Source organism: Planctomycetota bacterium (assembly GCA_035384565.1).
GTDB lineage: Bacteria > Planctomycetota > PUPC01 > DSUN01 > DSUN01 > DAOOIT01.
Genome location: DAOOIT010000043.1, coordinates 1 through 55,640 on the forward strand (window position 1 = coordinate 1; position 55,640 = coordinate 55,640).

The following is a 55,640-nucleotide window of genomic DNA, read 5'->3' on the forward strand; positions in this document are numbered from 1 at the left end:
CCTACGCTCTGCGTGGGGACGCGCCTCTTGGCCGCTCCGCGGCCTCTTCGTCTTCGCGGAGGAATTGACGCGGGAGTCACGAACCTCCCGCGGGTTCCAAACCCGCTGGAGGTTGGGGTTGCGGCAGGTTGGGGTTGGACGCGGGAGCGTCCGGATCATCGCCCCCACGCGGAGCGTAGGGGCGAGAAAGAGAAGATGACGGAGCGCAGAGGCGAGAAGGAGAAGGTGACGGAGCGTAAGGCAGAGAAAGGTGAAGAAGTAAGCCCCCCAGCGCCCACCCTTCCTGTTACCCTCCCGAAGGGATTGGAACCTTCAGGAGGGATGGCCGCTGGAATCGCACCAGAGGGGACAGTTTTCGGAAGCCGCGCGCAAGTCATCTGCGTTCAGCGACTTCAGACATCGCAACTGCCTCAACCCCGAGGAGCCAGACTTGACGCCTTCCCCCTCGGCAGACGGGCCTGCGCCTTACGCCTGGACACGAGGGACGTAGTTGGGGTTGGGCTCGGGAATGCGGGCGCCGACGGTGGGCAACCACTCCTGGAGGCGAGCCGTCAGCTCGCGCGCCAGCTCGGGCTCCTCGCCGGCCAGGTCGCGCTCCTCACTGACATCGTCGCAGAGGTTGTATAGCTCGACGTGGCGATCTTCGAAGAACTCGATGAGCTTCCAATCGCCCGCGCGGACGGAGCACCCGGGCGCGCCGCCCTGGTTGCTGTAGTGGGGGTAATGCCAGAAGATGGCCTGGCGGTCGAGGCGCGTTTCGCCGCGCAGGAGCGGCAGGAGGCTCACGCCGTCGCAGTGCTGCTCGGGGAGCGGCGGCAGGCCGGCGGCTTCGAGAAAGGTCGGATAGAAGTCGGTGCTCGTGACCGGCACGCGGCACAGGGTGTCGGGCGGCGTGACGCCCGGCCAGCGGATGAAGAGGGGCTCGCGGGTGCCGCCCTCGTACATCCAGCCCTTGCCCTCCGCGAGCGGGGCGTTGCAGGTCGGGCTGCCCTCGGCGGTGGCGAGGCCGCCGTTGTCGCTGGTGAAGACGACGATCGTGTTCTCGGCCAGCCCCTCGTCGTCCAGGGCGTCGAGCAGCCGCCCGATGTTCTCGTCCATGCTCTGGATCATGGCGGCGTAGCCGGGGTCGCTGTGGAAGAGGCGGCGGGTGATCCGCTGGTCGCGCTTGTGGTCGCAGGGGAAGTGCTCACCGAGGGCGAAGGGGTCGCGGCGGTCGAGGCCGAGCGAGGCCGCCTTGGCCTTGTACTTTTCGACGTAGGCGGGTTTGCCCTGGATGGGGACGTGGACGAGGTAGTACCAGAGGTTGAGGAAAAAGGGCCGGCCGTCATTGTGGCGGATGAGGCGGATGGCCTCGTCGGTGAGGCGGTCGGGCAGGTACTCGCCCTGCGGGCCGTCGGGCAGCATGGGGTTGCTGTAGGGCGCGAAATAGCTGCGGGGCATGCCGGCGTCCCAGCCGCCGATGTTGACGTCGAAGCCGTGGTGGTGGGGCCAGTAGGGCTCGTGGCCGAGGTGCCACTTGCCCACGTGCCAGGTCTGGTAGCCGCCCTCGCGGAGCGCGCGGGCGAGGGTCTTCTCCTCGCGGGGCAGGTAGTGCAGATAGGGCGTCGAGAGCAGCCGCCCCGTGGCGGCGCCGGCGATGAAGTTGGTGATCTGCACCCGCGCCGGATACTTGCCGGTCATCACACTGGCGCGGGTGGGCGAGCAGACGGGGCACGAGGCGTAGGCGTCGGTGAACCGCACGCCCTGTTGCGCCAGGCGGTCGAGGCGGGGCGTCTCGTAGAAGGGGCTGCCCATGCAGCCCAGGTCGGTCCAGCCCAGGTCGTCCATCAGGATGAACACGATATTCGGCTGGGGCATGGCAGCTCGGCCTCCTCGGTTCGGGCGTGGAGCATCCCCTCCCCGCTCAGGTCGTGAGCCCCATGAGCTTGCGGATGTAGTCGGCGTTGCGCTTGCAGTCGGCCACGGCGTCCTTGGATGGGCAGGCGGTCTCGAGCACGATCCAGCCCCGGAACTCGATGGCCTTGAGGGCTTCGGCCACGGGCTCCATCTTCACTCTGCCTTCGCCCAGGTAGCTGCCGCCGTCCTTGAAGTGGATGCAGGGGCAGAGGCGGCCCTTGAGCGCGCGGATTTCGGCGGGCACGTCGTAGCCGTGGCCCGTCGAGTTGCCGATGTCGTAGTACACGCTCACGCCGTCGGTCCCGATGGCATCGAGGATCTCGAGGTTCTGCTTGGCGGAGCAGGTGTTTTCGAGGCCGAGGCTCACGCCGGCCGCTTTGGCCTTCGGCGCGATCTCTTTCAGGCGGGCGACCAGAGCGTCCACGCGTTCTTTGATGAGGCCCTTGCCGTTGCGCAGGCTGGACTCCCCGCCGAAGAAGGGCACGAGGATGCCCACGGCGCCCAGGTCCTTGGCGGCCTCGATGCACTGCTCGAGCCAGGCCGGGCCGCGCGGGTCGGTGGCCACGGGATTGCCGTTCAACAGGTCCATCGAGAGCGACGACACGGCGACGCCTGTGGCCTTCATCTGCTCCTTGATCTTCGCGCGGCGGGCGGGGTCGGCGATCTCCAGCGTGTCCTTCGGGCCGCCCACGCCGACTTCCACGCCTTCGAGACCCGCCTTCTTGGCCCCGTCGAGGTTGCCGCCGAAGTGGCGCGCGGCGATGCGAATCCTGGGCGCGGATGCCTCGGCAGCCAGCAACTGGGGCGCCAGCGCCGCCCCGGCCAGCCCCGCCGCACTCCCCGACAGGAATACCCTTCGCGTCAGACTCATCCTGTGCTCTCCTATGATGATTCGGCGGTCCGGTTCGCAACGCCGGCCAGGATAGCGCGCAGCCAGCCCCCGAGCAAGTGCCCCCACGGGCGGCGCGTCAGAAACCTCTCATCACCCCGGCGCGTCTGCCGTAGATCAGCTTCCCGGGGAAATCCCAGAGGAGCGCCTTGGTCACATAAAAGGGGCCGCCCACGGCGTACTGCATAGCCACCCCCGTGTAGATGGCGGGCGCCTGAACCACGTCCACACTGAACTGGCTCGCCTCGCCCTGTGCCACCTGGTCCACGAGCAGCAGCGGCAGGCCGACGAGCAGCCCTGGAGCCAGGCCGGCGAGCATTCCCCCGTAGAAGCCCACCTGAGCGGGCACGCTGACAAACGCCGACGGGTCGTCGGCCAGCGGGGTCGGGATGTTGTAGGGGTGCGTCCGCGAGCGCGTCGTGTGCCAGCCCTGCGCGTTTGCCCCGGTCGCCATCGCCCCAGCCAGCAGCAGGAGCGCCATCGGCCATCGCATGCTCACTCTCCTTCCGCCCTGATTATACCGCGCGGCTTCGGCAATGCAATGCGAGGAGGCGCCCCCGGGTGCGGACCGAAATCGTAGGTCGTTTCTGTTACGGGCGTCCCCCGAACAGGGGAGGGCCCGATGCAGACGTAGCCGCGAGCGTCCCGCTTGCGGCCCTCTTGATCCGTTCGACAAGCGAGACGCTTGTCGCTACGAGAATCCGCAACAGGAACTGCCTACGGAAATGGCCCACACCCGGCGCCCCCTACTGGTAGATGAGCCAGGCGGTGGCAGCGCAGGGCTTGCTGGCGGTGAAGCGCACCCAGTGGGCGCTGTAGCCGTCGGGGAACTCGTGCTTGATCCTCTGCCCGCTCGGCACGGTGATGGCGGCGTAAGGCACGAACTCGCCACTGGTTAGGAAGTCTACCTCGACGGTGAAGGTCACGGCCTCCCCGGCGTCGTGGGCGAGTTCGAGGGTCTTCTTGTCGAAGCCGGTCATAAGATAGGGGTCGGACGGCTCGCCGCGGTTGACAGGCGTCTTGAGCCACGGGCCGCCTTGGCCTTGGGGCTTGCCGAGCTGCCACAGGTCGTCCACGGCGCCGAACCACAGGCCGGGGCCGTCGGGCGCGCGGAAGAGGTGGCCATCGGGCTGAGCGGCGGCGAGGGTGCCCGACAAGACGAGCAGCCCACGCCAGGTGCAGTAGTCATAAATCCTCTTGCCGTGGGCGCATACGGGGCGAATGCCGGCGAAGCTCTCGCGCGGGACCTCGTAGAAGTGCCCCCCGACATTGAGGAGGTAGCGCTCGGTGATGACCTCGCGCAGGGTGCGGCAGCCCTCGGTGGCGTCGGCGGCGGGGTCGAGCTTGGGCAGGCGGAAGGTCTTGCCGCGGACCTTGGCGATGACCGAGGCGGCGTCGGAGCCGAAGGCGTAGACGCCGTAGGTCCTCTCGGCGAGCCCCCTCTTGGGGGTCGCACCGGCGAGCAGGGCCTTGGCCTTACTGCCCAAGTCGTCATCGGGGCTGGGCTTGCGAAGCTTGATGGCAACGTCCTGGCCGACCTCGTAGAGGGCCCCATCGCCTGTGAGGAACCACAGCCGGTCGTTGGCCGGGAGGAGCACGCCGTCGGCGACAGCCCTCTTGTCGTCGAGGGCAGGAAACGCCTGGAAGACCCTGGCGGCTTCGGGCGTGCGGGCGACGCCGCTGGTGGAGTAATGGAAGTAGGCCGTGGCCTTGCACTCGCGGCTGGCGGTGAGGCGGAGCCACACGGCGGCGAGGTCGGGCGGGAAGATATGGCTCGCGTAGCCGCGGGCAGGGACGGTGAGGGCGTGGAGCTTAGTCCAGTTGCCATCACCCTTTACGTCGGCCTCGACAGTGAACTCGACGGGCGCAGCGGCATCGTGGGAGAGGTGAAGGACGCGCTTCTCGAAGCCGTCGCAGAGGTAGGGGACGGAGGGCTCGCCCGCCTTGACGGCGTCGGCGACCCACGGGCCGCCCCAACCTGCGGGCCGGCCCCACTTGGCCAGGTCAGCGACGGTGCCGAGCCACAGATTCGACTGCGGCTGGCCGCCCAGGGGATTGCCCATGACCGACGTGTCGTCGGAGGCGATGACGAGACGGCCATTCCAGTGGCAGAAGTCGGGCACCATCCGCAGATGCGTGGCGAGGGGGCGGAAGCCGGCCGTCTTCCCCGGGCGGAAGTCGGGCGGGAACTGGTAGAACATCGAGGGGAAGTCGAGGAGGAAGCGCCCCTCCCCCACCTCGCGGATGCGCGGCCATTCGGTGAACCAGCCGTGGTCGGGCACGTGAGTGTAAGTGCTTTGTGGGTAACGATATGTGTGCCAGGTACCCTTGTCGAGCACCTTGAGGATCAGCGAGCGGGCGTCCCACCCGATGGCCCAGAGGGGGACGTCGGGGCTGCGGTCGTCGGGCGCGCCCAGGATGCCTCCGGGGCCGGTGACTTCGGTGAACTTGTCGTGCTGGACGAGCGTCCACCGGTCCGCCTTGCCGTCCCACTCGGCGAGCGCTCCGCCCTTGCCGTTGTTCGTAATCACCACGCGCCCCTGGCCCGTGTAGCCGCCCTTGCCGTGGGTGCCCGTGACCCCCAGCTTCTGCACCACGCCGAGCTTCCTGCTCTCGAGCGTGTGGACGTCCAGTTCGAAGAACGAGCCTTCCATGTCGAACACGTAGACCTTGTTCTTCGGGTCGGTGAGGTGGCGTGCGACGGCGGTCACGCGGGCCTTGATGTCGTAGGGCCGCACCTTGCCGCCGGCGTCAATCGTGTAGGAGCCGATGATGAGTTGGTTGGACTCGCGGTGGACAAGCCGCCCCGCATGCGTGCCGCCGTTGCTCTCGGGGCGCTGGACGAGCTCGAGGTCGGGCGTGACCTGGTAGAGCTTGCCATCGCCGTAATGAGCGGGGTACGTGATGAACCACAGCGACCCGGCCCACGGCACGACCGCCCCAATGCCGCACTCGCTCTTCGCCTGCGACAGCGCGGCCAGGCTCGGGTACACGCCACTGATGCAAAGCGGCTCCTTCGGCACCTCAGCGCCTCCTCGCACACGGGCACTCAACACCAGGGGAAGAACCCACACGAACCGCCGCAACGCGCGCCACATGGACCAGTGCTCCTCACGGAAGTCGGGCCCTGTCTGGGATCGGGCTGCAACAGCATAGCAGGCGCCCTGCGGTCTGCCAAGCCCGACTTCACCCTCCGGGTGCGCCCCGGAACAGTAGGTGGCCCTGCTCCTGGGCGGCGGATTCCATGTGGCACAGCCGTCCTCGGCTGTGCTTGTGGGCGGGACGTCCCCGTCCCGCGGTTCGCGGCGTGGGGACACGCCGCCCACAATGTCCCCCACAGATGGGGGCGCAGGTGCCGCACGGTCGCCTATTTTGCCGGTTCGCACCCCCACCCCCCTCGAGCCCCGCTACTCCTTCACCTGGAAGACCGAGACGTCGTCGAGCGTCCCGGCCAGAATGTCCAGTTCGGTGCCCTTGTCGGCCCGCCAGAACAACGGCGCGCCGCAATCCTTGCAGAAGGACCACACGCCGTTGCAGTCGCACTTCGCCTTCGAGGCCGCGCGGAACGACGCCGGCGCGCCGGCCGTGATCGCGAAGCCGCTGCGGGGGACGGTGACGTAGGGGGCATTGAGCGCGCCCGTGGCCCGCTGGCAGCCGCGGCAGTCGCAATAGCTGCACCTGACTACCGGGCCTTCAACCCTGAACCTGACCTGCCCACAGTGGCACTGGCCGGTGAGCGGCTTGGCCGGGTCGGGCGTGGCGGCGGCTCCCTTCGCGACGACAGCGGCGGCGGTGACGCTCACCGACGGGACTCGCCGCTTCGACGCGGACGGCGTCCCCCCGCCGCCTGGCCCCAGGCGGTGCAGAGAGGAGTGGTCTGGGACCATCATGAAGAGGCACATCCACACGAATGCCACCAGGGCAGCACCGCCCAGTGGCCACACGACCCAGCGGAAGCGTACGTCCATGGCTCATCCCTCCTGCTCAGTCGAGGCGATGCTGTGCAGCCACCATCTCACCTTCCGGTCGCGGCCAGATCGAGCCTGGCGCTCGAAATACAGCTTCATCTCGACGCCGGCGGCGGTGCGCACGCGGTACCAGTGCTTCCGCACGTACTGCTCGTCGCTGCCGGACGTGCATGGGCCTGTCTGACGCCATTGTTCGAGGACTTCGGCGATCGTGTGCTCCTCGCCCCGCCAGCGGAAGCGCATCGGCAGGCCCGGTTCGCCCGTCGCCATGCGGCGGGTGTCCACGGACTCGATGACCGGCTCGATGGATTCGCCGATGAAGTGCCTGATCACCTCTATCCTCTACCGTCCCTCCAGGACCGAGGTAGTCCTCTCGCACCCAGCCCACACGCGGGACGCGTGTGGCTACGGCGGGACGCACGGGCATCGCCCTGGCGTCTGGCCCGAGGAGGAGCGGGAAAGCGTGCCCAGGCCCACAAGCGCGAAGGGCCGGCTGGGCGCATCGCCGAAGGTGATGTAGTGAGCCGCCTTGGCCAGGCGTCTTGAGGGAGGCCCGATATCGTCGAGCGACTCCAGGCGGCCCTCGCGTCGCGCGGCGAGCAGGCGGTCCACTGCCACCGGCCCTAGGCCCGGCACCCGCAGCAACTCGTGCCGCTCGGCGCGATTGACGTCCACGGGGAACCGCTCGGGGTGGAGGCGCGCCCAGGTCTCCTTCGGGTCGGCGTCGAGTGCCAGGCGGCCGGCGGGGTCGAGGGGAATCTCCTCGGCCTCGAACCCGTACTTGCGCAGCAGCCAGTCGGCCTGGTAGAGGCGGTGCTCGCGGGTGAGCGGCGCGTCGGGCGAGGGCTGGGGCGCGCGCTCGCCGGGCAGGCTGGGGTCGCCCAGGCCGCGCTGGTAGGCGCTGAAGTACACGCGGGCCACGCCCCAGCGGCGATAGAGGGCGCCCATGGCCTTCACGATGTCGGCGTCGGACTCGTCGGCCGCGCCGACGATGAACTGCGTGCTCTGGCGCACGCGGGCGAAGGGTGCGCCGCGCGCGGTGAGCGCGCTGATGCGCTTGAGCGGGCGCACGATGTCGCGGAAGTAGTCCTTCGTGCGCGACAGACGGGCGAAGGCGGCGGCCGTGGGGACCTCGACGTTGAGGGAGACGCAATTGGCGAGCGAGAGCGCCTCTTCGATGGCGGCGTCGGAGGCGCCGGGCAGGATCTTCAAGTGCAGGTAGCCGTGGTAGTCGTAGCGGCGGCGCAGAATACGGGCGACGGCGGCCATGCGCTCCATCGTGTGGTCGGCGCCGCGCACCACGCCCGAGCTGAGGAAGAGGCCGTGAACGCTCCCGCGGCGAACGAAGTCCATGTAGGCCGCCGCCACCTCCTCGGGCGTGAGGGTGGTGCGGGGGGTGTCGCGGTCGGAGCGGAAGGGGCAGTAGCGGCAGTCGTTCACGCAGGCGTTCGAGAGGAGCGTCTTGAGCATCACACAGGTGCCGCCGCGCGGCAGCGAGGCGGGATAGACCTACACGCCGCCCGGGCCGCGGCGGCGATGGTCGTCGTTGTCGCGGGTGCCGCAGGCGCACGACAGGTCGAACCGCGAGGCGTCGGCAAGGGTCTGGAGCTTTTCGTGCGCGTCCATCGAACAGAACCTCAGTGTCGTGGACAGGATAGAGTCAGGATACTGCCCCCGGGCCAGAGGGTCAAGGGCAATCCGCGGCAATTCGGGTTTGGAAAGACGGCGGTTTTCTGTACACTAGCGGGACGCTGTGTCGCCCCCCAACGGCAAAGGAGTCGTGATGCGAAGAGCAACCGTCGTCGCCTGCCTCGCCCTCGCCCTCTCGCTCGCCCGGGCCGAGAACTGGCCGCAGTGGCGCGGGCCGTTCTTCAACGGCTCGACGACCGAGACCAATCTGCCCGCCAAGTTCAGCGACACCGAGAACGTGCTCTGGGCCACCCCCCTGCCCGGCGCCAGCGGCTCGACGCCCATCGTGTGGGGCGACCGCATCTTCGTGAGCACAGTGGACGCCTCGACGAACGACCTGCTGGCGATGTGCCTCGACGCGAGGGATGGCAAGGTGCTTTGGTCGCACAAGACGGGCAAGGACCGCCAGTTCGCCCGCAACAACATGGCCTCGGCCTCGCCCGTCACCGATGGCAAGACGGCCTGGTTCTTCTACGGCACGGCCAACCTGTTCGCCTTCGACTTCGAGGGCAAGCTGCTGTGGCACCGCGACCTGGAGAAGGACCACGGCTTCAACGCCCTGATGTTCGGCTACAGCTCGAGCCCGCTGCTCTACAAGGGCAAGCTCTACATCGTGGCGATCCGCAGCCAGCGGCCCAACGCCTATGGCCCGCCCCACACGCCCACCGAGGGGCCCACCCCGTCGTATCTGCTGGCCATTGACCCCGCCACGGGCAAGGACCTGTGGCGCCAGGATCGCCCGACCGATGCCGTGGGCGAGGCCCAGGAGGCCTACAGCACGGCCATCCCGTGCGAGCTGGGCGGGCGCTCGTCCGTCCTGGTCTATGGGGCCGACTACCTGACGGCCCACGACCCCGAGACCGGCAAGGAGCTGTGGCGCTGGGGCGGCTACAACCCTAAGAAGATCAACCACTGGCGCATCGTGCCATCGGCCGTGGTGGGCGATGAGCTGATCTACGTGGTCGGCCCGAAGTACTCCACCCTCTTCGCCCTCAAGCCGGGCGGCAGCGGCCTCGTGGGCGACGACCACGTGGCCTGGACCTTCGAGAGGCGCATCCCCGACGCCAGCACGCCCCTCTACTACAAGGGCCAACTCTATCTCCTCGACGACGATCGCCGCGTGCTCACCTGCGTGGACCCCAAGACAGGCAAGGCGAAGTGGCAAGGCGATATTCCGGGGCGCACGGTCATCCGCGCCTCGATCACGGGAGCAGACGATAAGTTATACATTATCAATGAGTTACGCGAGGCCACCGTGCTCGCCGCGGGCGACGAGTTCAAGATCCTGCACGAGGTGAAGATGGGCGCCACGGGCCGCGGCTTCACGCGCTCGACCATCGTCGCCGCCAACGGCCGCCTCTACATTCGCGCCGCCGAGACCCTCTACTGCATCGCAGCCGCGAAATAAGCGGCACGACGGATTCACTACGCAAGAAAAGCGCGTCGGGTATTGACAGCCTCCGGACACCAGGGTATATTCCATATATCACGCCGTGATGCAGCGCGGTGTGGTGTCTGATGCCCTCCGCCGCCTGAGAATCCGGGCGCATCTCCGCCTCGTCCACCCCTGTGCCGTGCGCCCTGTACCGTCAAGGAGCATGGTCTATGCCTCTGACCCGACGCGATTTCGTGAAGGCATCCTCGGCCGTCGCCGCCGCACTTGGCTTCGGGGTGCTCCGCTCCCGCGACGCCTCGGCTGTTCCAGGAGGCCAATCGGTCGTGTGGCTCCAGGCGCAGGCCTGCACTGGCTGCTCGGTGTCGCTGCTCAACAGTGTGAGCCTGATGACCGTGGACGACCTCCTTCTACGCACGCTCGACGTGAAGTACCACCCCAACCTCATGGCGGCCGCGGGCGCGAAGGCCATCACCGCCGCCAACGACGCGCGGAGCAAGGGGGGATACGTGCTCGTGGTCGAGGGCGCCATCCCCACCACAGCCGGCGGCATCTGCTGCACGCTGTGGCCGGGCATGACCGCCGTGAAGGGCGTGCAACAGTTCGCCGCGAACGCCGCCCTCGTCATCGCCGTGGGCACGTGCGCCTCGTTCGGCGGAGTCTCAGCGGGCAAGCCTAACCCCACCAAGGCCGTCTCGGTCGCCCGCGTGCTCAAGAAGATGCCCGTGATCAACATCCCCGGCTGCCCCGCCCACCCCGACTGGGTGGTGGGCACCATCGCCCACGTGCTCAAGTACAGGGCGGTTCCGCCGCTGGATGCCCTGAATCGCCCCACCGAATTCTACGGCAGGAGGATGCACGACCTGTGCCCGCACCTTGCGGCGTTCAACAGGGACTTCCAGCGCCGTCTGGGCCATGCGGGCAGCAAGAGCTGCTTTTCCTGCCACAGTGTGCGCGATGGCGAGGTCAAGGGGCCCGACCGCCTGAGCGACGGCGGCTGCCTCTATGCCTTCGGCTGCAAGGGCCTCACCACCTCGTGCGACTGCCCCAACCGCCAGTGGAACGCGGGCGCGGCCGGCTCCACCGGCGTGAACTGGTGCGTCGGCGCCCACGCCCCCTGCATCGGCTGCACCGAGCCGGGATTCCCCGATCGCATGTCCCCCTTCTACACCCCCTCCGGCCCCGGCGTGGACGACGATGACGACGACGGCCACGACCGCGACGATGATTGACGGCGGACGGCCTACAAGGAGCCCCCAATGCGCAGAACGATCAACGTCGGCCCCGTGACCCGCGTGGAAGGCCACCTCGACATCGAGGTGACGGTGGACACCGTGAACGGCCAGGACCGCGTGGTGGACGCGAAGAGCTCGGGCACCATGCTGCGCGCCTTCGAGCTGATCCTCCTGGGCCGCGACCCCTTCGATGCGCCCCACTACACCCAGCGCATCTGCGGCGTGTGCCCCATCTCGCACTCCATGGCCTCGGTGCTCAGCCTCGAGGCCATCTTCGGCGTCGCGCCCACCGACAACGGCCGCATCCTCCGCAACCTTGTGCTCGGCGCCAACTTCCTCCAGTCACACATCCTGCACTTCTACCACCTGGCCGCGCTCGACTACATTGACACCGCCGGCCTGATCGATATGGCCCCCTGGATGCCGCGCTACGCGAGCCGCGACCTGCTCAGGGGCGCCGACGCCGCGCGCCTGGTGGGCCACTACGTGGATGCACTGGCCATGCGCCGCAAGGCCCACACGATGGGAGCCATCTTCGGCGGCAAGCTGCCCATCGCCGTCACCTTCCTCCCCGGCGGCTCCTCCGAGACCGTCACCGTCCAGAAGATCGCCGACTTCCGCAAGCTGCTCGACGATCTCCGCGCCTTCATCCAGGACGTGTATCTGCCCGACCTGCTCCTCGTAGCCACGCGCTTCCCCGAGTACGCCGGCATCGGCCGCGGCTGCGGCAACCTGGTCGCCTACGGCGTCTTCGACCTCGACGCCGCCGGCGCCAGCAAGCTCCTCCCCCGCGGCACCCTCACCGACGGCAGGCTCGGCCCCCTCGACCCCGCCAGCGTCGCCGAATACGTCCGCTTCGCCTGGTACGACAACAAGACCACGGGCGCGAACCCGGCCGCCGGCGTCACCAGGCCCACCGCCAAGGGCAAGGAAGCCTACTCCTGGGTCAAAGCCCCGCGCTACGCGAAGAAGGTCCACGAGGTCGGGCCGCTGGCGCGCATGTGGATGAGCGGCGACTACCGCAACGGCATCTCGGTGCTCGACCGCCTGGCCGCCCGCGCCTACGAGGCCGAGAAGGTGGCCATCGCCATGAACGGCTGGCTCAACGAGCTCGTGCCCGGCGGCCCCACCCAGGCCCCTACCAGCGCCGTGCGCAACGGCGCCGGCATCGGCCTCACCGAGGCCCCGCGCGGCGCACTCGGGCACTGGACCCGCGTGACCAGTGGCAAGCTCAGCCACTACCAGATCATCACGCCTACGGCCTGGAACGCCTCGCCCCGCGACGACGGCGGCCAGCTCGGCGCCATCGAGCAAGCCCTTATCAACACCCCTGTGGCCGATACCACCGAGCCGCTTGAGGTCCTCCGCGTCGTGCACTCGTTCGACCCGTGCCTATCGTGCGCCGTGCACATGGCGCGGCCCGGCAAGCCATTGCACACCATCGTCCTGAGCGCCTGACGGCTGCGTGGGGGATGCTTGCGGACGGGAGGCGACGGGTTCAGGCCTGGGCAGCCTGCGCGCCGGCGAGCCAGCCGGCCATGGCGGGACACGTCTCGCACACGGCGACCTCCTTCTCCCAGCGGCCGCCCTTGCGCTCCGGGCAGCGCTGGCCGTGGAGCAGCCAGCACAGGTCGCCCGCGCCCAGTTGATGCACAGGGCAGGCGTCGCGCGTCTCGGGCTGGCAGGCGGTCACTTCCCAGCACGGGGCCGGAGCGCCCAGCGTCTGGCGCCGCTGGAGGTAGCACAGGAGCGCGGCCGCCTTCTGCACGTGCACCGGCACCCGCCGCCAACCCTGCTCGTAGCTCTGAACCGCGCGCGTCGAGACGCCGAGCAACTCGGCGAGCCCGCTCTGGCTCACCCCCAGTTGCTCGCGGACCGCGCGCAGCAGCCGAAATCGCGACATCTCCCACCCTCCTGGTCGTTTCACCCCGACATCGGCCCCGCCCGTCACCAGGCATTATACTCATTCGCGGCCCTGTGTCCAAGCCTCTCCCTGATTCGCCGGACCGTCGTCGCGTCGGGCTCGAAGGGCAGCGGAGGCGGCGTGGGGATGGCGAGTTGCTGGTTCTCGGCGAACGGGGTGTCAGCGAGCTTAAGGTTGTAGGCCAGCGCCGCAAGCGTGGCCAGGTTCACCACGTCGAGCGCGTTGTAGGCGAGCAGCGTCTCCAGCGCGCGCTCGTTCCCGTTGTTCTGGTAGTCCCACCAGAGGAGCACGGCGAAGAAGCCGTCCACATCGGCCAGGCCGCCGCGGTCGAGGCCGAGTTGGCGCTCGCAGCCCTTGAGGCCGCCGCGATAGCCGAGGCTGGCGAGCGGGTAGCGCAAGTCAAGGTGCGCCTGGCGCATCGGCAGGCCGAAGTAGTGGCGGATGAACGGCAGGTCAAAGCACTTGCCGTTGTAGGTCACGAGCAGGCGGTAGGCGCCAATCTCGTCGCGGAAATCGAACAGGTTGTCGCCCTGCACGTAGTGGCGCAGGCGCTGGCCGTCGTAGAGGCAGATGGTCGTGATGTAGTCGTCGGGGCCGCCCATCCCGGTCGTCTCGATGTCGAGGTAGGCGACCGAATCGCGGAACTCGGCGAACAGCCGCCACTGCTGGTCGGCGGGCAGCCGCGCGGCGAACCACGCCGCCTCACGACCCGCCAGCCGAGTGAGCGACTCCTCGGCCCCACGGCGCACCGGCTCGGCCTTGTGGGGCGGCAGGGGCAGCTCTCCCCTTGCCGCCTGCCACGACCCCACGCCCGAGCGCCACAGGTGCCGCTCCGTCCGCGGCCCGATCCCGCGAATGTGGCAGAAGGTGTTCTGAAGCATCGGCGACCACCTCGTGAGCGGCCCGCACTTCCATCTCCCCGCCTTGCTTCAATCTACAATCTACATCTCCGGAGGCCCCGCCGCAAGCCTCTCATGCCGCCGCCGACGGCCGCCCGGTGCCCGTTGCTCCCGAAGCGGCGGCGCGCTACAATTCCGTCCCGCCTCGGGGGGATATGCGATGGCGGCGAAGGAGACTGGAGTATGCCCCGCTGCTGCGTGACGGGAACCGTGCTGGCTGCGTGGGGGATCGCGATGGCCGCTACTGCTCAAGACTACGTGACGTGCACGAGCTTCGCCCAAGTCATGGCCGCGGAGACCCAGGTCAACGTGACCCGAATCTCGGACCCCGAAGGCCAGTACACCGGGTTCTTCTTCTACCAGTGCCTCCAGTTCGACCCCACCGACCGGTATGTGTTGGGCATGAGGGTCTATATCCAGAACCGGGAGGTCCGGCCAACCGACCGCGCCGACATCGGCCTGATCGATCTCCAGGACGGCTGCAAGTGGACGAAGATCGGCGAGACCACGGCCTGGAACTGGCAGCAGGGCGCCCGAGCGCAGTGGCGGCCCGCCTCCAACGAGGTCGTGTGGAACGACCGCGCCGACGACAAGTCGCACTACGTCTGCCGCGTCTACGACTACAAGACCGGCGCCCGCCGTGTCCTGCCCCGGCCCATCTACGCCCTGTCGCCCGACGGCACGACTGCCCTCACCCACGACTTCGAGCGCATGAAGCACGGCGGCACGGACTATGTGGGCATCGCCGACAAGTACGCCGCCCAGTTCGCCCCTGCCGGGACCGGCATCTGGAAGATGGACATGGCCTCGGGCGAATCGCAGCTTCTCCTCAGCCTGGCCCGGATGGCCGAGATCGCCTACCCCACGGAACGCCCCGCCGCGGGTTGCCTGTATTTCTTCCGCGAGGGCTGGAACCCGTCCGGCACCCGCTTCATGGCCTTCGTCAAGGAGCCGAAGAGCGGCCTGGACAAGGCGTTCACTATGACCCCCGCCGGCGCCGACATCCGCTTCTTCTACAACGCTCCCAGCCACCATTGCTGGCGCGACGACGCCCACGTGCTCGAAGGCAGGAACTATCAGCTCTACGCCGACGATGGCACAGGGAAGCCCGAGAAGCGCCTGTGCGACGCCCCCCACAACGGCCACGTCAGCGACCTGCCCGCCCCTGGCGGCCCCTGGCTGCTGTCCGACACATACGTCATCGGGGGCTGCCAGTACCTCTTCCTCTTCCACGTGCCCAGCAAGCTCTACGTGCCCCTCGCGAAACTGCGGTCCACCGCCCAGGGCGGCATCCACAGGGTGGACCTTCACCCGCGGAGCAGCCGCAACGGGCGACTCGTCTGCATAGACGCCACCCACGAGGGCCGGGGCCGGCAGATGTACCTTCTGGACATCGGCCCCATCCTCGACCGCCCGCCGGGCCGCTGACCCCTCCCGTGCGCCCGTGTATGGTCTCACATCTTCAAGGGCGTGTTGCCCAAAGCCTGGACGAAGGGGCCGGGTTCGTAGTGCGGCCTTCAGGCCGTACGGATACGGGCTGAAGCCCGCATTACGAACGCGCCTGCCCTGTCGCGCGATTCGGGCAACACGCCCTGAAGGCTTGACACCGCGAGCTGCGAAGGTATTGGAGCCTTCGGGGGGGGGGTGCCATACTTGCTCAACCTTGAGGGGAGGGAAATGAGCAAGTATGGCAGGAAAGGGCGTGGAGCCGCCCGGATCGCCAAAGCGCCATAGTTGCTCACTCCGGGGGATGAGCAAGTATGGCGGCCGTGTCTGGTTTCCCGGACTCAGCGGCGCCGGAAGGCGTCGAGGGCGGCGTCGTAGACGTGCTTGAGGGGCACGCCGGCCTCGGCGGCGGCGCGGCGGCAGTCCTCGTACTCGGGGGCGGCGTGGACGAGGTTCTTGCCCATGTGCCCGACCTTGACGCGGACCTTGCCGTAGCGGGTCTCGACGTCCACGGATTCGCGGCGGAGCTTCCGCCGCGAGGCGCGGGTGCGGCGGATGCCGAAGGTGGAGGTCTCGGTGAGGATGATCTGCTCGATGGCGGGAGCGTTGCCGGGCTCGACGATGGCCTGAAGGATGACGCCGGGGCGGTTCTTCTTCATGTGAATCGGGATGAGGAAGGCGTCGAGCGCGCCGGCGGCGAAGAGGCGGTCGAGGACGTAGCCGATGATTTCGCCGGTGATGTCGTCGAGGTTGGCCTCGATGACGAGCACCTCGTCGCTCTCCTCGGTGGCCTCGGCCTCGGTGGCCACGTCGCCAACGAAGAGGCGGAGCACGTTGGGCGGGGTCTCGCGGGTGGCGGTGCCGGCGCCGTAGCCGACGGCGGTGACGGTCATGAGCGGCCGGGGTCCGAAGGCGTCGGCCAGGGTGGTGAGGAGGGCGGCGCCGGTGGGGGTGGTGAGTTCGCCCTCGACGTCGGTGCCGACGGTGGGGAAGCCCTTGATGAGTTCGGCCGTGGCGGGAGCGGGGACGGGGAGGCGGCCGTGCGCGCAGGTGACGAAGCCCATGCCGGTGCGGATGGGGCCGCAGACGACCCGCTCGATGCCCAGCAGGCGCAGGCCGACGACCGAGCCCACGATGTCCACAATCGCGTCTACGGCGCCGACCTCGTGGAAGTGGATCTTCTCGGGGGGGCAGCCGTGGACGCGGCCCTCGGCGTCGGCGAGGCGCTGGAAGACGGCGCCGGCCTGGCGCTTGTCGCTCTCGGGCAGCCGCGAGTGCTCGATGACGTGGAGGATTTCGGGCAGGTTGTGGTGGCGGTGCTCGTGGTCGGCGGCGCGGGGGCGGCGTTTGGGCTTCACCTCCACCTTGGTGGCCGTGATGCCGCCGCGCTGCACTTGGGTGGCCGTGAGGGCGTAGTCGGCGACCGCGAGTTTCTTGAGCTCGGCGCGCAGGGTGTTGAGCGGCAGCCCGGCGTGCACGAGGGCGCCGAGCATCATGTCGCCGCTGGCGCCGGAGAAGGGATCGAAGTAGGCGATTCTCACAAGGGTTCCTTTCCTGGAATCCGCTGTTCGCGGCCCGCCGCGGGCGCCGGGGGGCAGCCGCAGGGCGCCGCGATACGCCGCACGCCCGTGAAGCCCCGCCCGGGGCTTGCGGCTTGCGGCTCGTGGCTTGAGGCTTGCCGCTTGCGGCCTGGTTGCCTGGGGGTTACGGGTTGGCCTTCTCCTCGGGCTTCTTGAGGAAGTCGTCGGTGAACTCGACGGTCTTGATGTAGACGAGAGGCGGCTGTTCGTCGCGCTTCTTGTTGGGCACGCCCGCGGCTTGGCGGTTGTTGAGCTTCTTGTAGAGCACCCAGCTCTCGCGTTGGCCGTCGAGGAGCTGAATGGTGAATTGGCCCACGCAGTCGCCGACCACGCTCGTGCCGTCGCGGAGGGTGATGGTGGTGAGGAACTGGGTCCAGAGGTAGCCGGTGTCGAGGTAGACTTTCTCGCTGGAGCCCTGGTTCTTCCAGCGCCAGTCGCGCTCGAACTCTTCGATCTCGGGCTTGACCTCGATGCGCTGGAGGTCGGCGAGGAAGTAGTCCTGGTGGGCGCGTTGGGCGCGGTTGTAGATGCGCAGGGGCTTGTCGGCGCGGGCCCAGACGTGGCCTTCGAGCACGCGCTGGTCGGAGTAGGTGATGCGGGCGGGCCGGGCGTACTTCGGGAAGGCAACCCGCTCGCGGAAGGGGTTCACGTGCTCGGGGCGGGTCTTCTGGGCGCCGCCCTGGTCGGGTTCGGGCGCCGCCTTGTCGTCGGGCTCGGGCAGCGGGGTGGGACGCGGGACGATGGGTTTGCCGCCGGGCTTGTCGAGCTCGTCATCGGTCGGGGCTGGGAGGCTCGGTTCCTCCTTCGCCTTGGGCTTGGGTTTGGGCGTCGGCGGCTCGGCCTCGCCGGCCGTCGCCAGTGCGGCCAGCGCGACGAAGGCAAAGCCCCACCAGCGCTTTGACATCTCGGATCTCCCGTTCCGGCTGACTGAGGAGTGCGATGCGCTTGTGCCCCGACGAACCGGCGTCGGGCGCGAAGCACGCCAGGAGATATTGAAGCACGAAGGCGACGACGAAGGCGAAGACCCCCACGGTGGCCGACGTGAAGGCGCAACTGGGCCACGGCGAGAAGAGCCTGGCGAGCGACAGGCCGCGCAACTGGGGGTTCGCCGCGGCCCACAGGCCGATGCCGAAGCACAGCGCCATTGTGATGCCTGCGGAGGCGAGGCCCGACACCAGGGCACGGTGCAGCCGGCGAGTCCTTGCCGCCATGTCCCGCTCCTCCGTGCCCGCCGCGGAAGCATGATAGCACGGCGGAGCGGGGCGAGTCAACCCCCCTCCCCTGGCGAAATCGCCGCCGGGCGGGGGGACTGGGTTTCACTTCTCCTTCACGAGCCAGATGCGGCTCGTGCCGGGGGCGAGTTCGACGGTCTCGCGGAAGGCGAAGGGCGTCCAGCCCGGACTGGAGCGAAGCTCGGCCTTCACCGCCTCGTCGGTCGGGTTGTGGGCCTCGACGAACCACACGCCCGGCTCGTGCCACGCGACCTGAATCTTCGCGTCCCTCTTGTCGCACGTGACCGGGTGGCCGATGAAGATGTCCATGTCGCCCTCGTTCAGGTCGAGCTGGGCCGAGGCGGTGCCGTCGCGGATGGGCAGGGCTCGGACGTTCGGCCAGGTCCGTTTGCGGTCGAGGAGCCAGACGGACCAGCGGTCGTTGAGGTTGGCGACCGCGGCCGGCAGAAAGCCGGGCATCTCGGCCTTGGGCATCTTCGCCTCGACGCCCACGCCCTCGCCGTCGAGGAGCCAGAGGAGGAGATTGTCGAGCTGCTTGCCCCGCGTGATCGTGGACTGATAGCCCGTCTTGCCTCGCTCGACGATGCCGAACTTACGGGCGAAGTCGAGCATCCGCTCGGTCTTCGTCCCGCTCGCGGCCCCCGCGAAGCCGATCGCGTAGGCGACGTGGTCGCCCTTGGCGAGTTGCCCGCCTTTCGGCGCGAAGTGAAGCGAGATGTGGCCCCCCTTGCGGTAGCGGTATTGGAGTTCGTTGTCGAGGGCGATGAGCAGCGCCGAGCCGCCCTTCTCCTCGAGCGTGGCGAAGGTGCCCTGCTTGAACTCGCCCTGGCAATCGGGGGAATCGGGTGTCGCAATCACCTTGTCGCCTTCCCGCAGGACCCAGCCGGGCATGTTCGCATTCATCACCTGGAGTCCATCCTTGCCGAGCGCCGCGGCCTCCTTCATCACGACGTTCGTCACGTGGGTGCCGATGCGGAACTCGCCGGGAATCCAGTTGCAGGCATAGGTCCGCGACCAGCCGGAGAGGAGCTTCGTGGGGACGAGCCTGTGCCAGCCGCCCCAGGAGTTGCCCCAGCCGTGCTGGGGCTGCTCGTAGGGGTGGCCAAGGGGGGTCTTCTCGGCCTTCTCCTCGGCAGGGTCAAAGGCGTAGAGGTAGTCGGTCTGGCCGACGGCGACTTCGGGGCTGATCAGGTAGGTGTGGGGATAGGCGAAGAGGTACCTCAACTCGCCGGGCGGATGGAAGGAGAAGTCGAGGGCAACGGTGGGGAAGCCCAGCGGCTGACCATCTATGGGGAGCGTCGGCGAGTTCATGGTCAGGCAGACGGCTGGCTGGGCGACAAGGCGGAGGAGGCCCTTCGAGGGGGTGATGCCCATGTTGCCCTGGAAGCTCACCTGGGTCCACGTCTGGCCGCCCTGGCGGGTGCGCAGCCGGCAGTTGCCCAGGAAGTTGCAGCGGTCGGAGCAGAAGAACTCCTCGCAGAGAAGGTTGCGGTTCCAGAACTGGTCGCCGATGGCCTTGCGGCCTTTCGTGTCCTCGACCTCGAGGTAGAGGCCGAGCTGCTGGCAGTTGGAGAAGGTGATCTCGGTCTCGAAGGACTTGGCGCCCTTGGGCAGCCAGCGGCGCAGGACGCCGCGGTCGCCGTCGTGGAGGATGACCGACTTGAGGCCGTCGTCGGAGGCGACGCGAAAGCCGACGCGGAACTCCCAGAGGTCGGGCCGCCACCAGAGGCCGTTGGTGGAGGTGAGGCGGTTGGGCCCGCGCCAGGCGAGAATCTTCGGGCCGTTGGTGATGTATTGCCCGGCGTTGCCGCTGAATGACCAGGCCTGCTCGTGCCACTTGGTGCGGAGCCGTTCGGGCGGGCGGAAGGAGACGACCCGCCAGCCGTCCTTCGCCCGCTTCGCCACCTGGGCGGGGCTGGTGATGATCTCGAAGGCCAGCGGTGCCTGGCAGGCGCCGAGGCCCATGAAGTAGCGATAGGTGTCGAACGCCTCGTCCACCGGCTTGCCATCCTCGAAGCTCACGATGGGAAAGGAGTTGTAGAGCTTGTAGTCGGCGGGGTGGAGCCAGTTGTCTTTGTGGCGCCAGAAGCCGCTGAGGATGTGCTGCTGCATGTATTCGTTCACGTAGTCGAAGTAGGCGGCGGTGCGGTTCGAGCGGTTGGTGGCGAGGCGGCCGTCGGCGAGCACCATCGAGGGCTTTGGGAACTTCACCTCGTCGGCGAAGGCGTAGAGGTGGTCGCCCTGGGCGTCCTCGTAGGTGAGGCCGGGGATGGCGGCGAAGGTCTTGTCGGAGGCCGCGGCGCACTCGGCCACCAGCTTGTCCCACTTCGCCTGGTCGCTCTTGAGGGTGTCTTCGAGGAAGACGATGAAGGAGAGGCCGGCGGCCTTGGCCGCGGCCACGTAGTCGGCCACGGTGCCCGTGCCCGACGAGAGGGCGGTGCGTGCGCCGATGAGGCCGGGGTACTGCGGATTGTCGGTGAGCGGCCCCTGCTTCGTCCAGTCGTACTCCTTGGGGATTTCCCAGGGTTTGACGGGCTGGTTGAGGACCGTCTCGGGCGTCGTGGCGCCGCCGAGGCCCGCCTTGAGCGACGGCTCGGCGAGCCAGCGGAAGGCGTTGGCGAAGATGCGGAGCCAGTCGCTCGGCTTGCCGCCGGCGCCGGCGGTGAGCATCGCCTCGGCGGTGGGGCAATTGGTCGGCGGCGTGAAGAGCCAGTAGTAACGGATGGCCATCACAGCGAGGCGTCCCTTGCCGACCTCGCGTGTCGCCATCAGCGGCGGGGCGGAGGCGATGCCCGCCTTCGGAATCCAGGGGCGGAGGTAGTCGTCGTGCCGCTCTGCGGGGACGGACTTGGTCGAGGCGGCGGCGCGGACGACCACCCGCCAGTCGGGCGAGAGGTCGAACGACATCGGCGGCTCCCAGCCCGTCGTGCTCGCGGCGGTCAGGGTCAGCACCCCCTTCACGCCGTCATTGAAGGGCGGGGCGACGTCGCTGGTCCAGAAGAGGCGGCAGCCCATGATGTCGGTCGCCAGGTTCTTGGGGTCGGACTCCTGGAAGATTTCCCAGCGCTCGCGCGCGCCGAGCTGGGCGAGCCATTCGAGCGTCGCCGTGAAGTTCTTGCTCTCGGACCAGGCTTCGGGATTGCAGAGGAACAGGCCGCCGCCCTTGGCCAGGAAGTCCTGCGCCGCCTTGCGGTCCGCGTCGTTCAGCGTCCCTGCGACAACGACGTTGAACTTCCCCGCCGCGAGGCGTTCGGCGAGCTGGCCGTGCTTGCAGGTGTCGAGTTCCACGCCCATCGCGTGGAGCGGCTTGGCCGCGTAGTCGGCGTGAACCCCGCCGACAAAAAGCACGGCGGGCAGGGCCTCGCCGGCGTGGGCCTTCGGCCACACGAGTAACAGGAACGCTACTGCGCACCACCACGGCCTCTTGCTCATCGGGCTTGTCTCCTGTGTTCTCAGTTCACCAGGAACTGGAGGAGGCGGGCGGCGTGGCCCTGGCTCTTGGGGTTCTTGTCGGCGGACACCCGAAGCGTGAGCTCGTGATCGCCGGGCTTCAGTTCGGCGTCGAACAGGTAGGCCCATGGGATGTGAAGTCCCTCGCTCCATTGGGTGAACTGGTCGAGCTTGCGAAAGGGCGCGCCGTCTATGCTGAACTCCAGAATGCCCACGTCGTAGCCTGCGGCCTCGAGGACGCCAATCGCGGTGCCGTTGAACTTGAGCTTGAGCGTGGCGCCCGGCTCGTTGGCCTCGAGGACCGGGCAGTTGACGAATTGTTTCCTCGTAGCGCCCTTGGACGGCTTCCAGTTGGGCACGAGCTGCCAGCCGCTCCGAACCGTGGCTTCCTTGATGTCCACGAATCGGCCGCGGCCGTAGTGCTGCGGGTCGAGAGGCTTATCGGGCAGGGGGTGCGGCTTCACCGCGGCGTCGGCGGGGAGCGGCTCCTTCCAGGCGGCGTCGAGGAAGCGGCCAATCGAGGCGGCGTAGAGCTGGTGGCCGAAGGGCGAGGGGTGGAGGCCGCCGAACTTCTTCCAGTCGAACTCCCCGTTGTCAATCCGCAGCGTCACCTCGCGGGCGAGGTCAATGGCCGAGACGCCGTAGTGTTGCGCCACCTTCTCGTGCGCGGCGATCTGCGGGGCGACCTGGCCCTTCCGCACGTACTCCATCTTGTCCTCGTCGGCGCAGTAGAGGATCACGAGGTCAATGGCGGGGTTGAGAGTGCGGGCCTGGCGGATGATGCCCTCGACGCCCCGGATGCTCTCGGTCGCCGTGCGGCTGTTGTGCAGGTCGTTCACCGCGAACTCGAAGAACAGCAGGTCCACCGGCCCCTTGGGGAACACCGTGCTCTTGAGGCGAAAGGGCGCGAGCGTGGTGTCGGTGGACGAGATGCCGGCGTCCACGAAATCGAAGTCGGTGTCGGGGTATCGCTTCTTGAGCAGTTCCTGCGTGAACACCCGCCACCCGTTCGCCTCAGTGATCGAGCCGCCGAGAAACGCCACCCGCGCCTTCTTCTCGCGCTCGATCTTGATCCGCGAATTGGCCAGGCTGCCGCGGAGGGCGAAGCAATGGTCGGGGTTGCTCCCCATGCCCTGCTGTCCTGCGGCTGCCGCCGCAGCCGCCACAATCGCGAGCGTCGCCATCATCGTGTTCTGTCCTCTTGAGGGGTTGGAGGCGGAGCCGATTCCCTTGCCTCGTCGTCGCCTGCGATGTCGAGCGTCGTCCAGCCGAGGAGAAAGTCGAGAAACTGGCCGAAGCTGAAGCCGACCCGCGCGCTCGGGGCGATGAGAGTCGCTCCCACGTCCACCTCGAAGGCGTCCACCAGCTTCGGTCCGGGCGCGCGCAGCCCCCGTCCGCGGCCGCCGACCGCGAGAGCAGGAAAATTGATTCCGAATCCCGACGCCACCAGGCGATAGAGGGGAGAGCACTCGCGCTGCTTGACGTCGGGGAACCAGCCTCCGCCGGCGTCCGACCGGGGGGCGTTGCGCCATTGACAGTCAACCAGCAGGAACGGGGCGATGAAGGCCAGCAGCAACGGATCATCGTGGCCCGCCTCCTCCCCCGTCAGCAACGCCACAGGCACAAGGACGTTGAGCAGCGGGTAGCCGAAGTGCACATTCCGGCCGTTGCCGTGTCGGGGTCCGACGGGGTGGCGGCCGACGAAACCGGCCATGTGGCTGCCCGACGCGCCCACGCCCGCTGCAAGCCAGTCTGTCGCGGCCAACTGGATGTCGAGTCCAATGCCCGTGCCGGCCTCGGCTCGGAAGCAATCGGCAAAGTCGAGCCCACGGTTCCGCCAGTAGGCCGCGGGGCAGGCGCAGCCGGCGGCGAGGAGCACCAGCCCGATGAGAGCAGGCCAGGTGCAGCGCATGGAGCGCCTCCGCGCTATCGTTTGAGGTCGATGTCCTGGCGCTCGCCGAGGGACTCGTTGACAACGACGAGGGCGCCCCTGTCCTGGGCCAGCAGTTGCTCGTTGGCGTTGAGGAGTTCGATGCCGTATACGGTGCCGTCGGGAGCCATGTCCACGTTCAGGGCGTCGCTCGCGCGGATGGTCTCGACGCCAGTCGCCTTCTCGCGCAGGCGGATGTAGGCGATGTTGTAGCGGGGGTCGTAGGTCAGTTGCATCGTACAGGTTCCCTGCTCCTGCACGCACAGTATAGCGCGCGGCGGGGGGAAAGCAAGGATGCCAACCCCCAGAGGAGGAGGCTGGCATCCTTGGTGGCGTTCTTGGCTCAGCGGCGGCTTCAGCTCGCCTGGGCGGCAGCCGCCGCCTTGGCCTGACTGGCGGCCTCGCGGTCGAGGAGTTCCTGCCACTTGCGGTCCACCTCGGCCTGGAGTTCGGCGATGACCCTCTCGCCGCCGGGCTTGAAGAGGTGGGCGAAGCGGCCCTGGGGCTTGAGCCACTCGACGAGCGGCTTCTTCTCTTTGGGCTTGTAGTTGATCTTCCACACGCCGTGGTCCACCTCGAAGAGCGAGAAGAAGCAGGTCTCGACGGCCAGGCGGGCCATGGCCATGGACTCCTCGACCTTGCAGCGCCAGCCGCGATGGCAGGGGGCGAGGACGTTGAGGAACGTCGGCCCGTCAATCTCCAGTGCCCGCTGGACTTTGGCCATGAGGTCGCGGGGGTTGTAGGGGCTGGCCTGGGCGAGGTAGGGCAGGTTGTGGCCGAGCATGATGGCCGTGAGGTCCTTGCGGTTCTGCTCCTTGCCGCCGTGGACCTTGCCTGCGGGCGCGGTGGAGGTGGCGGCGCCCTTGGGCGTGGCGCCCGAGCGCTGGATGCCGGTGTTCATGTAGGCGTGGTTGTCGTAGCAGATGTAGAGCATGCGGTGGCCGCGTTCCATGGCGCCGGAGAGCGACTGGAGGCCGATGTCGTAGGTGCCGCCATCGCCGCCCATGGCGATGAAGTTGATCTTCTTGTCGGCGGGGATGCGGCCGCGGCGCTTCAGGGCGTTGTAGGCGGCCTCGGCGCCGCTGATCGTCGCGGCGGAGTTCTCGAAGGCGTTGTGGATGAAGGGCACGCGCCAGGCGGTGTAGGGGTAGATGGTGGTGACGACCTCCATGCAGCCGGTGGCGGAGCCGACCACGGTGTCCTTGCCGGCGGCGAGGAGGAACTGGCGGATCATCGAGGGGGCGGTGCAGCCGGCGCACGCGCGGTGGCCGCCCGAGAGCAGCTCGGGGCAGTCGGTGAGGTCTTTGAGGCGGATGGCCATTCTGAAGCCCTTTCGGTGTTAGGTTATCGGTGTTCGGGGTTCGGGGTAAGAGCCGAAGACCGTTTCATTCCCTCACTCCGATATAGCGCGCCTGGGCGGCATCGGCGCCTTTGGAGACGGCCTCCAGGTCGCGGAAGATGCCCACGATTTCGTCGGCGATGATGTCGCGGCCGCCGAGGCCGTAGACGTAGCTGGCGAAGGGGGCCGTCATGCGGCCGTAGGCGGCGGAGCGCACCTCGTGGAAGAGGGGGCCGCCGTTGAGGCCGTAGGAGATGGCGCGGTCGAGCACGCCCACGGCCTTGGCGTGGCGGATGGCCTGGATGATCTGCGGGCCGGGGAAGGGGCGGTAGAGGCGGATCTTCAGGAGGCCGGCCTTCACGCCTGTCTCGCGGAGCGCGTCCACGGCCACCTTCGACGTGCCGATGGTGGAGCCGAGGCCGACGAGGACCAGCTCGGCGTCGTCGAGGCGATAGCCTTCGAGGATGCCGTAGGAGCGGCCCGAGAGGGCGCCGTATTCGCGGCTCACGGCCTCGATGACGGGCAGGGCGCCCTCGATGGCCGCCTGCTGCTGGCGACGGGCCTCGTAGTAGTTGTCGGGCAGGAAGAGCGCGCCGACGGAGTACGGGTGCTCGGTGTCGAGCAGCGAGCGCGCGGGCTGGTAACTGCCCACGAAGGCGCGGGCCGGCTCGTCCTTCAGGATGTCCACCACCTCGCCTGTGTGGCTGATGATGAAGCCGTCGAGATTCACGATGGTGGGCGTGAGCACGTCGGGGTGCTCGGCGATGCGGAAGGCCATGAGGGTGTTGTCGTAGGCTTCCTGCGAGTTTTCGCTCCAGAGCTGGATCCAGCCCGTGTCGCGGGCGAGCATGGCGTCGGAATGGTCGCAGTGGATGTTGATGGGGCCGGACAGGGCGCGGTTGACGAGGGGCATGACGATGGGCAGGCGGTAGGCGGCGGCGATGTAGCACACCTCCACCATCAGGGCATAGCCCTGGGAGCTGGTGGCGGTGGCCACGCGGGCGCCGGCGGCCGAGGCGCCGATGGCGGCGCTCATCGCGCTGTGCTCGCTCTCCACGAGCACCATCTCGCTGTCCACGAGCCCGTTGGCGTGGAAGTCGGCGAACTTGTGCATCAGCTCAGTCTGCGGGGTGATGGGGTAGGCCGGGACCACGTCGGGGTTGGCCTGGCGCAGCGCCTCGGCGGCGGCGTCATTGCCCGTCAGCGAGACGCGGGTCTGCTCAGCGATGGTGGCCATGGCTTGGGTTGCTCCTGGGGGATTATTCTTTCGGGCCGGCCTCGGACTCGAGGACCATGGAGAGCGGCTTGCGCTTGTCGGGGCACTCGTGGGCGCAGATGCCGCAGCCCTTGCAGTGGTCGTAGTCAATGCCCTTCATTTTGCCCTGCTCGGCGCGGATGGAGGAGTCGGGGCACAGGATCCAGCAGGTGAGGCAGTGGCTGCACTTGGCGGGGTCCCACACGGGACGGTAGGTGCGCCAGGAGCCGGTGCGATACTGGGCGGCGTTGCCGGCCTCGGGGATGGCGCTGCCGATGGGCATGGTCTTCGCGGTCAGGGGCTCGCTCTTGGTGCTCATTCGCCTTGGACCTCCTGGTAGGCGCGCTGGACGGCGGTAATGTTGCCCTGGACGACGGCGGCGCCGAGCTTCTTGAGGAACTTCTTCTCGATGTCGTGGAAAACGGTCTCGAGCTTCATGAAGCCGCTGACGCGAAGGAGGGCGCCGATCATCGGGGTGTTGGGGATGGGGCGGCCGATGGTCTCGATGGCGATCTTGGTGGCGTCCACGGTGTACACCTTGCCGTGGCTGACGCCGAGCCGCTTGCGGATAGCGGCGGGGGGTTCGGGGGTATTGACGATGATGGCGCCGTCGGGCTTCAGGCCGTCGGCCAGGTCGTCGGCGCCGATGAGCGTGGCGTCGAGGATGACCACCACGTCGGGCGCGGTGATCGGGCAGTGGAGGCGGATCGGCTCGGAGGCGATGCGGGTGTAGCCGCGGATGGGCGCGCCCATGCGCTCGGGGCCGTACTCGGGGAATCCCTGCGAGTACTTGCCCTCTTCGAGGGCGACCTCGGCAACCATGGTGGCCGCCGTCTTGGCCCCCTGGCCGCCGCGGCCGTGCCAGCGGATCTCGGTGAGGTCCTTTGCCATGTCGGGCTCCCGTTTCCAAGGTACACACAACAGCCTGCCGCAGGGCAGGCCGGGCTCGGGCGGGGCGGGATGCCTCGCTCCTGCCGGGGAATCACAGATCGGCGTCGGTCACCCTCGACAGGTCGTCCAGCAGGTACGAGACCGACTGGTACCGCGCCTGGGGGCGCGGGTCAATGGCCTGGAGGATGATCTTCTCGAGCGGGCGGCTGACCGAGGGCCGCACCGTGCTGGGCCCCGGGATGGGGGTGTTGAGCACGATGGTGAGCGCCTCTTGCGGGTCGTCGCTCGTGCGGTACGGCTTCTGGCCGCACGCCAGCTCGTAGAGCGCCACGCCGAAGGCATAGATGTCGGTCCGCTCGTCGAAGTGGTTGTGGCGGATCAGCTCGGGCGCCATGTAGGCGGGCCGGCCCGTGCGGCGCCCCGTGTCGCGGATCCGGTCGTTCTTGTGCGCGGCCACGCCGAAGTCGATCAGCTTGGCCGTGCCGTCCGCCGCCAGCATGATGTTTCGCAGGCAGATGTCGCGGTGGATGATGCCGCGGCTGTGCACGTACTCGAGGCCGCGGGCGGCCTGGCGCATGATCTCGATCTTCCGGCCCTCGACCAGCGGCGACTTGATCTGGAGCAGCGAGGCGGCATTGCCGCCCGCGAGGTACTCCATGACAATGTAATAGTGCCCGTGCTCCCTGCCGCAGGCGATGGTGCGCACCACGTTGGGGTGCTGGAGCGCCAGCGCCCGCTCGCCCTCCCAGGGCTTCTTGAGCTTCTGCGTCAGCTTGTCGGCCACGCGGTCGCCGTACTCGCTGAGCACCTTGATGGCCACAGGCTCGCGCGTCCGCACGTGCTCCCCGCGGTAGAGCGTCGAGATCCGCCCCACCGCGATCCGCTCGGTCGCGCGGTGCTCGCCGTACACCGACGGGTCGGCGTTCTCGCCGTGCGAGCCGAAAAGCCGATCGAGCAGCGCCACGTCGCTCTCCGCCCTCTAGGGGAGTTCCCACGGCCTCATTATAGTCAGCCGCTGCCGGGGAGTCAAACACGGCTCGCGGCCGCCCGATCGCGACTTGACAATGGGCCGCCGCGCGGTAGACTGCATCGGCGGCGGCGAGGGGAGCCGCCGCAAGGAGGCGGGATGAACGGTGTCTTCGCCCTCTTCGTCGTGGGCGGTATCCTCGCGGTGGTGGGCCTGGCCATTTTCGGCTGGCTGGCCGAGAAGAAGCGCCGCGAGGCATTCGCCGCCCTCGCGGAGCGCCTGGGCCTGGTCTTCAGCCCCGGCCGCGACCCCGCGCTGCCGCTCCGCTACGGCTTCCTCGACGCGCTGCGCCAGGGCGACAACCGCTACGCCTTCAACATCCTCCGCGGCGACTACCAGGGCTTTCCCGTCCAGGCCTTCGACTTCCACTACGAGACCCACTCCACCGACTCCAAGGGCCACCGCCAGACCCACCACCACTACCTCAGCTTCTTCCTCCTCGAGCAGCGCCGCGACTTTCCCGAGCTGCGCATCTACCCCGAGGGCTTCTGGCAGAAGTTCGGCCAGATGCTCGGCTTCGAGGACATTGACTTCGAGTCCCTCGAATTCTCCAGGGCCTTCTGCGTCCGGTCAAAGAACCGCAGGTTCGCTTACGATGTGTGCCACACGCGCATGATGGAGTATTTGCTTCAGCACCGCGACCTGTCGCTCGAGATCGAGCACACCGCCATCGCCCTCTCCTTCAACCGCCGCCTCAAACCCGAGGAGATCCCCGCGCGCCTCGACCAGCTCGTCCAGATCGTCAACCTGCTTCCCGAATACCTGTACCGGAGCTGAGGAAATGACACGGCCCCACACGGACATGCACGGACGCACGAGCGCCGGCGCAGGTGCCTGCCCGTCCGTGTCAGTCCGTGTCCATCCATGTGATGCCGGCGCCGTGCCTCAGGAGACCTGATGGACCCTGCAATCATCGTTGCCATCGTGGCCCTCGCGCTGCTGCTGTTCGTGTTCGGGATGTACAACCGCCTCGTGCGGGCGCGCAACCACTGCACCGAGGCGTGGCACAACATTGACACCGAGCTCAAACGCCGCTATGACCTGATCCCGAACCTCGTGAACTGCGTGAAAGGCTATGCGAGCTACGAACGCGCGCTGCTGGAGAAGATCACCGCCCTCCGCCAGGAGTGCGTGGCGAACAACGGCTCGCCCGAGAGCCAGGCGGCGAGCGAGAATAAGCTCGTCCGCGCCCTCTCTGCCCTGCTCGTGCGCGTCGAGAACTACCCGAACCTCAAGGCCAGCCAGAACTACCTCCAGCTCCAGGAGGAGCTGGTGAACACCGAGGACCGCATCCAGGCCGCCCGCCGCTTCTACAACGGCAATGTGCGCGAGAACAACAACCTCGTCGAGATGTTCCCCACCAACCTGATCGCCAGCATCGGCGGCTTCACCCGCCGCGAATTCTTCGAAATCGCCGACCTCCGCGAACGCAGCGTCCCCGACGCGTCGGTGTGAGGGAAGCGGGGGAGGAATCCCTTCTTCGCAAGAAGGGATTCCTCCCCCGCACCCCCTCCTTGCCAAGAACTCTCACGCTGGGCCACAGCATTCGAGCCGCTCGAATGCCGTGGCCCAGTCAGAGAGTCCTTGAAGGGGGCGACGGGGGGAAAATTCCTGCAGGAACTTTCCCCCCACCATTCCTACGCCTTATCCTTCAATCCATAGAATCGCACGGCGTTGTCGTGGAGGAGCTTGCGCTGGTCGGCTTCTGGGCGGGGGGCGATGATGGCGCGGAAGGCGGTGAGCCATTCGGCGAGGGTGGCGCCGCGGGTGCAGACGGGCCAGTCGCTGGCCCATACGCAGCGGGCGGGGCCGAAGGTCTCGATGCAGGCGTTGATGGCGGGGGCCAGGTCGTCGGGCGTCCACTGGCCGCGCGGCAGGCTGGCCACGATGCCCGAGAGCTTGCAGATGATGCGGTCGCCCGCCTTGGCGAGGCGGGCCATGTCGCGCCGCCAGGCGTCGGCCACTCCCCTGTCGCCGCCGGGCAGGAGGGCCTTGGGCGGCACATTGCCGCAGTGGTCCACCACGAAGCGGGTGTCGGGGCAGCGTTCGACGAGTTCCGCCGCCTCGCCCAGGCGGGCTGGGCTGGTGCAGATGTCGAAGCTCATCCCCAATTCGCCCAACAGGCGGATGCCCTTCACGAAGGCATCCTCGAGGTACTGGCCGGGCTTGCCTGTGATCTGGCGGACGCCTTTGACATACGGGCTGCCCCTGAAACGCGCAATGTAGTCCCTGAAGCCAGGCTCGGCCACGCGCGCGCCGATCACCGCGGCGCAGGTCGGGTTGTCCTTGCGCTGGCAGAGGTCCACCACGTATTCCGCCTCGGCCAGCTTGTCCTCGGGCCGCACGTCCACTTCCATGTAGACGGCTTTGGCGATGTTCAGACCGGCAGCGGCCTCGAGGTAGTGCGTCATCACGTAGTTGCGGGTTAATTCGCCGCCGGGCTGGAGCCATGGCAGGCGCAGTTTCGTGAGGTCCCACAGGTGCTGATGGGTGTCTACGGCGGGCAGCATAGGTGGTTCTCCTGCGAAGGCGGCGAAGCAGCCGGCGGTGACGGAGGTCGCCATGAAACGGCGACGAGTGGCGAGCATGGGCAGTCTCCTGGTGTGACCGGAGAGGATAACTGGATGGTTGGATGAATGGATGATTGGATGGTTGCCTGACATTCATCCACCCATCCAGCCATCCATTCATCCCTCAATGAAGCGTGTCCAGCCCCCGAATCATGTAGGCCTGGAGCAGCCCGCTCTCATCGGAGTTGAAGAAGGCCATCGAGCCGTCGGGCGACAGGAACGGATGCGGGTGCGTGTCCTTGTTCCGCGACGAGCGCGGGTCGAGGAGATACCACCAACGTTCCAGCGGCTCGCCCTCCTTGGCTGGCAGGTCGGCGAGGTACAAGTGCCAGCCCTTCTCGTGCCAGGCGTCGGAGACGAGGCGGCGGCCCGCAATGTCGGTGGCAAAATGGCAGAAGCGCGGCTGGGGGAAGGTGCGCGTGAGGTCGTTGCGCACCCCGCCCGGCGTGCGGATGCCGACGTGGCCGGCGAAGGGCGCGGGCGGGCTCTCGATGAGCTGGTTCTCGGGCGGCTTGCGGGTGCCGGTGCTGGTGATCGCCCGGGGGGAGCGGCCGCGCCAGCACTGGTGGCCCTGCGGGTGCTCGTTGCCGTCGCGGCCCCAGGGCAGGTTGCGGAAGTCGGTGCCGTCGTCGCGCACGGCGTGGATGTCGCAGCCCTCGGGGCCGACCAGCTTGATGATGCTGCCCCGCTCGTTGCACTGGTTGCCGTGGTTCTCCTGCACCAGGAGGTCGTGCGAGGCGGCGGCCTCGGTCGAGCGGCAGTACTGGGGATGGACGTTGCACCAGGTCTGGCCGTGGAGGATGAGGCGGACGGCGGCCTGTTCAAGGTCGAACATCATCAGGCCGAAGGGCGCGTCCTTCGTCTGCCCGTCGCCCAGGAAGGCCGAGAGCGCGAGCCGCTTGCCATCGGACGAGATGGTCGAGAGGGGGTAGATGCCGCTGGGGCGGAAGCTCGTGTCGGGCAGAGGCGAATCGAGGACGAGGATCGTCCGTCGGTCCGAGCCGTCCAGGCCCACCCGCTTCAGCGTGAGCTTGCCGCCGTTGACCCGTGTCTCGTTGACGAAGTAGTAGAGGGTCTTGCCGTCGGGCGAGACGGAGGGGGCGGTGGCGCCCGTCTCGTCGGTGACGGGCGTCAGCTCGCCCGTCGCCGTTTCGCAGACGAGATAGCGGTGGTCGGGGTCGTGCTGGCTGCTGCCATGGGCATGCGCCGAGCGGTGGAGGATGAAGCGGCGCGAATCGGGCGTGAAGACCTGCGCCTCCATGTACACGTGGCTCGAAGGGCAGTCCTCGCCCGTGAGCTGGAAGACCTCGATTCCCTTGGGCGACCGCGCATCGAGCAAGTCGGGGCGGGCATCCATGTTCAACCTTCCACAAAGGACCGGCCTGATGCTCACTTCGCCAGGCCGATGAGGGTGATGCCGATGAGGATGAGGGCGCCGGCGAAGATGCGGATGCCGCCGCAGCGCTCCTTGAGCACCGCCGTACCGAGCACGATGGCCACGATCTGGCTGAGCTGCCGCGCGGCCACGATGTAGCTCACCTTGCTGGACTCCATCACGTAGAGCACCAGCACGTAGGCCCCGAAATCCAGGAAACCCGAGATAGTGAGCGGCAGCCACTCGCTGCGGAAGAGCGCCGCCACGTCGCGCACCCCGCACCGCCACGCCACGTAGGGCGTGAGCATCACCACCGTGACCACCCAGTGGATGTAGTTGAACGGGATCGGGTCGGCGTAACGGCTCATCGCCAGCTTATCAATGATCGAGTAGGCCGACACCATCAGGGCAGCCGCCAGGGCGAAGGCTGTGCCGCGCGTCAGGAACGAGTGGTGCACGCGCAGCATGTGCTGGATGCCGGCGCCCTGGAGGTGAATGGCCACGATGGACACGCACACGACCCCGATGCCCAGCCCGCCCAGCCACGAGAGGCGCTCGCCCAGGAAGGCCATGGCCCAGAACGGCACGATGGCCGGGGCGATGCGGCTCAGGGGATAGGCGAGCGACAGGTCGCACGTGTGCAGCGCCTCGGCCAGGAAAATCACGTAGACCGCCTTGGCCGCGGCCGAGGCCACAATGCACACCCACGCCTCGACGCCGAGCCGCGCATCCAGCCCCTGCACCAGGTACAGCGGGAGGAAGAAGACCGCGCCGAGCGCGTACAGGCCCCAGATGAAGGCCAGCTTGTGCTGCGACTGCTTGGCGAAGAAGTTCCACATCGCGTGCCCGACGGCCGACAGCAGCACGATGAGGAGGGGAACGAGTTCCATTGGAAGCCCCGAGCGTCGAGCCGAGAGCCACAAACTACGAGCCGCAAGCTCCCGGCCCAATGCCCCGCCGCTCGGAGGCCTGTGGCCTGTAGCTTGACGCCGCGCTCAGCCCCAGAACGCCCACACGAACAGATAGGCGGCGGTCGTGGCCGCAAGGGTGAACGGCAGGCCGATACGCGCGAACTGGCCGAAGGTGACCGCGTGCCCCTCGCGGCGCAGCACACCCACGGCCACCACGTTGCACGAGGCGCCGATGGGCGTGATGTTGCCGCCGATGCAGGCGCCGATCAACAGGCCCGAGGCGTAGAGAAACGCATCGCCGCCCACCGCAGCCGCGAGCGTCTTCGTCACCGGCAGCATCAGGGCCACGTAGGCGATGTTGTCCACGAAGGCTGACACGAGCACCGAAATCCACACGATGAGGGTGTAGGCGGCGAACTGATTGCCGCCCACGAGATTCGCGATGCCTTCGGCAATGGCCTTCACCCACCCGAAGCGGTCCATCGCATAGGCCAGCACGAAGATGCCGGCGAGCAGGAACATCGTGGGGAACTCGTAGCGCTTGAGGATCTGCTTGGCCTCGCCCGGTTCGTGCATCATGCCCCAGGCGAAGGCCACAGTGCCCAGGATCAGATTGCCCGTGCCGGCCAGCCAACGAAAGTCGGGGTCGAAGCGCGACGACGAGGCGAGGAAGGCGATCATCACCACGATGAAGCCCACCGGCACCCACGTCTTCGGTTTCACTACCTCCACCGGCTCCATCGGCTGGCGGTGGCGGCGGAAGACCAGGAAGAGCACCACGGCGCTGGCCGCCGCGCCCACCTGCATGGCGAAGAACAGCGACGGCTTGCCAGCGTGGAAGAAGAAGTCGTTGAACGACAGGCGGAAGGCGCCGGCCAGCAGCATGCTGGGCGGGTCGCCGATCAGCGTGGCGGCGCCCTGGAGGTTGGCGCTCACCGCGATGCCGATCAGGATCGGCACGGGCGACACCTGGGTCCGCTGCGAGATGGCCAGCGCGATGGGCGATACCAGGAGCACCGTCGTCACGTTGTCCACGAACGCCGAGATGAGGCCCGAGAACAGGCACACGCCCACGATGGCCAGGCGGGTCGTGCGGCAGTGGTCCACGATCAGGTCGGCCAGCAGCAGCGGCACGCCCGAGGCCATGAACAGGTCGGCGATCAGCATCGCCCCGGCCAGCACGCCGAGCACGTTCCACGACACGGCGTCGAAGACCACCGCGCGCGGGGTGAGCGCGCCGGCAGGGTCCTGGCCGGCCAGCACCAGCCGCGCCAGCGCCATCAACGCGATCCCGATCCACACGCCGAGCGCGCGCCTGCGACACGAGAGGCACAGAAACGCATAGGTGAGGGTGAAGATGCCCAGGACAATCCAGCGGAGCTGCACGGCCGCGGCCTCGACAGGGGAAATATGGGCACTGGGGAGAATGGATGGTAGCGCGCGCCCGCGGCCTTGTCAACCGCCGCCGCGACTCAACTCCAGAAGACCCATACAAAGAGGTAGGCGGCGGTTGTGGCCGCAAGGGTAAACGGCAGGCCGATGCGCGCGAACTGCCCGAAGGTGACCTTGTGCCCCTGCCGCCGCAGGACTCCCACGGCCACGACATTGCACGAGGCCCCGATGGGCGTGATGTTGCCGCCGATGCACGCGCCGATGAGAAGGCCCGCCGCGTAGAGGAACGGCTCGCCGCCCACGCTGGCCGCCAGACCCTTCGCCACGGGCAGCATCACGGCGACATAGGCGATATTGTCTACGAACGCCGACACGGCGACGCTGAGCCACACGATGAGGGTATAGGCGGCGAACTGGTTGCCGCCCACGAGACGCGCGATGCCATCGGCAATGGCCTTCACCCAGCCGAAGCAGTTCATCGCGTAGGCGATGGCGAAGATGCCCGCGAGGAAGAAAACGGTCGGCACGTCGTAGCGCTTCAGGACTTCCTTCGCCTCCTTCGGCTCGCGCCAGAGGCCCCAGGCGAAGGCCAGCGCGCCCAGGATCACGTTGCCCGTGCCCGCCAGCCACACGAAATCGGGGTCGAAGCGCGACGAGGAGGCGAGGAAGGCGATCATCACGGCGATGAAACCCACGGGCACCCAGGTCTTCGGCGGCGTGACCTCGAGGTGCGCCATCGGCTCGCGCTCGCGGCGGAAGATGAAGAAGAGCGCCAGCGCGCTCACCGCCGCCCCGACCTGGATGGCGAAGAAGATGGCCGGCTTGCCCTGGTGGACGAAGAAGTCGTTGAACCCCAGGCGGAACTCGGCGGCGAGGAGCATGCTCGGCGGGTCGCCGATCAGCGTGGCCGCGCCCTGGAGGTTGGCGCTCACGGCAATGCCGACGAGCAACGGCACGGGATGGGCGCCCGTGCGCTGCGCCATGGCCAGCGCCACGGGCGCCACCAGCAGCACCGTCGTCACGTTGTCCACAAACGCCGAGATGAAGCCCGAGAACACGCACACCGCCACCAGCGCCGCGCGGGCCGTGCGGCAGCGCTCCGCGATGCGGTCGGCCAGCAGCACCGGCACGCCCGAGCGCATGAACAGGTCGGCGATCATCATCGCGCCCGCGAGCACGCCCAGCACGTTCCAACTGATCCCCTCGCGCGCGATGGCCGCGAGGGTGAACGCGCCCTGCGGGTCCTGGCCCGGCAGCAGGTAGCGGGCCGCGACGAGCGCGACTACGCCGGCCCACAGCACCTTCACGCGGTGCCCCGTGGCGAAGCACAGCCAGCCGTACACGACGACGAATACGGCCAACACGATCCAGGCGAGCATCGCGCGATTCCTCTTGGGCCATGGCGGTCCCAGCGCCACGGCTTCGGTGCATGATAAGGGGCGATGCCGGCTGTGTCAACCGCTGACGCAGGTTTGACAGGGCGGGCGAATTGTGGTTCCATTCGCACACGACGCGTGCTATGATTAGCGAAGAGGGTGTCAGGAGACCTTCGGCAATGAGTCTGCTTGTGCTGGCGGCCTTGTGCGCCGCAGTGCTGCTGGGCGGCTACGTGCTTTATGGGCCGATGCTGTCGCGGCTGCTCGGGCTTGACCCACACGCCAAGACGCCAGCGGTGGAATTGCGGGACGACGCGGACTACGTGCCGATCAGTCCGCGTTTTCTTATCGGCCAGCACTTCTCGGCGATTGCCGCGGCCGGCCCCATCGTGGGGCCGATCCTGGCCGGGCTGATGTTCGGCTGGGTGCCCGCGCTGCTGTGGATCGTGCTCGGCTCGATCTTCATCGGCGGGGTGCACGATATGGCCGCGCTTGTCGCCTCGGTGCGCCATAGGGCCCGCTCGATCGCCGAGGTGGTGAAGGAGCACATGACGCAGCGGGCCTACCTGCTGTTCCTGGGTTTCGTGTGGCTCGCGCTCGTCTATGTGATCGTGGCGTTCACCGACATCACGGCCTCCAGCTTCGTCGGCGTGCAGGAGCTTGAGAGCGGCGAGAGAGTCTCGGGCGGGGGCATCGCCACGTCGTCGCTGCTCTACCTGGCCTTGCCCGTGGTGATGGGCGTGCTGCTGCGCTACGCGGGCCTGTCGCTGCGGTGGGCCACGATCATTTTCCTGCCGCTCGTAGGCGTGGCCATCTGGGCGGGGCAACACATTCCCCTGGACCTGGCCGCGTTGCTGGGCCTCTCGGGCAACCAGGCGGTGAAGGTGTGGGACGTGTTGCTGCTGGCTTACTGCTTCGTGGCGTCGGTGGCGCCGATGTGGATCCTGCTTCAGCCGCGCGGGCACTTGGGTGGCTACTTCCTCTTCGCCTCGCTGGCCGCGGCGCTGCTGGGCGTCGTGTTCGGCGGCAACGTGGCCCAATTCCCTGCGTTCCGGGGCTGGACGGCGCCGGGTGGCGACGCGTTGTTTCCCATTCTCTTCATCACCATCGCATGCGGCGCGTGCTCGGGGTTCCACGCCATCGTGGCGTCGGGCACCACGTCGAAGCAGTTGCGATACGAGACCGATGCGAAGCCGATCGGCTACGGGGCGATGCTGCTGGAGGGCATGGTGGCGGTGGTGTCGCTGCTGTGCCTCATGATGCTGGCGCCGGGCGATGCGGCGCTCAAGAGCCCGAAGCCCAACTTCATCTATGCGCTGGGCATCGGCAAGTTCCTGGGCGTCGTGGGCATTGACCCGGTGCTGGGCATCTCGTTCGGCCTGATGGCGTTCACGACGTTCGTCTACGACACGCTGGACGTGTGCACGCGCCTCGGGCGGTACATCGTGCAGGAACTGCTGGGCTGGCAATCGCGGGGCGGGCGCTGGTTTGCCACGGCGCTCACGGCCGCGGTGCCACTGGCGTTCGTGATGCGCACCACGCTCGACGCCAAGGGGGCCGTCATCCCCGCCTGGAAGGTGTTCTGGGGCCTCTTTGGCGCAAGCAACCAGTTGCTGGCGGCGCTCACGCTGATCGGCGTCACCGTGTGGCTGTGGCGCACGGGGCGCGCGCGCTGGGGCTGCCTGATCACGGGCCTGCCCGCTGTGTGGATGTATGTGATGAGTGTGTGGGCGCTGGTGCTGGCGATCGCGGGCAGCTTCGGGGCCAAAGGAGTCACGGCGGACCCTGTGCCGTGGGTGGCCCTGGTGCTGATCGGGCTGGCAGGGCTGATGCTGGTCGAGGCTGTGCGCGTGTTCATCAGGCCCCTGTCGCGGCCCCCCGCGCCCGCCACGGCCTGAGGCCGGACATGGAACGGGAGAGCGAATCGCTTCGCCCTCCCGGGATGCGTACGCGGTGCGCGTCTCATACCGTCAGCATCGTGCGCAGGTTCGAGAGGTCCACCAGGTGCTGGCGCTCCTCGTCAATCAGCTCGTCCACCATCGCCGCGTCGCGGTCCGACACGAGCGTCTTCATCTCGCTGAGGAAGAGCAGGGTGTTCTTCTCGAAGAGGATGGCCGTGGACACCGCCGCGACGTCGCCGCCGGCGTCCTGCGCCAGCTTGACGGCGGCCTCCTCGTTCGGGAAGGTCTTGCCGTTCATCAGCGCGTTCATGTAGTTGGCGTACTCGCCCGGATAGGTCTCGTTCTGGGCGGGGAGGCCCAGGCGGTCGCGGAGGGCGGTGAAGGCCTTCTCGTGGCCCTCTTCCTGGACGGCGAGCCGCCGGGCCGCTTCCTTGAGCACGGGGCTCTTCGCGCATTTCGCCAGAGCGTCGTAGAAGAGCTTGCCGTTGTGCTCTTCCTCGATCGCCATCTGCACCACCTCGGCCACTCGGAACAACCCACCGTTCGCCATCGGCCTGCCTCCTCACGCTGTGTGTGACGCGGATGCCCGAGACCAGTCCCCCCGCTTCGCCTATCATAGGGCAGAGAGCGTTGCGGCGCAAGGCGAAGAAAGGGACAGACGGGACCCAGGGGACAAGCAGGGATGGGGTCCATGGTGTCTCGCTTCGTCCCAGTGTCCCTTGGGTCTCTTCCCCCTCATGGGCGGCGCGGGGTCTGGCAGTTGCGCCGCTGCTCGGAATCGGTATACTGCATGCGGGAGTTGACGCGGGATTCGCCTATGGTTCATCGCATCGAGGTCGGTTATCGGCACGGGGTGCGGGACGCGCACGGCGAGGGCGTGGCGGAGAGCATCCGCACGTTCCTCGGCCTGCCGGTCGAAACGGTGCAGACGCGCACCGTCTACAAGGTGCACGCCGACCTGACGCCGGCCGAGGTGGAGGCCGTGCGCCGCGAGTTCACGGACCCCGTGATCGAGCGCTCGGCGGTGGGTCGGCTCGATGCTCCGCCTTTCCACTGGATGCTCACGGTGGGCTACAAGCCGGGCGTGACCGACAACGTCGGCCGCACGTCGAAGACGGCCATCGAGGACATCCTGGGCCGCCGCTTGCCCGACGCCGACGCGGTGTACACCGAGCGGCAGTTCCTGCTCACCGGCGCCGAGCTGGGGCGGGACGACGTGCGCCGCATCGGCACCGGGCTGCTGGCTAACGAGCTGATCGAGACGATCACGGTGCAGAGCCTCGAGGAGTGGCGGGCGGCCGAGCCCGACCTCTCGATCCCCGTCGTCGAAGGCGAACAGCGCCCGACGGTGCGCGAGTACAACCTCCGGGTCTCCGACGCCGAGTTGATGCGGATCAGTTCCGAGGGCATCCTGTCGTGCTCGCTGGAGGAGATGCACGCGATCCGCGACTATTTCGCCGACCCGGCCCGACAGGCCGAGCGGCGGCGCTACGGCCTCGGGCCGAACCCCACCGACGCCGAACTGGAGATGATCGCGCAGACCTGGAGCGAGCACTGCAAGCACAAGATCTTCAATGCCGAGATCGAGTACGTGGAGGATGGCCAGGTCTCGCGGATTGATTCGCTGTTCAAGAGCTACATCCGCCGAGCCACGGAGGACCTGCGCGACCAGTGCCCCTGGCTCCTCAGCGTGTTCCACGACAACGCCGGCGTCATCGCCTTCAACGACCAGTGGAGCCTCGCCTACAAGGTCGAGACCCACAACAGCCCGTCGGCGCTCGACCCCTACGGCGGCGCCATCACGGGCATCGTGGGCGTGAACCGCGACCCGTTCGGCACTGGGAAGGGGGCGCAGCTTCAGATCAACGTGTGGGGCTACTGCCTCGGCTCGCCCTTCTTCGAGGGCGAGTTGCCCGAGGGCCTGCTGCACCCGCGCCGCATCCGCGACGGCGTGCACAAGGGCGTGATTGACGGCGGCAACCAGAGCGGCATCCCCTACGCCCGTGGTTGGGAGATCTTCGACGAGCGCTACCTCGGCAAGCCGCTGGTCTACTGCGGCACCGTGGGCATCCTGCCCCGCACCCTTCACGGCCAGCCCTCCGAGCACAAGAAGGCCAACCCCGGCGACCTCATCGTGATGGCCGGCGGCCGTATCGGCAAGGACGGCATCCACGGCGCCACCTTCTCGTCCGAGGAGCTCCGCAAGGAGTCGCCCGCCCAGGCCGTGCAGATCGGCGACCCGATCACGCAGAAGAAGATGACCGACTTCCTGCTCGAGGCCCGCGACCTGGGCCTCTACACGTGCATCACCGACAACGGGGCAGGAGGGCTCTCGTCCAGCATCGGCGAAATGTCCACGTCGGCCGGCGGCGCGGAACTCGACCTGGCCGCCGCCCCGCTGAAGTACCAGGGCCTGGACCCGTGGGAGATTCTGCTCTCCGAGGCCCAGGAGCGCATGAGCTTGGCCGTGCCGCCGCCGCACATCGCGGCGTTCCTCGACCTGGCCCGCCGCCGCGAGGTCGAAGCCACCGTGCTCGGGCGCTTCACCGACTCGGGCAAGTTCCACGTCCGCTACGGCGACCGCACGGTGGCGCTGGTGGACCTCGAGTTCCTCCACAGCGGCCTGCCCAAGATGCGCCTGAAGGCCGTGTGGACGCCGCCCCGGCCGCCCGAGCCGCACCTGGCCTCGGCCCCCCCCGTCGCGGTGGCGCTGCCCGACCTGCTCGCCGAGTTGAACCTGTGCTCCCTCGAGAAGAAGAGCCGCCAGTACGATCACGAGGTCAAGGGACTCACCGTCGTCAAGCCCTTCGTCGGCCTCTACAACGACGCGCCGTCCGACGCCTCGGTCTTCCTCGCCGACTACGACGGCGTCGAGGGCATCGTGCTCACCGAGGGGATCAACCCGCACTACTCGGACGTGGATACGTACCACATGGTCGGGGCCATCATGGACCTGGCGCTCCGCCGCGCCGTGGCGACGGGCGCGCGGCTCGACCACATGGCCGGCCTCGACAACTTCTGCTGGCCCGACCCCGTGCAGAGCGCCAAGACGCCCGACGGCCACTACAAGCTCGCACAACTCGTCCGCGCCAACAGGGCCCTCTACGACTACGCCACCGCTTTCGGCGTGCCCCTCATCAGCGGCAAGGACTCGATGAAGAACGACTCGACGCGCGGCGGGGTCAAGATCTCCATCCCGCCCACGCTGCTGTTCTCTGTCATCGCCAAGATGGACGACGTGCGGAAGGCGGTGACGATGGACGCGAAGTGCGCGGGCGACCTGGTCTACGCGGTGGGCGAGACGAAGGCCGAGCTGGGCGGGAGCGAGTACGCCCGCTACCTGGGCCGTCTGGACGGCCACCCCGAGCGGATCGGCGCCAGCGTGCCCCGCGTCTGCGCCTCGGTAGCCAAGGCCACCCTGGCGGCGATGGCGCAGGCCATCGAAAAGGGCCTCGTGCACTCGGCCCACGCGCCCGGCAAGGGCGGGCTAGGCGTGGGCCTGGCCAAGGTGGCCTTCGCCGGCGAGCTGGGCATGGCCATTGACCTGCGGCGCGTGCCCGCCCTTCGCGTGGACCGTGACGATGTGCTGCTATTCTCGGAATCCAGCAGCCGCTTCCTCGTCACCGTGGCGCCCGCCGACCGGGCGGCCTTCGAGGAGACGCTAGGCGGCCTGCCCTGCGCCTGCATCGGCGAGACGACCGACGAGCCGCACCTGCGCCTCGTCGGCCTCGACGGCGCGCCCGTCCTCGACGCCAGCGTGATTGACCTGAAAGCGAGGTGGAAGGCCACCTTCGAAGGAATCTGAAGCGGATGAATGGATGAATGCAGGAGAAGAGCAGGGGTGCTCTTCATCCATCCAACCATCCAACCATCCACCCATCCATTCATCCTCTCCCGGGTAACCACGGGGCCTGCGATGGCACAGGGAACGGTCAGATATGCCAAGTGACGTGAGAGCCTTGATCATCACCGGCTTCGGCCTCAACTGCGAGGCCGAGACCGCCCACGCCTTCCGCCTGGCCGGCGCGATGCCCGAGCGGGTGCACCTCAACGACCTGCTCGACGGCCGTCGCTCGCTCGAGGAGTTCCACATCCTGGCCGTCATCGGCGGCTTCTCGTTCGGCGACCACATCGCCAGCGGGCGCGTGCTGGCCAACCGCCTCAAGCACCGCCTCGACGAACCGCTCCAGCGCTTCATCGCCGACGGCAAGCTCATCATCGGCATCTGCAACGGCTTCCAGACCATCGCCAAGCTCGGCATCCTGCCCGGCTTCGACGGCGACTATCGCCGCCAGACGGTGACCCTGACGCACAACGACTGCGGGGTGTTCCGCGACGCCTGGGTGCGGCTGCGCATCGAGCCCGACTCGCCGTGCGTCTTCACCCGCGGCCTCGAGCGGCTGGAGGTGCCCGTGCGCCACGGCGAAGGCAAGTTCGTGCCACTCGACGACAAGGTGCTCGAGCGCATCGAGCGCGAGCGCCTCGTGGTCTGCCGCTACGCCGACCCCGAGACCGGCGAGCCCACCGTGCGCTTCCCGCACAACCCCAACGGCTCGGTCGCCGCCATTGCCGGCCTGTGCGACCCGAGCGGCCGCATCTTCGGCCTCATGCCGCACCCCGAGGCGCACCTGTTCCCGTGGAATCACCCGCACTGGATGCGGCATGCGATCGCCGGCGCCCTGCCCGCCGAGGGCCAGGGCGTGGCCGTCTTCCGCAACGCGGTCGCCTTCGCCCGAGCGACGCTGCTCTGAGCCGCCGGCTCCGCCCGGGGCCGGGGCCAAGTGCCGCTCCCCAGAGAAGGGGGCGCGCTCGGGCAGGGCTCGGGTGAGGGGCCCGGGCATTCGGCCTGCTGTCGCGTCAGGGCGTGGCAGGGCGGAGGAAGGCGCGCAGGAACGCCGTTTCCTGCGGGTCGTACGGCGTGCCGTCGCGGCGGAAGAGGTCGTGGTGCCACACCGGCGGGTCGGGGTCGCCCTTCTTCGAGCCCCAGGGCAGATGCGTCTGGGTCTTGCCGTTCACCAGGCCCCAATTGTAGCAGGCGATCTTCTCGTGCTGGAAGAAGGGCAGATGGGACTTCGGCAGGCTGCCCATGCTGCGCGCCAGCCACTCGGTGCACAGGAGGGGCCGCCCGTGGGCCTTCAGCCCCGCCACCAGGCCCTTCACGGCGTCCAGGTTGCCGTAGCTGTGGAAGCTCGCGACGTCGGAGAGCTCGACCTGCGCGGCGTTGTAGTCCCGGAGGCCGCCGTTCCACACGCCGATGGTGAGGGGCTGGGTGGGCTTGGCCTTCCGCGCCCAGGCGAAGCACGCGCGCACCAGCGGCAGGCTCTTGCCGCCCATGCCCGAGTTGCCAGGCTCATTGTAGAGGTCCCACACGACGATCCGCTCGTCGCGGGCGAAGTGCCCGACGATATCGGCCACGTACCGCTCCAGGTCGGGCCAGGCCTTCTCGTCGGCTACGCGCTCGTGGCCGGGGCTGGGGGTCCAACCGGAGTTGTGGACGCCTGGCACCGGGTCGTCCTGCTTGCCGAGATAGGGCTGCTTGTTCGCAAAGGCGCAGTCGTCGAAGAGCACGGGCATGGTCGAGAGGCCGCGCTTGGCGGCGATGCCGACGAACTGGTCGAGCCGCTTCAGCGTGCCCTCGGGGTCGCGCTGCCAGACGAGGTATTGCACGAAGACGCGGGTGGAGTTGAAGCCGAGGCCCTGGGCCAGCGCCAGCTCGCGGTCAATCAGGGCGGCGTCGAAGGTCTCGGCCTGCCACATTTCGGTGGTGTTGACGGCGTTGCTGGGCACGTAGTTGCAGCCGACGAGCCACGGTTGCCGGGCATGCCAGGCATTCGCCTGCTCGGCGCTCCATCGCCTTGGGGCCTCTCCCGTCGCCACCGCCGCAACCGCCAGGACGGCGAGCGGGCAGGAGAGCACACAGGTCACCATCTCGTGTCACTCCTGGGGGCTAGCCTTGGCAAGTCCCTCGGCCACCGCCGCCTCACGGAGGCGCGGGTCCGAGGTCGAGATTCGGACGGTCACCCCGGACTCCTGGGCCAAGAGCTTCGCGGAGGCCAAGTGTATCGCATCCATGCCGCGAAGGCTGTGGGTACCACAGAGGTCTCCCGCGAGTTCTACGATTCGTTGTGTGACCTCGACGACAATGTAGTCCTTCCACGCAATGGCCAAACTGGAATTGGCTTTGCGGTGGTCCTCCGGGGAAAGGTAGCCGTCGCGCTGCTTCCGCGCGAACGCGCTGCGGACCCCGGCATAGGCAATGCGGGAACTGGCCAGCTCATCAGCGGCCCCCGCCAGCCGCTTCGTCGCTGCGCTGTCGGACTCCTGGAGGAAGAGCTTGACCATATCGCTGCTATCGAGGTGGAGAGTCACTCGCGATCCTCGACGATGATCTCGGATGCAGGCTTGCCTCCGACCGGGATCGGGTGTTCCAGCCCCTTGGGCTTCCCGCCGCTCCAGCTCACAAGCCCTCTCTTGATCAGCGGCTCGAGCTTCCTGCGGAGTTCTGCCTCCGCGGACGGAACGACACGGGCGAACGGGCGACCGCGATCCGTCAGTTCCACGTCCTCGCCCTCGCGCACCTTGCGCGCGTAGTAACCGAGCCTGTTCTTGAACTCTCGCAGCCATGCCCTCACCATTGGGGTCACCTCCACAGTGGGCTTGTACCTACATTGTGCCGTGCTTGTGGCTACAATGCAAGCATCTGGGGGGGACCGGGCAGTTCAGGCGGATCAGGCGAACCGGTCCGTGAAGCGCCCCTCAGCCGCCCTGTTCGCCGAGCCGCGCGATGTGCGGCAGGTCACGGTAGCGGCCTGCGTGGTCGAGGCCGTAGCCCACGACGAACACGTCGGGCACCTCGAAGCCGCAGTAGTCAATCGCCACCTCGACCCGCCGCCGGCTGGGCTTGTCGAGGAGCACGCAGGTGCGCACGGACCGCGGCCCCGCCGCCTCGACGGCCCCCCGCACCGCGGCCAGGGTGCGGCCCGTGTCCGCAATGTCGTCCACGATCAGCACGTCGCGGCCCTTCAGGTCGAGCGGCTCGAAGCCGTTCATCACGACCCGGCCGCTCGACATGGTGCCGTCGCCGTAGCTCGACGCCTCGATGAGTTCCATAGTCGTCTCGCCATCGAGGTGCCTCAGCAGGTCGTTCACGAAGACGGCGGCGCCGTGCAGGATGGCGAGCACGGTGAGCGGCCCGTCGGGGCCGTCGCGGCGGATGTCGGCGGCCAACTCGGCCACGCGGCGGGCGATCTGGTCGGCCGTGAACAGCACTTCGCCAGGGCTCATCGGCTACGGGAACCTCCTGGCGATGAGGGCCACGCGATCGGGGACGCCCCGGAACGGCCCAGCCCCGCGTTTGCGCTCGTCAAACAGGGCGAAGGGGTGGCGAGCCAGGGCATCGCGCCGCGTGGGGCCTGTGGCGTCGCAGAGGGCTGCTTCCCTGAGGAGCAGCTTCGCAAAGGGCGTGCGCGTCGAGATGGGGGCGAACAACTCATGCCCGCGCACGGCCTTGCCTCCTTTGGGCCGTGATTGGCATTGACTCTTGCCAATTGGCGCTGTAGAATGGCAGCAGACAAGGAGATGACACCATGGCAACCACCAAGGTGGACCATTTCGGCCGCGTGGTCATCCCAAAGCCGATCCGCGATGACCTCGGCCTTGACGCCGGCACAGAACTCGCTGTGGAGAAGAACGGGGACACGGTTACGTTGCGGCCTACTGACCATTCGCCACGCCTGAAGCGTAAGGGCCACGTTCTGGTGTTCGCCGGGGGCAGAGCCACCGGAGACATGACGGATATCATCCGCAAGGTGCGTGAAGAGCGCGACCGGATGGTCTGGGGCCTGGACGAGCCGTGAACTATCTCTTCGACTCCTCGGTTCTTGTCGCCGGCCTCGTTGAGATCCATCCTCATCACGCTCGCGCACAGCCCTGGCTGGACAGGATGGGCGCCGGCGAGATCACAGTGTTCGTGACCGCTCACGCTCTGGCCGAGACGTATTCTGGGCTGACGAACCTGCCCATCACTCCCAGGGTCCAGCCACATCTGGCGTGGGAGCTGATCCGCGACACTGCGGCGCAGGCGCGCGTCGTTCCCATCACGGCGGCGGACTACCAGCGGACCATGCAGCGTGTGGCTCAGAGGGGGCTGGCCGGCGGGATCGTCTACGACGCCCTCATCGCCACCGTGGCGGCAAGACTCAATGTGGACGGGCTGGTCACGTTCAACGTGAGGCACTTCCAGCGCGTCTGGCCCGAGGGCCACGACCGCATCCTCGCGCCGTGAGGCCAGCCGCTCACGCCCGTGTTCTCCCGCCCTCGCCCTCTCACTCATACGCCCCCAGTTCCTTCGCCAGTTCGACGATGCGGCGGAAGTTCTCGAGGCTGACGGATGACGGCACCGAGTGGTCGCTGGAGAAGATGTAGCCGCCGCCCTGCTTGAGCACGGGCACCACACGGCGCATCTCGGCCGCGATGGCGTCGAAGTCGTCCCACAACACCGCGTTCACGCCGCCGTGGAGCAGCAGCTTGTCGCCATACTGCTTCTTGATGGCGAGGGGGTCCATGCCCGCCTTCACCTCGAGGGGGTTCAGGCCGTCGAGGCCCATCTCGATGAAGTCGGGCAGGAAGGGATTCACGTCGCCGCACGAGTGGAGGATGGCGGGGATGCCTTTGGCGTGCGCCCACTCGATGGCGCGGCGGTGCACGGGCTTGACCAGTTCGCGGTACATCTTCGGCGAGAAGAACTGGTGGCCCTTGTAGCCCATGTCGTCGGGCCAGCGGATGGCGTGGAAGCGGTAGCCCTCGTCCCACACCTTCTGGAACAGCGCGAGGTCGAGGTCCAGCATCGTGTGAAAGATGTCCACCACCCACTCGGGGTCGGTGGCGAGGGCCATGAGCACGCGCTCGGTGCCGACGAACCAGGAGTGGGTGACGTCGAAGCCGAACCAGAAGCCGGCCTCGATCCAGTAGCCTTGCCGCTCCCAGAGGGGGTAATGCTCTCGCAGGTGGTCCCAGTTCACGCGGTCGAGGGTGGGCAGCATGCGCTCCTTGGCCTTGCGCCACGAGTCGGCGTCCACCACCGTGTGGGCGAGGAACTCGGGGGTCGAGGCGGCGTGCTTCCAGGTGCGCTGGGTGGCGCCCCAGTTGGTGGTGTAGACCGAGTAGGTGTCGGTCTCCTCGAGCGTCTTGCGGGGGAAGCGGGGGCTGTTGTCCACGCCGATGCCCACGGTCTTGTCGAGGCCGAAGAAGTCCACGTAGGACGTGCCTTTGGGCATGCCCTCGGCTTGCCAGCGTTCGATGGTGGCGCCCCACGGCCCGTCAATGATGGGCACGCGGTCGGCCTCGCGGTGGTCGAACATGCGCTGGAAGCGCTCGCGGGAGGTCATTGGCTCAGCCATGCGGAGTCTCCTTTCGGATGGCAGGAGCATACGCGACGGGGAGGGACGCGTCAAGGGGTGACGCGCTCTGGCTCGGGCTCTTCGACGGGGCCGGGCAGGCGCCGGGCGGCGCCGCGGGCCGAGCCGCCGGCCTTGAGGTAGTGGCGGTACTTCAGCTCGTCGCCGGCCACGGTCACCTCGATGTCGTCCCACCAGGCGTCCACGCCGCCCTCGCTCTTGACGAGGACTTTGCCGACGTAGTACCCGCCGCTGACGCGGCGCAGGCGCACGTTCTCCTCGCCGATGCGGAAGCCGTAGAGCTTCCTGTCGGGAGCAAGGGCCACCACGCGGCCGAGGTAGCGGTCGTCCTTGCGCTCGTAGCGGGTCGTGTCGCCGTTCGCCGCGCGCCACACGCCGCCGATGTCGCCGGGGTCTTCGGCCTTGGCCTTGGGCGGGCGCCGTTCGCCTTCGCTCGTCAGCCGCCGGGCGACAGAGGTCGTCTTGCCCTTCTCGGCCGCTCGCACGCTGGTGAAAGTGTCGCCCTGGACCGTGATCTCGATCTCGCCGGCGGCTTCGGCCTTGCCGTTGTCCTCGCGGCGCATCTCGACGCTGCCCTTGTAGACGCCCGGCCCGGTGCGCTCGACGCGGATCGTCTCGCGTCGCTCCTCGGCGCCAAGCAGGGTGCCTACGTAGCCCTTGCCCTCGCGCTGGAAGAAGAGAATCGCGCCCGCGCCGTCGGCCCAGGCGCCGGCGAGGTCGAGGTTCGGCGCCTCGGGCTCGGCCCCGAGTGCGGCCAGGGAGACGATGAGGGCGATGGCTGGCTTCATGGCAGCATGGTCAACGGATTCTGACGGTTCTGAAGCGGGAAGGCGACGGGCCGGCCGAGGCGATGGGACTCGAAGACGGCGACGATCATCTCGGTGGCGGTTCGCACCTCGGCGAGGTGGCATTCGGGCTGGCGGTCGCCCTCGACGGCCGCGAGGAGGTCTTTGACCGCCGCCACGTTGCCGGCGTCCAGGCCCCCGCCCTGGAGCGGCTCGGGCTTGTCTACGCCGGCCGACGTGACGGGCAGCCACTTCTTGCCCGTGCGGCCCGGCGACCAGGACGGGTCGGGCAGGAGATACACGTCGCCGGGGTAGCCCGGATAGAGCTCGAGGATGCCCTTCGAGCCGAACACCTGCACGCCGAACCGGGTGGGCTCGCCGCCCGCCTTGCGCACGGAGTCGAACGTGGCCGTGGCGCCGCTGGCCAGGCGGTAGGTGGCATGCACCTCGTCGCCGGCGAGCGGGCCGATGCCTTCGGCGCCGTCCTTCACGTCCGCCTTGCTGATCGGGCGGCCGCCCTGGAGCACGGTGGCGAAGCACGATTTCGGTTCGCCGCCGAGCACGAGGATGAGGTCGAGCACGTGGCTGCCGAGGACCCACAGGTCCTCCCCTCCCCCCCGAGCGTCCTCTTTGCCGCGGCCGCGGAGCTCGAGCACCTGGCCGAGCGCGCCCGAGCGGAGGAGTTCGCGGACGACGGGCAGCCGCGGGCTGTAGCGGGTCTGGTGGGCGACGGCGAGTTTCGCGCCGTGCCTTTCGCAGGCGGCGGCCATCTCGTCGGCCTCGGCCAGCGTGCGGCACAGCGGCTTCTCGAGGTAGATGCCCCGCACGCCGCGTTCGGCGGCGGCCACGACCATGTCGCGGTGCTGGTCAAGCCAGCGGGGGCCGATGCTCACGAGGTCGGGCTTCTCCCTGTCGAGCAGCTCGCGGTAATCGGCGTAGCCTTTCGGCGCGTTCAGGCGCTTGACCGCCGCGGCCAGGCCCTTCTCATCGGCATCGGCCACGGCCACCACCTGCGTGCCCGGCACCTCGCGCCACACGGTGTCGAGGCCGTGCCCATAGTTGCCTCGGCCCGTGTGGCCGATGACGCCGACGCGGTACGTCGCCTTCGGCGCTTCGGCCGCGAGACTCCGCCGCGTCGCGGCCACGGACAGGGCCGCCGCGCCCATCACGAACGTGCGCCGGTTCATTGCGGCTTCCTAGCCATGCAGGCAGTGCAGCATGTCGAGCGTGAGGGCGTGCTGGCGCGGCCGGCCGCGCAGGAACGCCTCGAAGTCGTCCACCAGCATCGTCACGATGCGCACAACCGACTCCATCGGGGCGCCCGCGCGATGCGGCGTGAGCCAGGCGTTGGGCAGGGTCCGCAGCGGCGAGTCCTTCTCCAGCGGCTCCTTTTCGAAGACGTCGAGCGCCGCGAAGAGATCGCCCTTGCGCAGCCGCTGCTCGAGGGCCTGCATGTCCACGAGCCAGGCGCGGCCGACATTCACGAGCAAGGCATTCCTCTGGAGAGCCGCAATCTCCTTCTTCCCCAGCAGATGGTGCGTGCCGGCGTTGTTGGCGGCGCACAGCACGACGATCTCGGACTCGCGGCACAGTTCCATCAGGCCGACGAGCCTGGCGCCGAAGCGCTTTGCCACCGCTTTCGGCAGGAAGGGGTCGTAGGTTCGCAGTGCGACGTGGAAGGGCGCGAGCAGCTCGGCCAGGCGCTGGCCGATGCCGCCGAAGCCCACGATACCGACGGCGCGCCCCGTGAGCTGGCGCTCGGTCGGGTCAATGTCGAGCGGGAAGTTGCTCACCCAGTGCTCGGTGCCGGCTCGCATGGCCGCGTGGTAGTCGCTGAGCCTGCGGAGGCCCGAGAGCGTGAGGGCGAGGGCCATCTCGGCCACGGCGGGCGACCAGCCGCGGCGCGCCTCGGAGACGGCGAGGCCGTGCTCCAGCTCGGCCCGCGCCCCGGCCTGATTCAGGTTCAGGTGGCCGGCGAATCGCAGGCGGGGCGCCCGGGCCAGCAGCTCGGGCGTGAGCGTGGGCCAGCCCCACATGATCACCGCGTCGGCCCAGGCCAGGTCGCGCGCGATCTCCTCGGCCTGATTGTGCGAGCGCTGGCGCAGGGTGGCCAGCCTGCGCAATCGGGCGAACACGCCCTTGAGCTGCGGGCACTGGAAGAAGCCGGGGGGCAGGTTCACCAGCAGGCGGCACTTCTGGCGTCGGGCCATCGCAGATTCTCCAAGGCGGAGGAAACCGATCCGTCACGTCCTGCCCGCAGGATAGGCGAAAGCCGCCGTCGCGTCAAGCCCGGCCCGCGGATACAGCGGCAGAGCGGCCACCACCTTCCGCGGCGCCACGATCCGCCATTGAAATGCCCGGCCCGCGGTGTATAATGAAGTGTGCGCCCAGGAGGCGATGGAGGCATCGGGTATGCTGCTCGAATACGTGCAGGCCGCGCTTCGCCACGCGAAGTACGAGATTCTCCCTGACGACGGCACCTACTACGGCGAGATCCCCGAGTGCCAGGGGGCCTACGCCTGTGCGGCAACCCTCGAGGGCTGCCGCGAGCAGTTGCGCGAGGTCATCGAGGAATGGGTCCTTTTCCGAGTCCACAAGAACCTCCCCCTGCCCGTGATTGACGGCATCGAGTTGGCGATCAAGGACGTAGCCTGATGCCTCCCCTCGGGCCGGTCAAGCGGCGGGACCTCATCCGCTTCTTGCGACAGCTCGGGTTCGACGGCCCCTACTCGGGCGGCAGGCACCAGTTCATGGCCAAAGGCGAGCTCACCCTATTCATCCCCAACCCACACCAGGGAGACATTGGTGTGGGACTCCTGGCGAGGGTTCTGCGCCAGGCGGGGATAGACAGGGCCGTGTGGGAGAAGCTCTGAGCCGGGGCTCAATCGGCCAGCGGCTTGACGCGGATGTTCTTGTAGTAGGTCTTGCTCTTCGGGTCGTGGGCCTGGAGGCAGAAGGTGCCGCTCGACGGCTTGCGCGGCGCGTCGTCGGGGAAGGTGTACTCGTTCACCACCTGGTCGTTGACCTTGATGACGACCTGCATCCCCTTGACGATGATGTGATAGGTCCACCACTCGTCGTCCTTCACGGGCGAGACGTTCATCACGTTCTTGATGTTGTACAGGCTGCCCGTCTTCTTCGGGTCGCCGTGGGTCTGGTTCACCTGGCACTCGAAGCCCTTGCTGGGCCAGCCGTTGGGCTGGAACTCGGTGTGGAAGTAGACGCCCGAGTTGGCGCCCGGTTTGGTCATGATGTCGAGCTTCAGCTCGAAGTTCTTGAAGTTGTGCTTCTGCACATCGCCGTCGTAGTAGAGGTGGCTGCGCCCGTCCTCCACGCAGATCATCCCGTCGCGGACGCTGAACGAGCTGGCCTTCTCGCTCGCCTTCCAGCCGTCGAGGCTCTTGCCGTCGAAGAGGCTGATCCAGCCGTCCTCCTCGCCCGCAAAGGCCCCGCTCACCAGCACCAGCACGCCCGCCAGCACGCCCATCCACTTCATCGCCGTCACTCCGAGGGTTGGGGTCGGTCGCCACGAACGCCAAGAGTATACTCGCCGAGGCCCCTGCCCGCAAGCCGGGGAGCCGCAAGGCCGTTCTGACGTTGACTCGCGCCGCGCATCCCTGTAGAATACCCGATCAAGCGTCAGCGTAATCCCACCGGGTTCCTGTAAGGAGGATGCGATGAAGGGCAACGCAAAGGTCTTGGAGTGGCTCAACAAGCTGCTGGCCGACGAGCTGACGGCGATCAGCCAGTACATGGTCCACGCCGAGATGGCGGAGAACTGGGGCTATGGGAAGCTCGGCGGGCACTTCCAGAAGCGCGCGATTGACGAGATGAAGCACGCCGAGAAGCTGATCGGCCGCATCCTGTTCCTCGAAGGCAAGCCGGTCGTCAGCCAGCTCAACGAGATGCACATCGGCGCCGAAGTGCCCAAGATGCTCGCCAACGACAAGGGCGCCGAGATGGGCGCCGTCAAGTCCTACAACGAGGCCATCGCCCTCTGCGCCGAGGTCCGCGACAACGCAACCAAGGAGATGCTCGACGGCATCCTCAACGACGAGGACCGCCACATTGACGAGATCGAGGAGCGCCTCGACCAGATCGAGCAGATGACCCTTCCCATCTTCCTGACCACCCAGGTCGGCTGAAATGTCGTGAGACGCCTGCTGCCGGCAATCGCCGCACTCGGGCTCTACACCCTCGGGGCGGAAGCGGGGCCGGACGACTGGCCCCGCTTCCGCGGCCCGAACGGCACGGGCATCAGCGACGCCAAGACCATCCCCGCCACGTGGACCGACCAGGACTATAACTGGAAGGTCACGCTCCCCGGCACTGGCCACTCGTCGCCTGTCGTGTGGGCCAACCGCCTCTTCGTCACCTGCGGCGACGCCAAGACGGCCACGCGGATTCTCCTCTGCCTCGAGGCCGCCACGGGCAAGACCCTCTGGCAGCGCGACTTCGCAGGAAAACCCTACCGCCAGCACGGCGACAACGCTTACGCCTCGGCCAGCCCCGCCGCCGACGCCGACGGCGTGGTCGTATCGCTCTCCACGCCCGACGAAGTGGCCCTCGCCGCCTTCGACAACGAGGGCAAGGACGCCTGGCGCCGCGGCCTCGGCCCCTGGGTGGGCAACCACGGCACCGGCGTATCGCCCATCATCGCCGGCGACCTCGTCATCCTCGCCAACGAGCAGGAGGACCCCAAGCTCATCCCCAGCATGTACGGCCCCAACCCCACCACCCCGGCCGGCAAGAGCTTCGTCGTCGCCCTCGACCGCAAGACGGGCGAAACCCGCTGGCAGACCGAGCGCACGACCAAGATCTCCCCCTACTCCACCCCCTGCATCGCCCCCTCGCCCGACGGACGCCCCGAACTTGTGCTGTCGAGCAACGCCCACGGCATCTCGGCCCTCGACCTCGCCACGGGCAAGCCCGCCTGGGAGTTCGGCAACGTGTTCAAAGACCGCTGCGTGGCCTCGCCCGTCATCGCCGCGCCCGCCAGCGCCGACGCCTTGCCCCTGGCCATCGCCAGCTACGGGGCGGGCACGTCGGGCGCCCTCATGGTCGCCGTGCGCGCGGGCCGGCCCGCGAAGGGCATCGAGCCAACCCTCGCCTGGCAGCTCAAAGGCCCCGTGCCCCTCGTCCCCACGCCCGTCGTCAAGGGCGACCGCATCTTCCTCTGGCACGACAACGGCACGGTCGCCTGTCACAACGTCGAGACGGGCGAGCAGGTCTGGCGCGACAAGGTGCCCGGCGCCTTCTACGGCTCGCCCGTGTGGGTGGACGGCCGCCTCTACTGCATCTCGAAGGCCGGCGACGTGTTCGTCGTCGCCGCGGGCGACAAGTTCGAGCTGCTCGCCCGCGTGCCGCTCGGCGAGCCCAGCTTCGCCACGCCCGCCGTCGCCAACGGCGTCCTGTACCTCCGCACCCGCACCCAGCTCTTCTCCCTCGGCGGCAGGAAGCCCTGAGGCAGACGTCTCTCCCCAATTGCCGATTCTCGGCCTTCCGGCCAAGTCTCGCACAGAGTCCGTAGTGTCTCCAACTCGAGAATCGGCGATTCGCCTCGTTCCGGCTCAGAGTCGCACAGAGTCGCCAGAGTCGCCCACTTCGCGCGGGGGGCATGGAAACTGGGACACTAGGAAACTAGGGACAGTCACCGATTTGCACGGACGCTCCGGAAACTAGGGACAGTCACCGATTTGGGAAACTAGGGACAGTCACCGATTTGCAGGGACGCCCTCCGGACGCTCCAGCGTCCAGAAGCAAGCCGCTGCCCCGGTGCCCCTGGAGGGGCACAGGCCCCCCGAGTCGCATTGCCATGGGCACCTGTGCAACCAGCAATGGGCTCTGTCATGCCGAGCGAAGTCGAGCCACTTATCTCAGGCGTCAGGACCAGAGAGATTCCTCGACTTCGCTGCGCTCCGCTCGGAATGACCCCACGGAGACCCTATCGCTGCCAGAGTCTCTGCGGAAGGCCCCGGAACACTGAAGCATGCGGTGCGGCATGCCATGCGGCCATGCGGCGCCAGGCAAGAATGGCGAATGGTGTGACTGGCGTGAAGCTGAGGATCGGCTTCGAGTTAGAATGGAGCCTTCTGCACGCATGCCCATGCAGACATTAGTATGTCAAGGACGAGTAAGCACAGCAGGTGGGCCTCCAGCCAAAGAATGCGCCCTGTCCACTCGTGGTCGTGGAACTCGACTTCCCGTTGTGGGTCGTAGAGAATGCGGAAGTTCCCATGCGCAAGGGCATTGCGAATGTGCCTGTACGGAGCGTCTTTCCGATTGAGCTCGGCACAGAGTCCGCCCTCCGTCGAATCAGCCGGCAGGATGCCTGCAAGACGCCCAAGCACCGTTTCCCGCGGGTACACGAGGCAGAGGTACATGCTACACAGCAGCCATGCCTCTGCTACGGCCGCAAACGTCCTATCGTCGACCCATGGCCTCGCGCTGCGGACGGCGCGTTCAAGCACGCCCATGGCAGTCGCGGCGGTCATCAATTCTTCGAGCGGGATATCATCGCAGGCGTGTGGCCGAATGTCCTCGAACAACCTCGGGTGCCAAGACTCGGAGAGGCTGCGGAGCCATGGGGCACAGCGCCCGCTCCCTTTGCAGTGCTCGCGCAAGTCGATAATCCCGCTCTTGTACCACGGAACGTCTGCCACAGGAGTCTCCTAGCCAAATAGTAGCCAAATAGGGACAGTCACCTATTTTAAGTTGGCGCGCGGCCTCCCGACCGGCAAGGCTCGCAACCGCCGGCCCAGCGCGGCCTCGAGCCTGCCCAGAAAGGCGTCCGAACCCAGCGGGCGGCCCCGCCGCGTGCGGAAGCGCAAGCCGAGCAACTCCTCCTCCGCAGGGTCGCTTCGGAGAAGTTCGCGCCACTCGGCGGCGCTCCAGCGCTCGCGCCAGGCCGCCAGGTCGAGCAAGCCGCTGGGGTCGCCCGCCTCGCCCACGTGGGCCGCGGCGCTGGACCACGGGTAGCGCCACGCCAGCCGCACCATCCGCGCACGGACCGGGTTCCGCTCCGCGTAGCGCACCGCCGCCGCCAGGTGCGCCTCGTCGAGCGGGCACGAGTGGAAGCGGTTCTGCCACAGGTGCCCGCAGCGGCCGTGCAGGCGGTTGACGGCCTGGGCGTAGACGAAGTCCGTCCGCCCCACGGCCCTGGCAAGCGAATCCTCCGCCTCGGGCACGGCGACGAGGTGGACGTGGTTGGTCATCAGGCAGTAGCCGAGGACCCGCAGGCCGAACTCGCGGGCGTGCCGGGCCAGGAGGGCCAGGTAAGCGGCCCGATCGTCATCGGTGAAGAACACGTCCTGGCGGTTGTTCCCGCGCTGGGTCACGTGGTGGGCCAGGCCGGGGATGACAATGCGGGCAATGCGTGGCATGGCCATAGCATGCCACGCGAGTGGACGACTGTCAATCCGCGGCGCAGGAACAGGAATAGGTGACTGTCCCCATTATCCCACAAGGCGGATGAGTGTAGAGCGGACGGTGTCCTGGCAGATAGCGCCCAAGGGGCCGGAGCCGACAGGGTGCACGTCGCCGTTGACTTGCGCTTCGCCGTGGCGAAGTAACGGGTCACTCTGTGTTCTCACCTCTGACCCAGGCGCGCACGGCATCCTGGTGGGTCTCAAACCACTCTTGGATGATCTGGCTTGCGTGCTCAACGTTCCGACCATCGGTCCACCATGCCTCTTGGGTGTTGCGGTCGTTCTTCCACCATGCGTCCTCGAACTCCTTGGGGAGACCGAAGCCATGGCGACCGGAGAAGTGCCTAAGGTATCCATATAGTTCCGCCCTCAGCGATGGTGGCGTCTCGCCTGCGCGCAAGAGGGCCATGCACTCTTCAACGACGTCCTGGCGCAAGGCGTCCA

Annotated in this window: 55 protein-coding genes (1 of these 55 running past the window's edge); 16 read left to right on the top strand and 39 right to left on the bottom strand. The window is 68.0% G+C overall.

The features are described 5' to 3' along the window. Positions 1–465 precede the first annotated feature (465 nt). The 7 genes from PLE19_15705 to PLE19_15735 form a co-directional block, all read right to left on the bottom strand. Entirely contained in the window at positions 466–1,857 is a 1,392-nt protein-coding gene (locus PLE19_15705; protein ID HPD16398.1) for a sulfatase, read from the bottom strand. A gap of 46 nt (positions 1,858–1,903) precedes the next feature. Next, positions 1,904–2,767: a sugar phosphate isomerase/epimerase family protein gene (locus PLE19_15710; GenBank protein ID HPD16399.1), complete on the bottom strand. Its 864-nt coding sequence runs from the start codon at positions 2,765–2,767 to the stop codon at positions 1,904–1,906. A gap of 97 nt (positions 2,768–2,864) precedes the next feature. Continuing rightward, positions 2,865–3,278 (bottom strand): hypothetical protein, encoded by a 414-nt coding sequence (locus tag PLE19_15715; GenBank protein HPD16400.1) that lies wholly within the window; start codon positions 3,276–3,278, stop codon positions 2,865–2,867. Positions 3,279–3,531: 253 nt separating this feature from the next. Continuing rightward, positions 3,532–5,808: a hypothetical protein gene (locus PLE19_15720; protein ID HPD16401.1), complete on the bottom strand. Its 2,277-nt coding sequence runs from the start codon at positions 5,806–5,808 to the stop codon at positions 3,532–3,534. Between the two features lie 384 nt (positions 5,809–6,192). Then, entirely contained in the window at positions 6,193–6,753 is a 561-nt protein-coding gene (locus PLE19_15725) for a GFA family protein (protein HPD16402.1), read from the bottom strand. A gap of 3 nt (positions 6,754–6,756) precedes the next feature. Then, on the bottom strand, positions 6,757–7,086 hold the full coding sequence (locus PLE19_15730; GenBank protein ID HPD16403.1) for a DUF6504 family protein: 330 nt from the start codon (positions 7,084–7,086) through the stop codon (positions 6,757–6,759). A gap of 72 nt (positions 7,087–7,158) precedes the next feature. After that, positions 7,159–8,223, bottom strand: coding sequence for a radical SAM protein (locus PLE19_15735; protein ID HPD16404.1), 1,065 nt, complete (start codon positions 8,221–8,223; stop codon positions 7,159–7,161). Between the two features lie 313 nt (positions 8,224–8,536). Between PLE19_15735 and PLE19_15740 the strand changes: the two genes are divergently transcribed. The 3 genes from PLE19_15740 (at position 8,537) to PLE19_15750 (ending at position 12,528) form a co-directional block, all read left to right on the top strand. Continuing rightward, a complete protein-coding gene (locus tag PLE19_15740) occupies positions 8,537–9,850 on the top strand; it encodes a PQQ-binding-like beta-propeller repeat protein (GenBank protein HPD16405.1) in 1,314 nt (437 codons plus the stop codon). Positions 9,851–10,047: 197 nt separating this feature from the next. Further along, a complete protein-coding gene (locus tag PLE19_15745; GenBank protein HPD16406.1) occupies positions 10,048–11,067 on the top strand; it encodes a hydrogenase small subunit in 1,020 nt (339 codons plus the stop codon). Positions 11,068–11,094: 27 nt separating this feature from the next. Further along, positions 11,095–12,528, top strand: coding sequence for a nickel-dependent hydrogenase large subunit (locus tag PLE19_15750; protein HPD16407.1), 1,434 nt, complete (start codon positions 11,095–11,097; stop codon positions 12,526–12,528). Positions 12,529–12,568: 40 nt separating this feature from the next. Here the strand turns inward: PLE19_15750 and PLE19_15755 are convergent, their stop codons facing one another. Together PLE19_15755 and PLE19_15760 are read right to left on the bottom strand one after the other, a co-directional pair. Next, on the bottom strand, positions 12,569–12,973 hold the full coding sequence (locus tag PLE19_15755; GenBank protein HPD16408.1) for a helix-turn-helix transcriptional regulator: 405 nt from the start codon (positions 12,971–12,973) through the stop codon (positions 12,569–12,571). Between the two features lie 44 nt (positions 12,974–13,017). Then, positions 13,018–13,875 carry a ribonuclease H-like domain-containing protein gene (locus PLE19_15760; protein HPD16409.1) on the bottom strand — a complete coding sequence of 286 codons (858 nt, stop codon included), beginning with the start codon at positions 13,873–13,875 and terminating at the stop codon, positions 13,018–13,020. Positions 13,876–14,076: 201 nt separating this feature from the next. Here PLE19_15760 and PLE19_15765 point away from each other — a divergent pair, with 201 nt between their 5' ends. Beyond that, a complete protein-coding gene (locus PLE19_15765) occupies positions 14,077–15,321 on the top strand; it encodes a hypothetical protein (protein ID HPD16410.1) in 1,245 nt (414 codons plus the stop codon). A 359-nt stretch (positions 15,322–15,680) separates the two neighbouring features. Here PLE19_15765 and larC read toward each other — a convergent pair whose 3' ends face one another. Continuing rightward, a complete protein-coding gene (gene larC / locus PLE19_15770; GenBank protein HPD16411.1) occupies positions 15,681–16,880 on the bottom strand; it encodes a nickel pincer cofactor biosynthesis protein LarC in 1,200 nt (399 codons plus the stop codon). 163 nt (positions 16,881–17,043) lie between these two features. Beyond that, positions 17,044–17,823: a hypothetical protein gene (locus PLE19_15775; protein HPD16412.1), complete on the bottom strand. Its 780-nt coding sequence runs from the start codon at positions 17,821–17,823 to the stop codon at positions 17,044–17,046. 128 nt (positions 17,824–17,951) lie between these two features. Here PLE19_15775 and PLE19_15780 point away from each other — a divergent pair, with 128 nt between their 5' ends. Then, positions 17,952–18,164, top strand: a complete 213-nt coding sequence (locus PLE19_15780; GenBank protein ID HPD16413.1) for a hypothetical protein — start codon at positions 17,952–17,954, stop codon at positions 18,162–18,164. 71 nt (positions 18,165–18,235) lie between these two features. Here PLE19_15780 and PLE19_15785 read toward each other — a convergent pair whose 3' ends face one another. The 9 genes from PLE19_15785 to PLE19_15825 all read right to left on the bottom strand — a co-directional run bounded on the left by PLE19_15785 (position 18,236) and on the right by PLE19_15825 (position 27,980). Continuing rightward, positions 18,236–21,583: a hypothetical protein gene (locus tag PLE19_15785; protein HPD16414.1), complete on the bottom strand. Its 3,348-nt coding sequence runs from the start codon at positions 21,581–21,583 to the stop codon at positions 18,236–18,238. Positions 21,584–21,603: 20 nt separating this feature from the next. Then, entirely contained in the window at positions 21,604–22,788 is a 1,185-nt protein-coding gene (locus PLE19_15790; protein ID HPD16415.1) for an SGNH/GDSL hydrolase family protein, read from the bottom strand. After that, entirely contained in the window at positions 22,785–23,513 is a 729-nt protein-coding gene (locus PLE19_15795) for a hypothetical protein (GenBank protein ID HPD16416.1), read from the bottom strand. The genes PLE19_15790 and PLE19_15795 overlap by 4 nt, the downstream gene beginning before the upstream one ends. 14 nt (positions 23,514–23,527) lie before the next feature. Further along, complete coding sequence (locus PLE19_15800; protein HPD16417.1) at positions 23,528–23,767, bottom strand: DUF2283 domain-containing protein; 240 nt, start codon at positions 23,765–23,767, stop codon at positions 23,528–23,530. A 119-nt stretch (positions 23,768–23,886) separates the two neighbouring features. Further along, positions 23,887–24,852, bottom strand: coding sequence for a thiamine pyrophosphate-dependent enzyme (locus PLE19_15805; protein ID HPD16418.1), 966 nt, complete (start codon positions 24,850–24,852; stop codon positions 23,887–23,889). Between the two features lie 64 nt (positions 24,853–24,916). Continuing rightward, a complete protein-coding gene (gene porA / locus PLE19_15810; GenBank protein HPD16419.1) occupies positions 24,917–26,107 on the bottom strand; it encodes a pyruvate ferredoxin oxidoreductase in 1,191 nt (396 codons plus the stop codon). A 22-nt stretch (positions 26,108–26,129) separates the two neighbouring features. Further along, entirely contained in the window at positions 26,130–26,444 is a 315-nt protein-coding gene (locus PLE19_15815) for a 4Fe-4S binding protein (GenBank protein ID HPD16420.1), read from the bottom strand. Next, on the bottom strand, positions 26,441–27,016 hold the full coding sequence (locus PLE19_15820; protein HPD16421.1) for a 2-oxoacid:acceptor oxidoreductase family protein: 576 nt from the start codon (positions 27,014–27,016) through the stop codon (positions 26,441–26,443). Before PLE19_15820 ends, PLE19_15815 begins: the two co-directional genes overlap by 4 nt. A gap of 91 nt (positions 27,017–27,107) precedes the next feature. Next, positions 27,108–27,980, bottom strand: a complete 873-nt coding sequence (locus PLE19_15825) for a serine/threonine-protein kinase (GenBank protein HPD16422.1) — start codon at positions 27,978–27,980, stop codon at positions 27,108–27,110. A gap of 162 nt (positions 27,981–28,142) precedes the next feature. Between PLE19_15825 and PLE19_15830 the strand changes: the two genes are divergently transcribed. Together PLE19_15830 and PLE19_15835 are read left to right on the top strand one after the other, a co-directional pair. Next, positions 28,143–28,820: a hypothetical protein gene (locus PLE19_15830; protein HPD16423.1), complete on the top strand. Its 678-nt coding sequence runs from the start codon at positions 28,143–28,145 to the stop codon at positions 28,818–28,820. Positions 28,821–28,940: 120 nt separating this feature from the next. Next, complete coding sequence (locus PLE19_15835) at positions 28,941–29,498, top strand: LemA family protein (protein ID HPD16424.1); 558 nt, start codon at positions 28,941–28,943, stop codon at positions 29,496–29,498. Between the two features lie 182 nt (positions 29,499–29,680). Here the strand turns inward: PLE19_15835 and PLE19_15840 are convergent, their stop codons facing one another. The 5 genes from PLE19_15840 to PLE19_15860 form a co-directional block, all read right to left on the bottom strand. Then, positions 29,681–30,631: an amidohydrolase family protein gene (locus PLE19_15840; protein ID HPD16425.1), complete on the bottom strand. Its 951-nt coding sequence runs from the start codon at positions 30,629–30,631 to the stop codon at positions 29,681–29,683. 106 nt (positions 30,632–30,737) lie between these two features. Then, positions 30,738–31,970 carry a hypothetical protein gene (locus PLE19_15845; protein ID HPD16426.1) on the bottom strand — a complete coding sequence of 411 codons (1,233 nt, stop codon included), beginning with the start codon at positions 31,968–31,970 and terminating at the stop codon, positions 30,738–30,740. Between the two features lie 32 nt (positions 31,971–32,002). Next, complete coding sequence (locus tag PLE19_15850) at positions 32,003–32,878, bottom strand: EamA family transporter (GenBank protein HPD16427.1); 876 nt, start codon at positions 32,876–32,878, stop codon at positions 32,003–32,005. 105 nt (positions 32,879–32,983) lie between these two features. After that, positions 32,984–34,285, bottom strand: a complete 1,302-nt coding sequence (locus PLE19_15855; GenBank protein HPD16428.1) for an SLC13 family permease — start codon at positions 34,283–34,285, stop codon at positions 32,984–32,986. A gap of 86 nt (positions 34,286–34,371) precedes the next feature. Continuing rightward, positions 34,372–35,670, bottom strand: coding sequence for an SLC13 family permease (locus PLE19_15860; protein ID HPD16429.1), 1,299 nt, complete (start codon positions 35,668–35,670; stop codon positions 34,372–34,374). 176 nt (positions 35,671–35,846) lie between these two features. Between PLE19_15860 and PLE19_15865 the strand changes: the two genes are divergently transcribed. Continuing rightward, entirely contained in the window at positions 35,847–37,565 is a 1,719-nt protein-coding gene (locus tag PLE19_15865) for a carbon starvation CstA family protein (protein ID HPD16430.1), read from the top strand. A 64-nt stretch (positions 37,566–37,629) separates the two neighbouring features. On the opposite strand, the gene PLE19_15870 is transcribed toward PLE19_15865, so the two are convergent. Next, positions 37,630–38,118 (bottom strand): ferritin family protein, encoded by a 489-nt coding sequence (locus PLE19_15870; GenBank protein HPD16431.1) that lies wholly within the window; start codon positions 38,116–38,118, stop codon positions 37,630–37,632. A 267-nt stretch (positions 38,119–38,385) separates the two neighbouring features. On the opposite strand from PLE19_15870, the gene PLE19_15875 reads away from it, so the two are divergent. Then, positions 38,386–41,373 (top strand): AIR synthase-related protein, encoded by a 2,988-nt coding sequence (locus tag PLE19_15875; protein ID HPD16432.1) that lies wholly within the window; start codon positions 38,386–38,388, stop codon positions 41,371–41,373. A 133-nt stretch (positions 41,374–41,506) separates the two neighbouring features. Then, on the top strand, positions 41,507–42,319 hold the full coding sequence (locus PLE19_15880) for a phosphoribosylformylglycinamidine synthase subunit PurQ (protein HPD16433.1): 813 nt from the start codon (positions 41,507–41,509) through the stop codon (positions 42,317–42,319). Between the two features lie 106 nt (positions 42,320–42,425). Here PLE19_15880 and PLE19_15885 read toward each other — a convergent pair whose 3' ends face one another. The 5 genes from PLE19_15885 to PLE19_15905 form a co-directional block, all read right to left on the bottom strand. Further along, the gene (locus PLE19_15885; GenBank protein ID HPD16434.1) at positions 42,426–43,496 is read right to left on the bottom strand and encodes a cellulase family glycosylhydrolase; all 1,071 of its coding nucleotides are present in this window, start codon (positions 43,494–43,496) and stop codon (positions 42,426–42,428) included. 6 nt (positions 43,497–43,502) lie between these two features. Then, the gene (locus PLE19_15890; GenBank protein ID HPD16435.1) at positions 43,503–43,937 is read right to left on the bottom strand and encodes a type II toxin-antitoxin system VapC family toxin; all 435 of its coding nucleotides are present in this window, start codon (positions 43,935–43,937) and stop codon (positions 43,503–43,505) included. Then, positions 43,934–44,203, bottom strand: a complete 270-nt coding sequence (locus tag PLE19_15895; protein HPD16436.1) for a type II toxin-antitoxin system prevent-host-death family antitoxin — start codon at positions 44,201–44,203, stop codon at positions 43,934–43,936. Before PLE19_15895 ends, PLE19_15890 begins: the two co-directional genes overlap by 4 nt. 121 nt (positions 44,204–44,324) lie before the next feature. Then, positions 44,325–44,852 (bottom strand): hypoxanthine phosphoribosyltransferase, encoded by a 528-nt coding sequence (gene hpt, locus PLE19_15900; protein HPD16437.1) that lies wholly within the window; start codon positions 44,850–44,852, stop codon positions 44,325–44,327. 3 nt (positions 44,853–44,855) lie between these two features. Beyond that, the gene (locus PLE19_15905) at positions 44,856–45,071 is read right to left on the bottom strand and encodes a hypothetical protein (protein ID HPD16438.1); all 216 of its coding nucleotides are present in this window, start codon (positions 45,069–45,071) and stop codon (positions 44,856–44,858) included. An 83-nt stretch (positions 45,072–45,154) separates the two neighbouring features. Between PLE19_15905 and PLE19_15910 the strand changes: the two genes are divergently transcribed. After that, entirely contained in the window at positions 45,155–45,424 is a 270-nt protein-coding gene (locus PLE19_15910; protein ID HPD16439.1) for an AbrB/MazE/SpoVT family DNA-binding domain-containing protein, read from the top strand. Further along, the gene (locus PLE19_15915; GenBank protein ID HPD16440.1) at positions 45,421–45,852 is read left to right on the top strand and encodes a PIN domain-containing protein; all 432 of its coding nucleotides are present in this window, start codon (positions 45,421–45,423) and stop codon (positions 45,850–45,852) included. The genes PLE19_15910 and PLE19_15915 overlap by 4 nt, the downstream gene beginning before the upstream one ends. 40 nt (positions 45,853–45,892) lie before the next feature. Here the strand turns inward: PLE19_15915 and PLE19_15920 are convergent, their stop codons facing one another. Genes PLE19_15920 through PLE19_15935 form a run of 4 tightly spaced genes read right to left on the bottom strand, consistent with a single transcriptional unit; the run spans position 45,893 to position 49,979 of the window. After that, on the bottom strand, positions 45,893–46,966 hold the full coding sequence (locus tag PLE19_15920; GenBank protein HPD16441.1) for a uroporphyrinogen decarboxylase family protein: 1,074 nt from the start codon (positions 46,964–46,966) through the stop codon (positions 45,893–45,895). 50 nt (positions 46,967–47,016) lie between these two features. Then, entirely contained in the window at positions 47,017–47,772 is a 756-nt protein-coding gene (locus tag PLE19_15925) for a hypothetical protein (protein HPD16442.1), read from the bottom strand. Then, on the bottom strand, positions 47,769–48,956 hold the full coding sequence (locus PLE19_15930; protein ID HPD16443.1) for a Gfo/Idh/MocA family oxidoreductase: 1,188 nt from the start codon (positions 48,954–48,956) through the stop codon (positions 47,769–47,771). Before PLE19_15930 ends, PLE19_15925 begins: the two co-directional genes overlap by 4 nt. 9 nt (positions 48,957–48,965) lie before the next feature. Further along, the gene (locus PLE19_15935) at positions 48,966–49,979 is read right to left on the bottom strand and encodes an NAD(P)-dependent oxidoreductase (GenBank protein HPD16444.1); all 1,014 of its coding nucleotides are present in this window, start codon (positions 49,977–49,979) and stop codon (positions 48,966–48,968) included. Between the two features lie 202 nt (positions 49,980–50,181). Between PLE19_15935 and PLE19_15940 the strand changes: the two genes are divergently transcribed. Together PLE19_15940 and PLE19_15945 are read left to right on the top strand one after the other, a co-directional pair. Further along, positions 50,182–50,424: a type II toxin-antitoxin system HicB family antitoxin gene (locus PLE19_15940; protein ID HPD16445.1), complete on the top strand. Its 243-nt coding sequence runs from the start codon at positions 50,182–50,184 to the stop codon at positions 50,422–50,424. Beyond that, on the top strand, positions 50,424–50,642 hold the full coding sequence (locus PLE19_15945; protein HPD16446.1) for a type II toxin-antitoxin system HicA family toxin: 219 nt from the start codon (positions 50,424–50,426) through the stop codon (positions 50,640–50,642). Before PLE19_15940 ends, PLE19_15945 begins: the two co-directional genes overlap by 1 nt. An 8-nt stretch (positions 50,643–50,650) precedes the next feature. On the opposite strand, the gene PLE19_15950 is transcribed toward PLE19_15945, so the two are convergent. After that, complete coding sequence (locus PLE19_15950; protein ID HPD16447.1) at positions 50,651–51,265, bottom strand: DUF1080 domain-containing protein; 615 nt, start codon at positions 51,263–51,265, stop codon at positions 50,651–50,653. A 181-nt stretch (positions 51,266–51,446) separates the two neighbouring features. Here PLE19_15950 and bfr point away from each other — a divergent pair, with 181 nt between their 5' ends. Both bfr and PLE19_15960 read left to right on the top strand, forming a co-directional pair. Further along, on the top strand, positions 51,447–51,914 hold the full coding sequence (gene bfr, locus PLE19_15955) for a bacterioferritin (GenBank protein HPD16448.1): 468 nt from the start codon (positions 51,447–51,449) through the stop codon (positions 51,912–51,914). Between the two features lie 6 nt (positions 51,915–51,920). Continuing rightward, positions 51,921–53,234, top strand: a complete 1,314-nt coding sequence (locus PLE19_15960) for a PQQ-binding-like beta-propeller repeat protein (GenBank protein ID HPD16449.1) — start codon at positions 51,921–51,923, stop codon at positions 53,232–53,234. Between the two features lie 612 nt (positions 53,235–53,846). Here PLE19_15960 and PLE19_15965 read toward each other — a convergent pair. The 3 genes from PLE19_15965 to PLE19_15975 form a co-directional block, all read right to left on the bottom strand. Beyond that, positions 53,847–54,431: a hypothetical protein gene (locus PLE19_15965; GenBank protein ID HPD16450.1), complete on the bottom strand. Its 585-nt coding sequence runs from the start codon at positions 54,429–54,431 to the stop codon at positions 53,847–53,849. A 42-nt stretch (positions 54,432–54,473) separates the two neighbouring features. Then, complete coding sequence (locus PLE19_15970) at positions 54,474–55,151, bottom strand: transposase (GenBank protein ID HPD16451.1); 678 nt, start codon at positions 55,149–55,151, stop codon at positions 54,474–54,476. Between the two features lie 193 nt (positions 55,152–55,344). After that, a protein-coding gene (locus PLE19_15975; protein ID HPD16452.1) for a hypothetical protein crosses the window boundary here: on the bottom strand, positions 55,345–55,640 show its end. It continues 658 nt past the right edge of the window; the window shows 296 of its 954 coding nt (coding positions 659–954); its start codon lies off the right edge, out of view — the gene reads right to left on this strand; it ends in the stop codon at positions 55,345–55,347.

What these genes read in the sequence shown, in the direction of transcription:
- PLE19_15705 (HPD16398.1), bottom strand. Translation starts at nt 1,857, where the DNA reads ATGCCCCAGCCGAATATCGTGTTCATCCTGATGGACGACCTGGGCTGG.
- PLE19_15710 (HPD16399.1), bottom strand. Translation starts at nt 2,767, where the DNA reads ATGAGTCTGACGCGAAGGGTATTCCTGTCGGGGAGTGCGGCGGGGCTG.
- PLE19_15715 (HPD16400.1), bottom strand. Translation starts at nt 3,278, where the DNA reads ATGCGATGGCCGATGGCGCTCCTGCTGCTGGCTGGGGCGATGGCGACC.
- PLE19_15725 (HPD16402.1), bottom strand. Translation starts at nt 6,753, where the DNA reads ATGGACGTACGCTTCCGCTGGGTCGTGTGGCCACTGGGCGGTGCTGCC.
- PLE19_15735 (HPD16404.1), bottom strand. Translation starts at nt 8,223, where the DNA reads ATGCTCAAGACGCTCCTCTCGAACGCCTGCGTGAACGACTGCCGCTAC.
- PLE19_15740 (HPD16405.1), top strand. Translation starts at nt 8,537, where the DNA reads ATGCGAAGAGCAACCGTCGTCGCCTGCCTCGCCCTCGCCCTCTCGCTC.
- PLE19_15745 (HPD16406.1), top strand. Translation starts at nt 10,048, where the DNA reads ATGCCTCTGACCCGACGCGATTTCGTGAAGGCATCCTCGGCCGTCGCC.
- PLE19_15750 (HPD16407.1), top strand. Translation starts at nt 11,095, where the DNA reads ATGCGCAGAACGATCAACGTCGGCCCCGTGACCCGCGTGGAAGGCCAC.
- PLE19_15755 (HPD16408.1), bottom strand. Translation starts at nt 12,973, where the DNA reads ATGTCGCGATTTCGGCTGCTGCGCGCGGTCCGCGAGCAACTGGGGGTG.
- PLE19_15760 (HPD16409.1), bottom strand. Translation starts at nt 13,875, where the DNA reads ATGCTTCAGAACACCTTCTGCCACATTCGCGGGATCGGGCCGCGGACG.
- PLE19_15765 (HPD16410.1), top strand. Translation starts at nt 14,077, where the DNA reads ATGCCCCGCTGCTGCGTGACGGGAACCGTGCTGGCTGCGTGGGGGATC.
- PLE19_15775 (HPD16412.1), bottom strand. Translation starts at nt 17,823, where the DNA reads ATGTCAAAGCGCTGGTGGGGCTTTGCCTTCGTCGCGCTGGCCGCACTG.
- PLE19_15785 (HPD16414.1), bottom strand. Translation starts at nt 21,583, where the DNA reads ATGAGCAAGAGGCCGTGGTGGTGCGCAGTAGCGTTCCTGTTACTCGTG.
- PLE19_15790 (HPD16415.1), bottom strand. Translation starts at nt 22,788, where the DNA reads ATGATGGCGACGCTCGCGATTGTGGCGGCTGCGGCGGCAGCCGCAGGA.
- PLE19_15795 (HPD16416.1), bottom strand. Translation starts at nt 23,513, where the DNA reads ATGCGCTGCACCTGGCCTGCTCTCATCGGGCTGGTGCTCCTCGCCGCC.
- PLE19_15800 (HPD16417.1), bottom strand. Translation starts at nt 23,767, where the DNA reads ATGCAACTGACCTACGACCCCCGCTACAACATCGCCTACATCCGCCTG.
- PLE19_15805 (HPD16418.1), bottom strand. Translation starts at nt 24,852, where the DNA reads ATGGCCATCCGCCTCAAAGACCTCACCGACTGCCCCGAGCTGCTCTCG.
- porA (HPD16419.1), bottom strand. Translation starts at nt 26,107, where the DNA reads ATGGCCACCATCGCTGAGCAGACCCGCGTCTCGCTGACGGGCAATGAC.
- PLE19_15815 (HPD16420.1), bottom strand. Translation starts at nt 26,444, where the DNA reads ATGAGCACCAAGAGCGAGCCCCTGACCGCGAAGACCATGCCCATCGGC.
- PLE19_15820 (HPD16421.1), bottom strand. Translation starts at nt 27,016, where the DNA reads ATGGCAAAGGACCTCACCGAGATCCGCTGGCACGGCCGCGGCGGCCAG.
- PLE19_15830 (HPD16423.1), top strand. Translation starts at nt 28,143, where the DNA reads ATGAACGGTGTCTTCGCCCTCTTCGTCGTGGGCGGTATCCTCGCGGTG.
- PLE19_15835 (HPD16424.1), top strand. Translation starts at nt 28,941, where the DNA reads ATGGACCCTGCAATCATCGTTGCCATCGTGGCCCTCGCGCTGCTGCTG.
- PLE19_15840 (HPD16425.1), bottom strand. Translation starts at nt 30,631, where the DNA reads ATGCTCGCCACTCGTCGCCGTTTCATGGCGACCTCCGTCACCGCCGGC.
- PLE19_15845 (HPD16426.1), bottom strand. Translation starts at nt 31,970, where the DNA reads ATGGATGCCCGCCCCGACTTGCTCGATGCGCGGTCGCCCAAGGGAATC.
- PLE19_15850 (HPD16427.1), bottom strand. Translation starts at nt 32,878, where the DNA reads ATGGAACTCGTTCCCCTCCTCATCGTGCTGCTGTCGGCCGTCGGGCAC.
- PLE19_15860 (HPD16429.1), bottom strand. Translation starts at nt 35,670, where the DNA reads ATGCTCGCCTGGATCGTGTTGGCCGTATTCGTCGTCGTGTACGGCTGG.
- PLE19_15865 (HPD16430.1), top strand. Translation starts at nt 35,847, where the DNA reads ATGAGTCTGCTTGTGCTGGCGGCCTTGTGCGCCGCAGTGCTGCTGGGC.
- PLE19_15870 (HPD16431.1), bottom strand. Translation starts at nt 38,118, where the DNA reads ATGGCGAACGGTGGGTTGTTCCGAGTGGCCGAGGTGGTGCAGATGGCG.
- PLE19_15875 (HPD16432.1), top strand. Translation starts at nt 38,386, where the DNA reads ATGGTTCATCGCATCGAGGTCGGTTATCGGCACGGGGTGCGGGACGCG.
- PLE19_15880 (HPD16433.1), top strand. Translation starts at nt 41,507, where the DNA reads ATGCCAAGTGACGTGAGAGCCTTGATCATCACCGGCTTCGGCCTCAAC.
- PLE19_15885 (HPD16434.1), bottom strand. Translation starts at nt 43,496, where the DNA reads ATGGTGACCTGTGTGCTCTCCTGCCCGCTCGCCGTCCTGGCGGTTGCG.
- PLE19_15895 (HPD16436.1), bottom strand. Translation starts at nt 44,203, where the DNA reads ATGGTGAGGGCATGGCTGCGAGAGTTCAAGAACAGGCTCGGTTACTAC.
- hpt (HPD16437.1), bottom strand. Translation starts at nt 44,852, where the DNA reads ATGAGCCCTGGCGAAGTGCTGTTCACGGCCGACCAGATCGCCCGCCGC.
- PLE19_15910 (HPD16439.1), top strand. Translation starts at nt 45,155, where the DNA reads ATGGCAACCACCAAGGTGGACCATTTCGGCCGCGTGGTCATCCCAAAG.
- PLE19_15920 (HPD16441.1), bottom strand. Translation starts at nt 46,966, where the DNA reads ATGGCTGAGCCAATGACCTCCCGCGAGCGCTTCCAGCGCATGTTCGAC.
- PLE19_15925 (HPD16442.1), bottom strand. Translation starts at nt 47,772, where the DNA reads ATGAAGCCAGCCATCGCCCTCATCGTCTCCCTGGCCGCACTCGGGGCC.
- PLE19_15930 (HPD16443.1), bottom strand. Translation starts at nt 48,956, where the DNA reads ATGAACCGGCGCACGTTCGTGATGGGCGCGGCGGCCCTGTCCGTGGCC.
- PLE19_15935 (HPD16444.1), bottom strand. Translation starts at nt 49,979, where the DNA reads ATGGCCCGACGCCAGAAGTGCCGCCTGCTGGTGAACCTGCCCCCCGGC.
- PLE19_15940 (HPD16445.1), top strand. Translation starts at nt 50,182, where the DNA reads ATGCTGCTCGAATACGTGCAGGCCGCGCTTCGCCACGCGAAGTACGAG.
- PLE19_15945 (HPD16446.1), top strand. Translation starts at nt 50,424, where the DNA reads ATGCCTCCCCTCGGGCCGGTCAAGCGGCGGGACCTCATCCGCTTCTTG.
- PLE19_15950 (HPD16447.1), bottom strand. Translation starts at nt 51,265, where the DNA reads ATGAAGTGGATGGGCGTGCTGGCGGGCGTGCTGGTGCTGGTGAGCGGG.
- bfr (HPD16448.1), top strand. Translation starts at nt 51,447, where the DNA reads ATGAAGGGCAACGCAAAGGTCTTGGAGTGGCTCAACAAGCTGCTGGCC.
- PLE19_15970 (HPD16451.1), bottom strand. Translation starts at nt 55,151, where the DNA reads ATGCCACGCATTGCCCGCATTGTCATCCCCGGCCTGGCCCACCACGTG.